This is a genomic window from Rhodococcus sp. ACPA4, assembly GCF_002300185.1.
In the GTDB taxonomy this organism is placed as follows: domain Bacteria; phylum Actinomycetota; class Actinomycetes; order Mycobacteriales; family Mycobacteriaceae; genus Rhodococcus_F; species Rhodococcus_F globerula.
The window spans coordinates 807402-864227 of the sequence record NZ_NSDY01000001.1 but is presented as its reverse complement, the minus strand read 5'-3'; the positions used below and the strand labels follow the sequence as shown (position 1 = coordinate 864227).

The 56826-nt window shown below is 62.0% G+C and carries 58 protein-coding genes (2 of these 58 running past the window's edge); 15 read left to right on the top strand and 43 right to left on the bottom strand.

Features of this window, described 5'->3' with window-relative positions; all coding sequences use genetic code 11:
* The 6 genes from secD to CJ178_RS03990 form a co-directional block, all read right to left on the bottom strand.
* On the bottom strand, positions 1–1348 hold the 5' portion of the coding sequence (gene secD, locus CJ178_RS04015; protein ID WP_095886163.1) for a protein translocase subunit SecD. It extends 398 nt beyond the left edge of the window; the window shows 1348 of its 1746 coding nt (coding positions 1–1348); the start codon lies at positions 1346–1348; its stop codon lies beyond the left edge, outside the window.
* 128 nt (positions 1349–1476) lie between these two features.
* Positions 1477–1824, bottom strand: a complete 348-nt coding sequence (yajC, locus tag CJ178_RS04010; protein ID WP_045067521.1) for a preprotein translocase subunit YajC — start codon at positions 1822–1824, stop codon at positions 1477–1479.
* Between the two features lie 138 nt (positions 1825–1962).
* Positions 1963–3060, bottom strand: coding sequence for a Holliday junction branch migration DNA helicase RuvB (gene ruvB, locus CJ178_RS04005; protein WP_033234671.1), 1098 nt, complete (start codon positions 3058–3060; stop codon positions 1963–1965).
* Positions 3057–3653: a Holliday junction branch migration protein RuvA gene (ruvA, locus tag CJ178_RS04000; RefSeq protein WP_033234672.1), complete on the bottom strand. Its 597-nt coding sequence runs from the start codon at positions 3651–3653 to the stop codon at positions 3057–3059. The genes ruvB and ruvA overlap by 4 nt, the downstream gene beginning before the upstream one ends.
* A complete protein-coding gene (gene ruvC / locus CJ178_RS03995; protein WP_033234673.1) occupies positions 3650–4222 on the bottom strand; it encodes a crossover junction endodeoxyribonuclease RuvC in 573 nt (190 codons plus the stop codon). The genes ruvA and ruvC overlap by 4 nt, the downstream gene beginning before the upstream one ends.
* Before the next feature lie 146 nt (positions 4223–4368).
* Positions 4369–5124, bottom strand: coding sequence for a YebC/PmpR family DNA-binding transcriptional regulator (locus CJ178_RS03990; protein WP_045067518.1), 756 nt, complete (start codon positions 5122–5124; stop codon positions 4369–4371).
* A 146-nt stretch (positions 5125–5270) separates the two neighbouring features.
* Here CJ178_RS03990 and CJ178_RS03985 point away from each other — a divergent pair, with 146 nt between their 5' ends.
* Both CJ178_RS03985 and CJ178_RS03980 read left to right on the top strand, forming a co-directional pair.
* Entirely contained in the window at positions 5271–5627 is a 357-nt protein-coding gene (locus tag CJ178_RS03985) for a GntR family transcriptional regulator (protein WP_033234675.1), read from the top strand.
* Positions 5624–6559 (top strand): hypothetical protein, encoded by a 936-nt coding sequence (locus CJ178_RS03980; protein ID WP_095886162.1) that lies wholly within the window; start codon positions 5624–5626, stop codon positions 6557–6559. The genes CJ178_RS03985 and CJ178_RS03980 overlap by 4 nt, the downstream gene beginning before the upstream one ends.
* On the opposite strand, the gene pdxT is transcribed toward CJ178_RS03980, so the two are convergent.
* Together pdxT and CJ178_RS03970 are read right to left on the bottom strand one after the other, a co-directional pair.
* Positions 6556–7161: a pyridoxal 5'-phosphate synthase glutaminase subunit PdxT gene (pdxT, locus tag CJ178_RS03975; RefSeq protein ID WP_033234677.1), complete on the bottom strand. Its 606-nt coding sequence runs from the start codon at positions 7159–7161 to the stop codon at positions 6556–6558. The genes CJ178_RS03980 and pdxT overlap by 4 nt on opposite strands.
* Positions 7158–8030 (bottom strand): acyl-CoA thioesterase, encoded by an 873-nt coding sequence (locus CJ178_RS03970; protein ID WP_033234959.1) that lies wholly within the window; start codon positions 8028–8030, stop codon positions 7158–7160. Before CJ178_RS03970 ends, pdxT begins: the two co-directional genes overlap by 4 nt.
* A gap of 89 nt (positions 8031–8119) precedes the next feature.
* On the opposite strand from CJ178_RS03970, the gene CJ178_RS03965 reads away from it, so the two are divergent.
* Complete coding sequence (locus tag CJ178_RS03965; RefSeq protein ID WP_033234678.1) at positions 8120–8731, top strand: hypothetical protein; 612 nt, start codon at positions 8120–8122, stop codon at positions 8729–8731.
* On the opposite strand, the gene CJ178_RS03960 is transcribed toward CJ178_RS03965, so the two are convergent.
* Positions 8725–9546 carry an acyl-CoA thioesterase gene (locus CJ178_RS03960; RefSeq protein WP_033234679.1) on the bottom strand — a complete coding sequence of 274 codons (822 nt, stop codon included), beginning with the start codon at positions 9544–9546 and terminating at the stop codon, positions 8725–8727. The two genes, CJ178_RS03965 and CJ178_RS03960, sit on opposite strands and share 7 nt — an antisense overlap.
* A gap of 175 nt (positions 9547–9721) precedes the next feature.
* Here CJ178_RS03960 and CJ178_RS03955 point away from each other — a divergent pair, with 175 nt between their 5' ends.
* Positions 9722–11020 (top strand): serine hydrolase domain-containing protein, encoded by a 1299-nt coding sequence (locus CJ178_RS03955; RefSeq protein WP_095886161.1) that lies wholly within the window; start codon positions 9722–9724, stop codon positions 11018–11020.
* Between the two features lie 57 nt (positions 11021–11077).
* Positions 11078–11506 (top strand): pyridoxamine 5'-phosphate oxidase family protein, encoded by a 429-nt coding sequence (locus CJ178_RS03950; RefSeq protein ID WP_095886160.1) that lies wholly within the window; start codon positions 11078–11080, stop codon positions 11504–11506.
* 28 nt (positions 11507–11534) lie between these two features.
* Here the strand turns inward: CJ178_RS03950 and atzF are convergent, their stop codons facing one another.
* From atzF to CJ178_RS03925, 5 genes are read right to left on the bottom strand one after another with little or no spacing between them, the layout of a single operon-like run.
* Positions 11535–13211 carry an allophanate hydrolase gene (atzF, locus tag CJ178_RS03945; protein WP_095886159.1) on the bottom strand — a complete coding sequence of 559 codons (1677 nt, stop codon included), beginning with the start codon at positions 13209–13211 and terminating at the stop codon, positions 11535–11537.
* A complete protein-coding gene (locus CJ178_RS03940) occupies positions 13208–15220 on the bottom strand; it encodes a 5-oxoprolinase/urea amidolyase family protein (RefSeq protein ID WP_095886158.1) in 2013 nt (670 codons plus the stop codon). Before CJ178_RS03940 ends, atzF begins: the two co-directional genes overlap by 4 nt.
* Entirely contained in the window at positions 15217–15870 is a 654-nt protein-coding gene (locus CJ178_RS03935; protein ID WP_033234682.1) for an urea amidolyase associated protein UAAP2, read from the bottom strand. Before CJ178_RS03935 ends, CJ178_RS03940 begins: the two co-directional genes overlap by 4 nt.
* Positions 15867–16754, bottom strand: a complete 888-nt coding sequence (locus tag CJ178_RS03930) for an urea amidolyase associated protein UAAP1 (protein WP_257012992.1) — start codon at positions 16752–16754, stop codon at positions 15867–15869. Before CJ178_RS03930 ends, CJ178_RS03935 begins: the two co-directional genes overlap by 4 nt.
* Complete coding sequence (locus CJ178_RS03925; RefSeq protein WP_092808207.1) at positions 16751–18274, bottom strand: amino acid permease; 1524 nt, start codon at positions 18272–18274, stop codon at positions 16751–16753. Before CJ178_RS03925 ends, CJ178_RS03930 begins: the two co-directional genes overlap by 4 nt.
* A gap of 198 nt (positions 18275–18472) precedes the next feature.
* Here CJ178_RS03925 and CJ178_RS03920 point away from each other — a divergent pair, with 198 nt between their 5' ends.
* From CJ178_RS03920 to CJ178_RS03910, 3 genes are read left to right on the top strand one after another with little or no spacing between them, the layout of a single operon-like run.
* Positions 18473–19867, top strand: coding sequence for a putative nucleotidyltransferase substrate binding domain-containing protein (locus CJ178_RS03920; protein WP_095886156.1), 1395 nt, complete (start codon positions 18473–18475; stop codon positions 19865–19867).
* A complete protein-coding gene (locus CJ178_RS03915; RefSeq protein ID WP_033234685.1) occupies positions 19864–20682 on the top strand; it encodes a Fic family protein in 819 nt (272 codons plus the stop codon). Before CJ178_RS03920 ends, CJ178_RS03915 begins: the two co-directional genes overlap by 4 nt.
* On the top strand, positions 20682–21371 hold the full coding sequence (locus tag CJ178_RS03910) for a TetR/AcrR family transcriptional regulator (RefSeq protein WP_033234686.1): 690 nt from the start codon (positions 20682–20684) through the stop codon (positions 21369–21371). The genes CJ178_RS03915 and CJ178_RS03910 overlap by 1 nt, the downstream gene beginning before the upstream one ends.
* A gap of 93 nt (positions 21372–21464) precedes the next feature.
* Here the strand turns inward: CJ178_RS03910 and CJ178_RS03905 are convergent, their stop codons facing one another.
* The gene (locus CJ178_RS03905) at positions 21465–21836 is read right to left on the bottom strand and encodes a hypothetical protein (RefSeq protein WP_230590160.1); all 372 of its coding nucleotides are present in this window, start codon (positions 21834–21836) and stop codon (positions 21465–21467) included.
* Between the two features lie 82 nt (positions 21837–21918).
* Between CJ178_RS03905 and murJ the strand changes: the two genes are divergently transcribed.
* A complete protein-coding gene (gene murJ / locus CJ178_RS03900) occupies positions 21919–23505 on the top strand; it encodes a murein biosynthesis integral membrane protein MurJ (RefSeq protein ID WP_045067505.1) in 1587 nt (528 codons plus the stop codon).
* A 121-nt stretch (positions 23506–23626) separates the two neighbouring features.
* On the opposite strand, the gene CJ178_RS03895 is transcribed toward murJ, so the two are convergent.
* From CJ178_RS03895 to CJ178_RS03865, 7 genes are all read right to left on the bottom strand, one after another.
* Entirely contained in the window at positions 23627–24448 is an 822-nt protein-coding gene (locus CJ178_RS03895) for an alpha/beta fold hydrolase (RefSeq protein WP_033234688.1), read from the bottom strand.
* Positions 24449–24685: 237 nt separating this feature from the next.
* Entirely contained in the window at positions 24686–26068 is a 1383-nt protein-coding gene (locus CJ178_RS03890) for an AMP-binding protein (RefSeq protein ID WP_095886155.1), read from the bottom strand.
* Between the two features lie 10 nt (positions 26069–26078).
* On the bottom strand, positions 26079–27206 hold the full coding sequence (locus CJ178_RS03885) for a thiolase family protein (protein WP_095886154.1): 1128 nt from the start codon (positions 27204–27206) through the stop codon (positions 26079–26081).
* Positions 27203–28309 carry an AMP-binding enzyme gene (locus CJ178_RS03880; protein WP_095886153.1) on the bottom strand — a complete coding sequence of 369 codons (1107 nt, stop codon included), beginning with the start codon at positions 28307–28309 and terminating at the stop codon, positions 27203–27205. Before CJ178_RS03880 ends, CJ178_RS03885 begins: the two co-directional genes overlap by 4 nt.
* Positions 28306–28890: a biotin transporter BioY gene (locus CJ178_RS03875; protein ID WP_172935402.1), complete on the bottom strand. Its 585-nt coding sequence runs from the start codon at positions 28888–28890 to the stop codon at positions 28306–28308. Before CJ178_RS03875 ends, CJ178_RS03880 begins: the two co-directional genes overlap by 4 nt.
* 146 nt (positions 28891–29036) lie before the next feature.
* Positions 29037–29954 carry a tyrosine-protein phosphatase gene (locus tag CJ178_RS03870; RefSeq protein ID WP_095887823.1) on the bottom strand — a complete coding sequence of 306 codons (918 nt, stop codon included), beginning with the start codon at positions 29952–29954 and terminating at the stop codon, positions 29037–29039.
* 52 nt (positions 29955–30006) lie between these two features.
* Positions 30007–30801, bottom strand: a complete 795-nt coding sequence (locus tag CJ178_RS03865; RefSeq protein WP_095886152.1) for an SDR family NAD(P)-dependent oxidoreductase — start codon at positions 30799–30801, stop codon at positions 30007–30009.
* Positions 30802–31130: 329 nt separating this feature from the next.
* Between CJ178_RS03865 and adhP the strand changes: the two genes are divergently transcribed.
* Positions 31131–32171, top strand: a complete 1041-nt coding sequence (adhP, locus tag CJ178_RS03860) for an alcohol dehydrogenase AdhP (protein WP_179300713.1) — start codon at positions 31131–31133, stop codon at positions 32169–32171.
* 6 nt (positions 32172–32177) lie between these two features.
* Here the strand turns inward: adhP and CJ178_RS03855 are convergent, their stop codons facing one another.
* The 11 genes from CJ178_RS03855 to CJ178_RS03805 all read right to left on the bottom strand — a co-directional run bounded on the left by CJ178_RS03855 (position 32178) and on the right by CJ178_RS03805 (position 44810).
* The gene (locus CJ178_RS03855; protein ID WP_179300712.1) at positions 32178–33548 is read right to left on the bottom strand and encodes a cytochrome P450; all 1371 of its coding nucleotides are present in this window, start codon (positions 33546–33548) and stop codon (positions 32178–32180) included.
* A 342-nt stretch (positions 33549–33890) separates the two neighbouring features.
* On the bottom strand, positions 33891–35096 hold the full coding sequence (locus CJ178_RS03850) for a DUF2254 family protein (RefSeq protein WP_095886151.1): 1206 nt from the start codon (positions 35094–35096) through the stop codon (positions 33891–33893).
* Positions 35097–35230: 134 nt separating this feature from the next.
* Complete coding sequence (locus tag CJ178_RS03845) at positions 35231–35656, bottom strand: DUF7144 family membrane protein (RefSeq protein WP_033234969.1); 426 nt, start codon at positions 35654–35656, stop codon at positions 35231–35233.
* Positions 35657–35743: 87 nt separating this feature from the next.
* On the bottom strand, positions 35744–36124 hold the full coding sequence (locus CJ178_RS03840) for a MerR family transcriptional regulator (RefSeq protein ID WP_095886150.1): 381 nt from the start codon (positions 36122–36124) through the stop codon (positions 35744–35746).
* The gene (locus CJ178_RS03835; protein WP_095886149.1) at positions 36121–37332 is read right to left on the bottom strand and encodes an LLM class flavin-dependent oxidoreductase; all 1212 of its coding nucleotides are present in this window, start codon (positions 37330–37332) and stop codon (positions 36121–36123) included. The genes CJ178_RS03840 and CJ178_RS03835 overlap by 4 nt, the downstream gene beginning before the upstream one ends.
* Positions 37329–38570, bottom strand: coding sequence for an MFS transporter (locus CJ178_RS03830; RefSeq protein ID WP_045067497.1), 1242 nt, complete (start codon positions 38568–38570; stop codon positions 37329–37331). The genes CJ178_RS03835 and CJ178_RS03830 overlap by 4 nt, the downstream gene beginning before the upstream one ends.
* 68 nt (positions 38571–38638) lie before the next feature.
* Complete coding sequence (locus tag CJ178_RS03825; RefSeq protein ID WP_045067972.1) at positions 38639–39622, bottom strand: DUF2332 domain-containing protein; 984 nt, start codon at positions 39620–39622, stop codon at positions 38639–38641.
* Between the two features lie 112 nt (positions 39623–39734).
* The gene (locus tag CJ178_RS03820; RefSeq protein ID WP_033234694.1) at positions 39735–41348 is read right to left on the bottom strand and encodes an ABC transporter substrate-binding protein; all 1614 of its coding nucleotides are present in this window, start codon (positions 41346–41348) and stop codon (positions 39735–39737) included.
* A gap of 40 nt (positions 41349–41388) precedes the next feature.
* Positions 41389–43122, bottom strand: coding sequence for an N-acyl-D-amino-acid deacylase family protein (locus CJ178_RS03815; RefSeq protein WP_095886148.1), 1734 nt, complete (start codon positions 43120–43122; stop codon positions 41389–41391).
* Entirely contained in the window at positions 43115–44092 is a 978-nt protein-coding gene (locus tag CJ178_RS03810; protein WP_257012991.1) for an alpha/beta hydrolase, read from the bottom strand. The genes CJ178_RS03815 and CJ178_RS03810 overlap by 8 nt, the downstream gene beginning before the upstream one ends.
* Before the next feature lie 100 nt (positions 44093–44192).
* Positions 44193–44810, bottom strand: coding sequence for a TetR/AcrR family transcriptional regulator (locus CJ178_RS03805; protein WP_033234697.1), 618 nt, complete (start codon positions 44808–44810; stop codon positions 44193–44195).
* A gap of 113 nt (positions 44811–44923) precedes the next feature.
* Between CJ178_RS03805 and CJ178_RS03800 the strand changes: the two genes are divergently transcribed.
* Positions 44924–46546, top strand: coding sequence for a flavin-containing monooxygenase (locus CJ178_RS03800; RefSeq protein WP_095886147.1), 1623 nt, complete (start codon positions 44924–44926; stop codon positions 46544–46546).
* Between the two features lie 38 nt (positions 46547–46584).
* On the opposite strand, the gene CJ178_RS03795 is transcribed toward CJ178_RS03800, so the two are convergent.
* From CJ178_RS03795 to CJ178_RS03770, 5 genes are all read right to left on the bottom strand, one after another.
* Positions 46585–47673, bottom strand: a complete 1089-nt coding sequence (locus CJ178_RS03795; RefSeq protein ID WP_230590163.1) for an alpha/beta fold hydrolase — start codon at positions 47671–47673, stop codon at positions 46585–46587.
* Between the two features lie 63 nt (positions 47674–47736).
* Positions 47737–48585: an SDR family oxidoreductase gene (locus tag CJ178_RS03790; protein ID WP_092808263.1), complete on the bottom strand. Its 849-nt coding sequence runs from the start codon at positions 48583–48585 to the stop codon at positions 47737–47739.
* 323 nt (positions 48586–48908) lie between these two features.
* Positions 48909–49493: a TetR family transcriptional regulator gene (locus CJ178_RS03780; protein ID WP_095887819.1), complete on the bottom strand. Its 585-nt coding sequence runs from the start codon at positions 49491–49493 to the stop codon at positions 48909–48911.
* A 49-nt stretch (positions 49494–49542) separates the two neighbouring features.
* A complete protein-coding gene (locus CJ178_RS03775) occupies positions 49543–50409 on the bottom strand; it encodes an amidohydrolase family protein (protein ID WP_095886145.1) in 867 nt (288 codons plus the stop codon).
* Between the two features lie 250 nt (positions 50410–50659).
* Positions 50660–51907, bottom strand: a complete 1248-nt coding sequence (locus CJ178_RS03770; protein WP_095887818.1) for an MFS transporter — start codon at positions 51905–51907, stop codon at positions 50660–50662.
* Positions 51908–52026: 119 nt separating this feature from the next.
* On the opposite strand from CJ178_RS03770, the gene CJ178_RS03765 reads away from it, so the two are divergent.
* On the top strand, positions 52027–52965 hold the full coding sequence (locus CJ178_RS03765) for a LysR family transcriptional regulator (protein ID WP_095886144.1): 939 nt from the start codon (positions 52027–52029) through the stop codon (positions 52963–52965).
* Positions 52966–52973: 8 nt separating this feature from the next.
* Here CJ178_RS03765 and CJ178_RS33160 read toward each other — a convergent pair whose 3' ends face one another.
* Positions 52974–53276, bottom strand: a complete 303-nt coding sequence (locus CJ178_RS33160) for a uracil-DNA glycosylase family protein (protein WP_257013344.1) — start codon at positions 53274–53276, stop codon at positions 52974–52976.
* A 307-nt stretch (positions 53277–53583) separates the two neighbouring features.
* Between CJ178_RS33160 and CJ178_RS03755 the strand changes: the two genes are divergently transcribed.
* From CJ178_RS03755 to CJ178_RS03750, 3 genes are all read left to right on the top strand, one after another.
* A complete protein-coding gene (locus tag CJ178_RS03755) occupies positions 53584–53853 on the top strand; it encodes a DUF7218 family protein (RefSeq protein WP_095886142.1) in 270 nt (89 codons plus the stop codon).
* A 60-nt stretch (positions 53854–53913) separates the two neighbouring features.
* Positions 53914–54054 (top strand): hypothetical protein, encoded by a 141-nt coding sequence (locus CJ178_RS32645; protein ID WP_162487743.1) that lies wholly within the window; start codon positions 53914–53916, stop codon positions 54052–54054.
* Between the two features lie 124 nt (positions 54055–54178).
* A complete protein-coding gene (locus tag CJ178_RS03750) occupies positions 54179–54367 on the top strand; it encodes a hypothetical protein (protein ID WP_045067969.1) in 189 nt (62 codons plus the stop codon).
* 36 nt (positions 54368–54403) lie between these two features.
* On the opposite strand, the gene CJ178_RS03745 is transcribed toward CJ178_RS03750, so the two are convergent.
* The 4 genes from CJ178_RS03745 to CJ178_RS03730 all read right to left on the bottom strand — a co-directional run.
* The gene (locus tag CJ178_RS03745) at positions 54404–54712 is read right to left on the bottom strand and encodes an AzlD domain-containing protein (RefSeq protein WP_095886141.1); all 309 of its coding nucleotides are present in this window, start codon (positions 54710–54712) and stop codon (positions 54404–54406) included.
* Positions 54709–55371, bottom strand: a complete 663-nt coding sequence (locus CJ178_RS03740) for an AzlC family ABC transporter permease (protein WP_239654719.1) — start codon at positions 55369–55371, stop codon at positions 54709–54711. Before CJ178_RS03740 ends, CJ178_RS03745 begins: the two co-directional genes overlap by 4 nt.
* Before the next feature lie 27 nt (positions 55372–55398).
* Positions 55399–56307 carry a pyridoxal 5'-phosphate synthase lyase subunit PdxS gene (pdxS, locus tag CJ178_RS03735; RefSeq protein WP_033234706.1) on the bottom strand — a complete coding sequence of 303 codons (909 nt, stop codon included), beginning with the start codon at positions 56305–56307 and terminating at the stop codon, positions 55399–55401.
* A 103-nt stretch (positions 56308–56410) separates the two neighbouring features.
* Positions 56411–56826: the 3' end of an NUDIX hydrolase gene (locus CJ178_RS03730; RefSeq protein ID WP_033234707.1), read on the bottom strand. Its footprint extends 607 nt past the window's final position; 416 of the gene's 1023 nt are visible here — the last part of the coding sequence; its start codon lies beyond the right edge, outside the window — the gene reads right to left on this strand; the stop codon is at positions 56411–56413.

Here is a 56826-nt window from a genome sequence, read left to right as displayed (position 1 = left end):
GACCTGCCATGCCGGCGAGGTCGAGGGTAAACCCGATATACCGGCCGAGCAGCACCATGATGGCGTACACCATGATTCCCGAGAGGACGAGCGACAGCGCGGTCAGCACGCCAAGCATTCGGTAGTAGACGAGGCAGTACACGAGCACGAGAACAAGGCCGACTGCGCCCGCGATCAACGCTGCTTGCAGAGACGCCAGTCCGAGCGTCGCCGATACTGTCTCGGCTTCCGAAGCCGCGAACGAGAGCGGCAGCGAACCGTACTTCAGTGTGTTCGCCAGTTCCTCCGCGCTTTCCGCGGTGAAGCTGCCGGTGATCGAGGTGGCGCTACCAGCGGGCGTTGCGCCTTGAATCGTGGGCGCGCTGACGACCTTCGAGTCGAGGACAAAGGCTGCCTGCTTGCCGATGTTTGCCGCGGTGAACTGTGCCCAGGTGTTGCTGCCCGTGGTCTTGAACGACAGGCTGATCTCGTGGCGAGACTGCTGGGAGTTGAATATCGACGACGCGTCGGAGATTTCCTGGCCGTCGATGATCGAGGGGCCGAGGAGGTAGATGTACGCACCGTCCTGGGAGCATGCGACGAGCGGAAGGGTCGGATCGTCGTTACCACGCAGCGGATCGGCTACCGAACAATCGAGATTCGCGACGGCCTGCTCTTGAACCGTGGGATCGGTGCTCTGACGCAGCGCGCGCGCAGCAGCGATCTCGGCTGCGGCGGCGTCACTGGCGTCGGCCGAGTCACTCGGAGCGGCCGGTGCCGGCGGCTCTGTTGTTGGCGCTGCTTCCGATGTGGGAGCGGGTTCGCTGGTTGCCGGTTCTTGTGCTGGGAACGGGCGGTTCTGCGGAGCCTGTGTGGCCGGTGCCTCCGTTGCGGGCGCCTCTGCTGCCGGTGTTTCTGCCGCCGGTGTTTCTGCCGCCGGCGTTTCGGTGCCGGGAGCGACCGTCGTGCGGTTGGCGTCGCGAGTGGCGACATCGATCGATCCGGTAACCGGACGGATGTACAGGCGAGCCGTCTGACCCAACGACCGCGCCTGTGCACTGTCGTCGCCTGGCACCGTGATGACGAGGTTGTCACCGTCGATGAGTACCTCGGATCCGGACACGCCGAGCCCGTTGACGCGGGTCTCGATGATTTCCTTAGCCTGCTTCAGACTGTCCTGACTGGGCGCGCTGCCGTCCGGCGTGCGCGCAGTCAGCGTGACACGCGTTCCACCCTGCAAGTCGATACCGAGCTTCGGTGTGGCCGATTTATCGCCAGTAAAGAACACCAGTGCATACAGCGCCACGACCAGGACCCCGAACAGGGCTAGGTAGCGGGCTGGATGCACCGTTCCGGTGGAAGGTGCCACGATCTTTAAGTCTCCTCATTAGGTGCCGGACGTGAGCGGTCCACGACCGCTCGAGTTGCGCCGTTCGAACGTGCGGCGATGCGTTAACTACACAGTAACTCTAGAGCAGGGTCACGACGTGACTGCGTTCAGGAATCCTTGGTGAGTCGGATTTCGGTGTCAGTCGCCGATTCTTCGAACTCGGAAGACGCGTCTTCGTCGTCACTGTAATCCTCGACGACATCACTGACACGCTCGCGGATAACCAGACGCGACCAGGTGGTGACGACGCCGGGCGCAATCTCCAGTTCCACGGTGTCGTCGTCCAACGACGTGATGGTCGCGTACAGGCCGGCCGTGGTCTGCACACGGTCGCCCACCTGCAACGAATCCTGCATCTCGGAAGTCGCGGCCATGGCCTTCTTCTGCTTGCGCATGCCCAGGAACATCGGCACCAGCAGTGCGAGGATCAGGAGGGGGAAAAGCAAACTCGACATGTGTTGATCAACCTCGGTTTTGTAGCATGTTTTTCGCCACGCGGGCCCCGGATGGACCTACGCAAGACACCAGTGTGCCACTAGTTCCTTAGGAAACCCGACAGTTCGCCACTAACGGGAGGCTCCGACAACGCGAAATCACTCCGCGTCCGGGTCGAACAACGATGCTTGTGGCTCCCTGGCGCGAACCTCGATACCACCTGCAGCGGCGTCCGGTGGCGGCGTCATGCCGAGCTGTTTCCAGGCTGCAGCAGTGGCAACACGACCGCGCGGGGTCCTGGCGATCATGCCGGCGCGAACCAGGAACGGCTCGCACACCTCTTCGACAGTCGACGGTTCCTCACCGACCGCAACCGCCAAGGTGGACACTCCCACCGGGCCGCCGCCGAATGAACGCACGAGCGCACTCAACACAGATCTGTCGAGACGATCCAGTCCGAGTTGGTCGACGTCGTAAACGGCGAGAGCGGCGCGGGCGACCTCCATCGTCACGATCCCATCTGCCCTCACTTCGGCAAAATCTCGCACTCGCCGCAGCAACCGGTTGGCGATACGCGGAGTCCCTCGCGAGCGTCGAGCAATTTCGGCACTGGCATCAACTTCGAGATTCACGCCGAGGATGCCCGCCGATCGCATCAGAATCTGTTGCAGCTCATCGGGTTCGTAGAAATCCATGTGCGCGGTGAACCCGAACCGATCTCGCAGCGGACCGGTAAGGGCGCCGGATCGGGTGGTCGCCCCTACGAGGGTGAACGGCGCAACTTCCAGCGGAATCGACGTAGCACCTGGACCCTTGCCGACCACGACGTCGACTCGGAAGTCCTCCATCGCGAGGTACAGCATTTCCTCGGCGGGACGGGCGATCCGATGAATCTCGTCGATGAAGAGAACGTCACCCTCCACCAGATTGCTCAACATCGCTGCAAGATCACCGGCCCGCTCGAGAGCCGGACCTGACGTCAACCGCAGTGAAGAACCCAGCTCACCCGCGATGATCATCGCCATCGACGTCTTGCCGAGTCCGGGCGGTCCGGACATCAGAATGTGGTCGGGTGTTCCGCCGCGCATCTTTGCCCCGGTGAGTACCAGTTGCAATTGCTCGCGCACGCGCGGTTGACCGATGAAATCGTCCAGGCTCTTGGGCCGGAGACTTGCCTCGACCTCACCGTCCCCCGCCACCAATTCGGCGCTGACCTGGGATTCGTCGTCGAAGTCGTCGATCGGGTCGAAATTCATCGAGTTTTACCGAGCAGGGAGAGAGCGGATCGAAGTGCGACGGACGTAGTTGCGGCGGGTGTTTCCGCGAGCACGGAATCCGTGGCTTGTTCGGCTTGCTTGAGCGGGAACCCGAGCCCTTCCAAGGCCTCGACGATCTGATCACGGATCGCATTTGCTGCAACTGCCCCCGACACCCCGGCGGTCGTCGGTACTGCGTCGACCTTGTCTCGCAGTTCCACAACCATGCGTTCGGCACCACGTTTTCCGATGCCAGGCACTCTCGTCAACGCGGTGAGATTGCCCTCCGAGAGCGCTCGCCGCAGCGCATCCGGCTCGAGTACCGCAAGCGTGGCCATCGCCAGGCGAGGGCCGACGCCCGACACCGTCTGGAGAAGGCTGAACAGATCCTTGGACTCGAGATCGGAGAAACCGTAGAGCGTCATCGAATCCTCACGCACGATCATCGTCGTGAAAAGCCTCGCCTCACTCCCCCGGTGCAACGCACCCAGCGTCACCGGCGTTGCGTTGACGCGGTAACCGACACCCGCAGCCTCGATAACCGCATGATCGAGAGCTATGTCGAGTACCTCGCCGCGAACCGACGCGATCATCGTGAACCTGCCTTCTTCGTGGTCTCGGCCAATTTTGCCTGATACTTACGCATCTGCTCCGCAGCCATTGCCTCGGCGCGCGCCATTCGTTCGATCATGGGTGCCCGCCAACAGTGGCAGATCGCCAGCGCGAGTGCGTCCGCCGCGTCGGCGGGTTTCGGAGCGGTTTTGAGATTGAGGATTCGAGTCACCATCGCGGTGACCTGTGCCTTGTCTGCAGTTCCGCTCCCGGTGACAGCCGCTTTCACCTCGCTGGGCGTGTGAAAGAACACGGGAATGCCACGGCGCGTGGCCGCAACCGCAACAACACCACCGGCTTGCGCCGTCCCCATTGCCGTACTGACGTTGTGTTGCGCGAATACCCGCTCGATGGCAACGACGTCAGGTTTGTACTGCTCGATCCACAGTTCCGCCGCATCCGAGATTCGGAGCAAGCGAGGTCCGAGGTCCATGTCAGCAGGCGTACGCACCACGTCGACGGCAATGGGACGCACAACTCTGCCGTTACTCCCATCGACCACACCCAACCCGCAACGGGTCAAGCCAGGGTCCACTCCGAGCACGCGCACTTTTGTCACACCTCTCCACACCGAACAGCTGTTCGATAGCTTAGCGGTGTACGGGCGAACTGCCGACATCAACACGCAACCCGGCCGCGACGATTACCGTCACGGCCGGGTTGAGTATGGCTGCGTCGAACTAGTTCAGCGTCGACCTAGTCGGCGTCGAGTGCTGCAAGCACCTCGTCGGACAGATCGATATTCGTGTAGACGTTCTGCACGTCGTCGGAATCCTCGAGCGCGTCGACGAGCTTGAAGATCTTGCGGGCGCCGTCGACGTCCAGCGGAACCTCTACGGATGCACGGAAATCGGCCTCGGCGGAGTCGTAGTCGATCTCGGCTTCCTGCAGAGCGCTGCGAACCGCGACAAGATCCTGTGGCTCACAGACGATTTCGAAGGTCTCGCCGAGATCGGTGACCTCTTCTGCGCCGGCATCGAGTACTGCCATCAACACGTCGTCCTCGGACTGCCCGTTCTTCTCGAGCGTCACGACGCCCTTGCGAGCGAACAGGTATGAGACCGAACCCGGATCGGCAAGGTTGCCGCCGTTGCGCGTCATCGCGGTACGAACTTCACCCGCTGCACGGTTGCGGTTGTCGGTCAGGCACTCGATCAGCACAGCAACACCGTTGGGCCCGTAGCCCTCGTACATGATGGTCTGCCAGTCCGCGCCGCCAGCTTCTTCACCTGCGCCGCGCTTGCGCGCACGCTCGATGTTGTCGTTGGGGACAGACGTCTTCTTAGCCTTCTGAATGGCATCGAACAACGTGGGGTTGCCCGTGGGATCGCCACCGCCGGTTCGTGCCGCCACCTCGATGTTCTTGATCAGCTTCGCGAAGGATTTGCCACGACGTGCGTCGATCACAGCCTTCTTGTGCTTGGTGGTGGCCCATTTTGAGTGGCCGCTCATGCGATTCAAGCCCCTTTCCTGCTGTGTTGCGCACGCCGAATGCGCTTCTTTCAGCTCTGACGATGTTACCCGTCCCACGTCGCCACATGCTGCATCCCCCGCACACTAATTCGTCAAACACGAGATTGTTTGCATAGAATGCAAACATGTTGATTCGCATCGATCACGCCTCGGCGACGCCACTCGCCGATCAGATTGCGGCCGGAGTGCGCGGGGCCGTCATCCGCGGCGAGGTCGGCCCCGGCGATCGACTTCCGTCCGCTCGCGCACTCGCCGAGTCGGTTGACGTCAATCTGCACACCGTTCTGCGTGCGTACGCGGCGCTGCGCGACGAGGGCCTCATCGATCTACGACGCGGGCGCGGCGCCGTCATCCGCGCCGAGTTCGATTCCGGCGCAACAGCTCTCCACGAATCAGCACGAGAGTTTGTCCGCCAGGCCCGCAATCTGGGTCTCGACACAGCCCACATGCTCGACCTCATCAAGGAGACCAGCACACAATGACGACCAGCAAGGTCCGGCTCTGGACCGCAGCCTCGTTGACCTTCATCCCCACGGCGGTGTTGATCGTGGCACGCCTACTGTGGGGCGATCAGCTTCCGCACACTGTCGCCAGTCACTGGTCCGGATCGACGCCGGACGGATTCGCCACACCCACAACGTTCTTCGCCATCACACTGGCGGTGTCGTTGATCGCCTCCGTCGTTGCCGCGGTCACGGCGATTCGTGCGGGCGACTCCGCTCCCCTGCTGTTGTCCGTCACAGCCACCGCAGCCGCGACGTCAGCGACGATCTGGATCCTCAGCGTTGCCTTGACCCTCGACGCCGGCGCCCCGGAGAACGCACGTATCGGGTGGTGGATAGCTCTTCCCATCGCTGCGGCAATGACGGGAATCGCCGCTTGGGCGCTCACCTCACGGGGCGGAGCCAATGTCGAACCGCTGCTCCCCACCCCGACGCTGGACACACCGCTCACTGCCACCGAACGCGCAGCGTGGATCGGCCGCGCACACAGCGTCTGGCCGTGGGTCCTCTCCGCCGGTCTGACAGCACTCACGGTCGGCACCGCCGCATATTCCGACTGGTGGGTAGCTGTCATCCTGCTCGCCGCCACCGTCATGACAGCAGCTTTCGCGTCCGTCACGGTCCGCGTGGATAATTCCGGACTGAGCATCAGCTCGTGGGGCATCCGGTGGAAGAAGATTGCCATCTCGAGAGTGAAGTCCGCGTCGGCCGACGCCATCCGGCCGCTTGAGTGGGGTGGATACGGCTATCGCATCACTCCACGCGGCACGGCGGTGACACTGCGCTCCGGCGAGGCAATCGTGCTCACGCTCGAGACCGGGCGCGTTTTCGCCGTCACCGTCGACCACCCGGAAGATGGTGTCCGACTCCTCAATTCACTCGTCCAACAGGCTGGCGCTCGCGAAATCTAGCCCCGAACCAGGTCGACGAAGAGCTCGTGCACACGACGGTCCCCCGTCACCTCCGGATGGAACGACGTCGCAATCACCGAACCTTGCCGAACAGCCACGATCCGGCCGGCAGCTTCGCCTGCTGCCGCCGGCACCTGGGCAAGAACCTCGACGCCCGGGCCTACCCGTTCCACCCACGGCGCGCGAATGAACACGGCCCGGACAGGATCTCCGACAATGCCCTCGAATTCGAGGTCCGATTCGAACGAATCGACCTGACGTCCGAAAGCGTTGCGGCGCACGGTCATATCAATAGCATTGAGGTGCTCGGCATCGGGCCGGGTGTCGAGCACCTCGCTGGCCAGCAAGATCATGCCGGCGCACGAACCGTAGGCAGGCAACCCACCGCGAAGCCGTTCGCGAAGCGGTTCGAGCAGTTCGAAAACCTGCAAAAGCCGGCTCATCGTTGTCGATTCACCGCCGGGAATCACGATGCCGTCAACCTTGTCGAGTTCCTCGGGACGGCGCACACCCACGGCGTCCGCCCCCGAATCCGCCAAGGCAGCAAGGTGCTCCCGCACGTCACCCTGGAGTGCGAGTACGCCGATCAACGGACGAGTCATGCCTGTGTTCCTACCTTGTCTTCACTACCCGAGGGGTCTTCACTAACCGAGGGCTCGCGTTCGATCCGCGACAAGCCTTCCTGGACTACCGCTGCCACCATATTGCCGCTTCGATCGTAAATGCGCCCCTGCGTCAGCGCTCGCCCGAACCCGGCCGACGGCGACGTCTGGTCGTACATCAACCATTCGTCGGCCCGGAACGGACGCAGGAACCACATCGCATGATCGAGTGAGGCATTCTGCGTCTTCACGTCCTTGTGCGGCACATTCGAGGTGTTGAGCAGCGTCATGTCACTCAGATAGGCCAAGGTGCAGATGTGCAGAAGTGGGCGATCCGGCAAGGTGTTGCGGTAACGGATCCAAACCCGCTGCTGCGCAGGCATATCCGGTGCCGAGTTCGCAACGTCTGCAGGCACGATTCGCAGATCCCAGTTCCGCCACTCCTCGTGAAGCGGTGTTCCGGCAAAATCGGGAATGGTCAACGGGTCCGGCAGTTCCTCCGGCATCGGGACATTCGGCATCCGGTCCTGATGCTCGATGCCCTGGTCTTCGACGTGGAACGACGCCGACATCGAGAAGATCGTCTTCCCGTCCTGGACGGCGTTCACCCGGCGTGTACAGAACGAGCGCCCGTCACGGATCCGGTCCACGAGATACACCGTGGGAATCTTGGGATTGCCCGGCCGCAGAAAATATCCGTGCAACGAATGCACGTGGAAGCGCTCGTCTACGGTGCTGACTGCGGATACCAGAGACTGGCCGGCTACCTGTCCACCGAAGGTGCGCTGCATGACAGTGGGGTGAACTGCCCCTCTGAAAATGTCCTTTTCCAGCGTTTCGAGCTCGAGGATCTCCTCGATACCAATCATGTGTCCTCCGGCAGAGTAGAGGCCGACAGCGCCGGCGGGCAACGGGTTCACATTATCGGTTCGCCGCCCGCACACGGCACCATGGTGGTGTGAACGCCTTCATCCCCTCGACCCCGCAGGCACTGGCCGAACAGGTTGTATCGCTGTGTGAATCACACCCGACAGTTGCGGTGGTGGCGCTGGACGGTGCTGATTGCGCTCGGCCGGTCGAACTAGCCGAGTTGATCGGTGTTGCCGCGCAGGCGCGGCAACGTCCGAGTGCTGTTGTCTCTCTTCACGACTACGTGCGGCCGGCGTCGTTGCGGCTCGAGTTCGGGCACGAAGATCCGCTGAGCTATCGAACGATGTGGTTCGACTACGACGCTCTGGACCGTGAAGTCGTGACGGCGGCGCGGGCGCGTCGTACGTGGCTTCCCCAACTGTGGGACGAGACAGCAGACCGGTCGGCACGCTCATCCCGCCGAACCGTTCACGAGCGAACGGTGATCATTGTCGCCGGACCGATGCTGCTTGGCCGCGGTCTCGACTTCGACGTCACCGTCCGATTGAACATGTCCGAGGCGGCGATCCGGCGGCACACACCGCCTGCACAGCTGTGGACCGTCGACCCGCTACTCGAGCATCAGGATGGTGTGACCGACCGGATCGATCTGGACGTGCGTTACGACCACCCCGCTCGACCTGCCGTTCGCGTCTACTGAGTACGAAGGTGACGCGTCAAACCTTCCTGAACCACCGCGGCGACCATGTTTCCGCGCCGGTCGAAAATCCGTCCCTGAGTCAGCGCGCGACCGAACCCGGCCGACGGCGAGGTCTGGTCGTACAACAACCACTCGTCCGCCCGAAACGGGCGCAGGAACCACATTGCGTGATCGAGCGATGCGGCCTGCATTGGTGTGTCCTTGTGCGGGATACGAGAGGATCCCAGCAAGGTCATGTCGCTCATGTACGCGAGGGCACACACGTGGAAGACCGGGTCATCCGGTAGTGCCTCCCGCGAGCGGAACCACACTTGCTGCTGAGCCGCGGCGCCTGGACGCTTGCTGATATCAGCTTGTGGGACGAGCCGTAGGTCCCAGTCTGCCCATTCGCGAGCCAGCCACGCGGTCTCGCCGTCGTCGGAGTCGGTGGCCAGGCCCAGCGTCTCAGGGTCGGGCACAGGCGGCATCTCGTCCTGGTGCTCGATGCCCTCGTCTTGAACGTGGAACGACGCCGACATCGTGAAGATCGCCTGCCCGTCTTGGATTCCTGTCACCCGTCGTGTGGCAAAAGATCGGCCATCGCGCACGCGGTCGACCAGAAAGACAGTGGGCTCCTTCGGGTTTCCGGGTCGGAGAAAATATCCGTGCAGGGAATGAACCAAGAATTCCGGATCAACGGTACGCACGGCCGAGACAAGTGCCTGACCTGCCACTTGCCCACCGAATGTTCGGGGCAGCGTGGTCTCCGCAATTATCCCTCGGAAAATGTCGCGTTCGAGGCGTTCCAGTTCCAGAATTTCTTCGATCGTCGCCATCGCTACTCCCGTTCTCCGCATCCGCCGAATTCTCACCGACAGTCACACAATGCCTGATGGTGGACAAATTCAGCGAATTCAACCAGCGCAGACACGCGAAACACCTAAAACGGACACGGTCGTTCTTTACGATTCAAGTTACAGCTGAATTCGCGATCGCAGACCGGGAGAACCCATGCGCCGTCACAGCACAACAGCAGCCGTCGCTTTGACGATGAGTCTCGTCGCCCTGACCGGGTGCGGCACCTCGTCGGAGGAGAGCGATTCCACTGACGTGTCGCAGACTCAGGTCACGTCGTCAAACAATGCCCCGGCACCGGCGTACGCGGCAACCTTGCAGCCGACCATCGAGAAACTGATGAAAGACAACGTCATTCCCGGCGCAGTGGTGCTGATCTCGTCGCCGACGCAAGGCGACTGGACCGCGACATTCGGCACACAGGTCATCGGCGAGGACAAACCCATGTCACTGGACGACTATTTCCGCGTCGGAAGCAATACCAAGACCATGACGTCGACGGTCATTCTCCAGTTGGTGCAGGAAGGAAAGCTCAGCCTGGACGATCCCATCGGTAAATACATCGACGGGGTGCCCAACGGCGATACGATCACCATTGCGCAGCTATCCGACATGCACAGCGGGCTGTACAGCTATTCCTTCGACCCACAATTCAACGCGACGCTCGACAACGACCCGCAGAAGGCGTGGACACCGGAGGAATTGCTGGCCATCGCGTTCTCCCACCCCGTCGATTTTGCTCCGGGCGAGAAGTTCGAGTACAGCAATACCAACATCGTGTTGCTCGGCCTGCTCATCGAAAAGCTCACCGATATGACTGCGGCACAAGCATTCCAGGAGCGCATCTACGAACCCCTCGGGTTGACACACACCTCCTTGCCGGACGCAACCGATTCCTCGATCCCCGACCCCCATCCACAGGGCTATTCCTTCGGCACCAATGTCTCCACGATCGACACCTTCGCCCTCCCTGAACCAGAACTGAGCGCAGCGCTGGCCGGCACCTTGAAGCCGAACAACGAGACCGATGCCAACCCGTCCTGGACGTGGACGGCGGGCGGCGCAATTTCGACGGTCGGAGATCTGGCTACCTACGTCAAAGCCCTTGTCGGCGGCGGGTTGCTGAATGACGACATGCAGAAGATTCGCCTCGACAGCATTCAACCCACTGATCCGAGCAATCCCTCGGCCGCCGGCTACGGTTTGGGCATCGCACGCTTCGGACCTGCCCTGATCGGCCACGACGGCCAGATTCCCGGATTCATGTCGTTCATGGCCCACGACCCGAACACCGACCTCACCATTGTGATCGCCACCAACCTGGCGACGGTACCGAGCGGTGAGGGATCGGCGCTGGTTCTGGCCAAGGGCATCATTCCCACCTTCTACGGCGGGGGCGGCGTACCCGGCGGTGACCCCGCGGCGGTACCCGCGGCGCCAACACCGACCCGCTGACTAGTGATCTTCGTCCAACTCGCCCGATTAGTCCCCTCTCGCGTGAGAAAATAAGACATGACCGCCAACGATCTCTCCTCGAACTCACCAGTCGCCGTACTCGCAGCCGAAGAAAGCTGGAAGCTGCTGAGCCAAGCCACATTGGGCCGGATTGTGGTCGGAGCTTCCGGACACGTGGACATTTTCCCGGTCAATTACGTGGTCGATGACAACCACATCTACTTCCGCACCGCGGAGGGAGCCAAACTCGTCGAACTGACCATCAACGATCGCGTTCTGTTCGAAGCCGATCACGTTGGCCCAGAACAGGGATGGAGCGTCGTAGTACGCGGAACCGCGCGTGTCATCACGTCGTTCACCGAAACCGCCAAGATCGACGAATTGGGGTTGCGGTCCTGGATTCCGACGCCCAAGTACAACGTTGTCGAGATCACCGCATCCGAAATTACCGGCCGCGCCGTGAAATTCGATCACAACCAGAACTGAGCGCAATCGAAACGCACCACTATCCAGGTCAGCCCACCGCCCCGGCCGACAGCGCAGCCTGCCAGCCTCCGTACTCGCTGATGTCTTTGCCCGTGGACGCTGCCTCCTGGTCACAGCCGAACCCGGTTCCCCAACTGCCGTCGTCGAATTCGACCGATCCGAGCATCATCGGCGTCGGCAGTGCCGCGAGAAATGTGCCGAGTGCGGCGGGAGTGAGTTGCCAGCGCTCCCCCACAATCGACACGCCGCCCTCGCTCACCCGGATCAATCCTGGTTTAGGTGGCGTGGTGTCCAGCGCGCTGAGTCGGTAGCGCGGAGCGGTGGCTACCGGCCCACACCAGCGGGCACCGAGCCCGGTCAGCTGATGCTCGAGCGGCTGACCGCGCAGGTGAGCGCCGAATACTGCCAGCTCGACCGTGTCCGCGGGCGCTGAAGTCCATCCGGTTGCCTGGTCGCCATTCACCATCGCCGCGATGTCAGCAGCGACGCCGTCCTCGAACGCACGCGCCAGCACCGTCACCCCGAACTGCGCATCGCCTGCCCTACCAGCTGGAACCGCGACAGCTGACAGGTCGAAGAGATTGCAGAAGTTGGTGTACGTGCCCATACGGGAGTTCACGCCGATCGGATCGCCCGCAACGTCGGCGATCGTCGGATGTTCCGGGGCCGTCGGCACCATGAGGGCATCGAGTCCGTCGAGCTCCTTCATCGCCCGGTTCCGCAACTGCGCCAACAATTCCCGGTCCGCGAGTAGTCGATGTGCCGGTATGACTCCGGCCGGCGCAATGATCGAACGTACCGTCGGGTCCACCGCATCGGCGTGCGCGTCGACGAATTCGCCTACCGCCGCATATCTTTCAGCGACAAGCGCACCGTCGTACAGCAGCTTCGCGGCGTCGAGGAAAAGCGTCAGGTCAATCTCGACTACCTCGGCACCCGCAGCCCGCAGCCGTCCGACAGCTGCTCCGAACGCTGCCGCCCACTGCTCGTCGAGTCCGGGCAACACAGCTGGAACTGCGACGCGTGGCCGCGGCGGCGCGGCCAACCGGACGTCGCTCGGCCACTGGCCGCCCCGTGCGCCTGATGCCATCACGGCCATCGCAGACTCGGCGCCGGCCAGATCCGCGGCGAAAATGGTCACGCAATCGTAGGAACTGCATGCCGGGACCACTCCCTCGGTCGAGATGATCCCGACGGTCGGCTTGATGCCGACAATGCCCTGCAGACCTGCTGGAACACGGCCGGATCCTGCGGTGTCGGTACCGATCGCGATGTCGACCAACCCGAGCGCAACAGCTACCGCGGATCCAGAACTCGAGCCACCCGAGATGTACTCCGGCCGACGCGAGTCGCGTACAGCGCCGTGGGGGCTGCGTGTGCCGACCAGTCCGGTGGCGAACTGGTCGAGGTTCGTCTTACCCAGCACTACTGCGCCCGCCGCACGCAGAGCCGCAACGGCGGCCGCGTCGACCGCGGGTGTGTAGGCGAACTCGGGACATCCGGCGGTGGTGGGTAAGCCTGCCACGTCGACGTTGTCCTTGACTGCGAGCACCAGACCTCGTAGCGGCAGGTCAGCGGTGGAGGCATCGACGCGCGCGGCCTCGGCCATCGCGTCGACCTCGGGGCGCAGGTGTATCCAGATCTCCGGCCGGTCGACGCTGTCGATCGACCGATATGCCGCCGATACCCGCTCGGTCGCGCTCACGCGGCTACCTCCTTGACTGTTGTTGTGGTGCGGGCAAACTCACCCGCAGCTGACCACGCGTCCCGCTCGGCGCCGAACGCGACGGCCTGGGTTGCACGGAATGCCGCAATGGAGTCCGCATTGTCGGTCAGGAACTGCTCGTGTTCGGCGAGGGAGAAACTGCCGTCGGTGATCTGCACGCCGCCGGGCCCACCTGCCGCCGTCTCGGCGCGCAGTTCGAGCAACTCGTCCGGCTCGACGGGATACCAGGAGATCCGGTCGAAGAACCGTAGCAACCAGGGCGTACCGTCCTCGAACGGTCCGGACTTCTCGGGATAACGGTGATTCCACACCTGGGTGGTGCGTCCCACGAACTGGTAGCCGCCTGGCCCCTCCATGCCGTAAATGCACAGGTACGCTCCGCCGATACCGACCGCGTTCTCCGGCGTCCAGGTACGTGCCGGGTTGTACTTGGTGGTGACCAACCTGTGTCGCGGGTCGAGCGGAGTGGCAACCGGCGCACCGAGATAGACGTCGCCGAGTCCAAGGACGAGGTACTCGGCGTCGAAGACCGTGTCGAAGACGTCAGCGACCGAATCCAGCCCGTTCATGCGCCGAATGAACTCGATGTTCCACGGGCACCACGGCGCATCGGCACGAACACCGTGCATGTACCGCTTGATCGCCTCGCGGGTGGACGGGTCGTCCCAGGACAAGGGCATCCGCACCGATCGGCTGGGAACCACGAGTTCGGACGAATCCGGGATCTGTTCCTCAGCCTCGGCGAGCAAACCCATCAGCTTCGACACGGGCAGCACGTCGGGGTCGACGCGCACCTGCAGCGACCGGATGCCGGGCGTGAGATCGAGTAGCCCGGCAGGCTTCTCTGCCTCGAGACGCTGATGCAGCGCGTGCGCCCGCGCCCGGAGCGCGAGGTCGAGCGTCATGTCCCCGTATTCGACAAGAACGTTGTCGTCGCCCGAGCGGCGATACGTCACCGCAGTCTTGCCGTCGCGGCGGGCGATCACTCCGTCGTCCCCGTCGCCGCCGTCGCTGAACACTGCCGGCAGGCTCGCGCGCCGACTCAGGCCCAGTTGACCTTTCGATGCGGCGCGATCGGCGCGGATCGGCACAAATCGAACCGTATCGCCGGGGCTCAGTTGGCCGAGCTTCCACCGTTCCGCGGATACGACGGTAACCGGGCAGACAAATCCACCGAGACTCGGACCGTCCGGCCCGAGCAGGATGGGGGTGTCACCGGTGAAGTCCAGTGCGCCAACCGAATAGGCGTTGTCGTGAATGTTCGAGGGGTGCAGTCCGGCCTCGCCGCCGTCGTTGCGCGCCCAGTCAGGCTGCGGGCCGATCAACCGGACGCCCGTGCGATCGGAGTTGAAGTGCACCTCGTAGTCGGTGGCGTACAGCGTGTCGATATCGTTGCGGGTGAAGAACTCCGGTGCACCGTGTGGACCCTCGGTAACGGCGATCTCCCAGCGGCCACCGATCACCGGTAGATGTTCCATCGGAACTGGTTGGGCGGCATCGGGGTTGCATGGCCCCGCTCCGCAGCTCAACACGTCGCCCTCGCGCAGCGTCCGCCCCTCGTGACCGCCGAACTTGCCGAGCGTGAACGTCGCACCGCTGCCCAGGTAGTCGGGCACGTCGATCCCGCCGCGGACCAGCACGTAGATCCGCAGTCCCGGACCTGTTGTCGCCCCGACGTCGAGGACACCGCCGGCGGGAACCTGCACCGGCGCCCAGGCCCGGACCTGCAGTCCGTTCACTCGGACAGTGGCAGGTGCGCCGGTGACACACACGACGGTGGCCTCGGCGAATCGCAGTGCTGGTCCGGCCATCGTGCATTCGAGCCCGGCGGCTCCCGGTTCGTTCCCGAGTGCTTCGTTGCCGAGCCTGAAAGACAGGTCGTCCATCGGGCCTGACGGGGGAACACCGATCTGCCAGTAGCCGACGCGGCCTGGCCAGTCCTGGACGGTGCTCAACATACCGGGGCGCTGAACGGTGATCTCGGTCATCGCTCTTCCTCCGGACGGGTCACGATCATCCGTACCTCTGTGGGGTCGAAACCGTTGCAGGGGTTGTTGATCTGCGGGCAGTTCGATACGAGTACAAGCGTGTCGATCTCAGCGCGCAGGGCGAGGCGCTTACCCGGCGCGGAGAGCCCGTCGACAATGCCGAGTGTGCCGTCCGCGTCGACCGGTACGTTCATGAAGAAATTGATGTTGGAGACCAAGTCTCGTTTACCAAGGCCCCACTTGGCTCCCTCGATCAGGAAGTTCTCGACACACGCGTGCTGATGCTTGGTGTGGTGGCCGTAGCGCAGGGTGTTCGACTCCTGCGAGCACGCGCCACCGACGGTGTCATGGTTGCCGACCTCGTCACCGACAAGCGTCATCAGAGCTGTTCCGTCGTCGGCGCGAAGCACGGACCCTGTAGTGAGAAACAGATTGCGCTGAGCTGCAACAGTTGCGGCGGCCGAGTACCGAACAGCGTGATCATCGGCAGCATAGAAGAGGGAGTCGACGGCTTGATTGCCGTGCAGGTCGACGATGGTCAGGACGTCACCGGCCCGCACGATCGCGGACCAGGGTCCGCGGGCGCCGACAGTGTCATCGAGGATCACGGCTCCGGGGACAAGAGCGGGAGTGTCTACGGCGGTGGTCATTTGGCGTCCCTTCCGAGCTGTGCTGCATTGACGTGCTGTGCTTCATTGACGGGCTTGGCGGCGTTCCAGGCGTCCTCGGTGTTGAGGACTGCGCGGCGGTACTCGGGATCGTTGTTCGGCAGAGCCTCCAGATCCTCGGGTGCCGTCCATGCCACTACCTCGAGGGATGTGGTGCCGAACGTGGTGGCCGGGTCAAGCGGGTGTGCGGTATTGGCGATCAGCACGATCACCGGGAGATGAATCAGCAGCTCCAGCTCTGTTCCGGCGCCGGCATTTCCGGTGCTGGTGAGTCCGCCGTCGGACTCGACGCGCACTCCGTGGAACAGGGACAGCACCGGCGGCAGGTCACGCGCGGTCAGACCGTGTTTGGCCGCAGCCAGTGTCAGCAGTTCCCGGCCCGCGGGCGCACCCGAATGGACGGATCCTTCGCCGTACTTGGCTGTGTTCGTAGCCAGTGAAGTGGTTCCGCAAAACGCGTCGTGGTGACCGGAGGTATCGGCCACAACGGTGGCCAGCACCCGTCCCTGGTCGGAGAGCAGCGGATGCCCCACCCTCAGGTACGCCTGCCACGGAACCTTGACGGTATCGGCGATGTTGAGCCGCTCGTGCGGAGCGTCAGCCCGGTACAGCAGCAGGTTCGCGCAGGCACTGCCGGCGATGTCACGCAATCGGAGCCGCGTGCCGCGGGCCAGCACCTTCGAGGTGTAGCGGCCGCCGGGCACGGACTCAGCCCAGGTGAGCCGGTCAGCGTCGATACCGGCCGGAGGCGTGGGCCAATCGGAGGCGGGAAGGACGGGCATCGAGTCGGTGATCGCACCGGCCTGCGAGCGGGCGTGTTCGCGGGCGGCTGTTGTGGTGTCGGTGGCAGTGTCGGTCGTGGTCACTTCGTAGCTCCAATCGTGACGGGGTTCGGAACGGTTTTGCCGCGCGGGTAGCAGAGAGCGCCCACCAGGACGACGGCAACGACGGTGATCGGGGCGGCCCATTGCAGGATCGGCATGTCACCGGACGGGTTGAAGATTTCGGCGCGTGGCCAGGACAGGTTGATCACCATTGCGGCTCCGTACAGCACCGCCGCGATGTTGACCGGGACTCCGAAGACGCCCAGTGAGAACAGCTTTCGGCCTTCGGAGTCGTACTGGACATCTCCGTGCGGCCAGCCTTGCAACCGGCGACGCAGCAGCGGAACGGTGACCATCAGGTAGGCAAGGTAGATCAGCACGATGCACACACTCGACAGTGTCGTGAAGATTGCCGAGTTCCCGACGTTGACCGCGAGCACCAGGATGCAGGCGATACCGATCAGGACGGACGGCGCGATGGGAGTTCCGGTGCGGGCGTTGACCTTCGAGAGGGTCTTCGATGCGGGCAGGCGGCCGTCGCGGGCCATGGAGAACATCAACCGGGACGCGGCGGTCTGAATCGCGAGGGTACAGACGAATACCGCGATAGCGACGTCGATCAGCAGCAGGGTGCCCCACGGGGAGCTCAGGATTGCGCCGAGCACGTACGGCAAGCCTTCGGTGGCGAGCCGACCGTCGGTGAGGCTCGGCGCTGCCATCAGCGCGCCGACGATCATCAGGCCACCACCAAGAGCAGACACCGACAGTGCCAACCGAATGGTGCGCGGTGCGACGCGACGCGGATTGCGGGTCTCCTCGGCGAGTTCGCCTGCCGAGCCGAAGCCGACCATGACGTACGCGGCCATCAATCCCGAGACGATCCAGGCCCAGATGTAGCCGGGCTCGCTGCCTGCGGCGCCGGTGTCGAATACCACCTGCGGGCCACGCTGGGCGTGGGTGAAGAACATGCCGATCACCGCAATGACGCCGATGATCTCGCAGGTCACGCCGATATTGTTGATGCGCGACATCCAGTTCACGCCAACGCAATTGATCGTTGTCGTGAGCACCAACAGCACCGAACCGAGCAGTACCGCGTTGGTCGCGCCACTCGACGATGTCAGCGAGCTGTCCTCGCCGACGATCTGAAATCCGCTCCACACGTTTGGCAACACCACCTGCAGGGCGATCGCCGCCGCAGAGGCGGTAACGATCTGCGCGATGATCATGAACCAACCGGCAAACCACCCGATGATCTCGCCGCCCATCCGCCGGGACCACTGGTAGATGGCGCCTGAGATCGGATACCGCGCAGCAAGTTCGGCAAAGCTCAGCGCCACCATGAACTGGCCCAGGAACACACAGGGCCACGTCCAGAAGAATGCCGGTCCGGCAAAGCTGAAGCCGAGTCCGAACAACTGGAAGATCGTGGTCAGGATGGAGACGAACGAGAAGCCGGCCGCAAACGAGGCGAACTTGCCGAGCGAGCGGTGCAGTTGCTGCTCGTAGCCGAACTCGGCGAGGTCGTTGTCGTCGCTGGGCTTAGGTGCCGCGATCGTCATTGATTCTCCTGGGGCCTGGGGGCTGTATTCCTGTCAGTTGACAGTTTTCTGCGCTCCCGTTCCCTACTGGTGTCTCTCATGTTTCGCTGTGTAGCGATTGCGTTGCGAGTCGATGACATCGGTTACCGAAACGTTTCCGAACCCTCACGCTGGTAGTCGGTGACACCCGACAGAGCGGCACAGCATTAGATAAAGGCCATGAATGTCGTCCGCGATCCATCGATGCTCCCGGTAGGCGAGTTGTTGCGTGGTCCTGCGTTGACCTGCGCGCCTGAGACAAGCGCCGCAGACGCTGCCCGCGCCATGACTGCAGCCGGCCGACGGTACGTACTTATCCCCCTGCGTGAGAATGCGCTGGGCATCTTCACCGACGGAGACCTCCGTCGGAGGATTGTCGCGGCCGGACTGGGCACCACCACCCCCGTTTCCGAGGTGATGACCACTCCCGTACACACGGCCAACGCTGACCTGCTCGGCGCGGACGTGCTGCTCGACATGCTCGAACGCGGCGTGCGGCACCTGCCGGTACTGTCCGCTCGCGGCGACATTCTTGGTGTGGTCGAGGACGCGGATCTGTTCGCCACCGCAACTCGGAGCGGATTTCTGGTGCGCAGCAAAATTTCTCAGGCCGCCGACGCCGACGAGCTCGTGGCTGCGACAGCACGGATACCGGAGCTTGCAGTGGGACTCTGGCGAGCGCGTGTGGCGGCGCTCGACGTCAGCGCCATCGCGTCGGTACTCATGGACGCCGCCGTCACCCGAGCCGCGAGCTTGCTCGCCGAAGGCCCTCCCGGTTCGACCTGGCTCTCACTCGGCAGCATCGCCCGCCGCGAGGCCATGCCAAGCTCCGACGTGGACAGTGCCCTGATCTGGGCGAACGACGACAGTCCCGAACAGCAGGTCCGCGAAACCGCGTACGGAAAGCGGGTGCACGGATTACTGGAGCGCTGCGGACTCCCCTCGGACGCCAACGGGGCGGTAGCGTCGAGCCCGCGGTTCGCGCGTTCCGAATCCGACTGGCTGCGGGGACTGGACGGCTGGCTCGCCGATCCTTATGCCGATCAGGGCATCGTCATGGTGTCACTGCTCGCCGACAGTCGCATCGCGATCGGCGACAACCGACTTGCTCTGTCCCCCGTCGTATCCGAGCGACTCGATCCCGACGCGCTTCGACTGCTGCTCAAGGAAGCAGTCGAAGGTAAGGCGCGGATGCATTCACTGCGCGAGCGTCTCACCCGCCGCACCGATTCCGTCGACATCAAGGCACAAGGCGTGATGCCGATCGTGAACATCGCGCGGTGGGCTGGGCTCGCCGCAGGCTGCGCGGATTCGTCAACCATCGTGCGACTGCGAACGGCAGCGAACTCGGGAATTCTGGCCGACGACGACGCGACGATGCTCGCCGAGTCGTTCGACGTGCTGGCTCAGATCCGGCTACGGCATCAGTGCGAGCAGATCGAGCGAGGCGAGACCCCGACCGACGTCCTGGCACTGGACTCGCTGACGCCCCTGTACCGGAGTCTGCTCGCGAGCGCCGTCCGCGAGATCGCAGGGATACAAAGGAAACTCGCATACACGGGGCCGCCGGCATGACGGAATTGACCGCCGCTCAGCGTCACGCGGTCCTTCAGACCGTGGCGGCCGAGCGACTCGAGGGATGGCAGCCCACTGGCGACGACCTCACCGATCTGGACGCGCTGGCCGTCGGCACGTTCACCTACGAGGACTACATCGAACGCCACCGTAGTGCCGCGTCCATGCGCGCGGTCCCGCGTCGGAGGTTACGACTGGCGCTACCTCGTCCGTACCTGGTCACCGGGACTTCTGTGCTGCGCAACAACTTCGGATTCAGAGACCAGACCCAGCTTCGGGACGTCGAGTACGCCGCGACCGCAGCCCGCCTGCTCCAAGCGCATCTGCAACAAGCGCCGACTCCGCGCCAGGTGGACGCCGAGTACATCTTCGGGTTGCACGGGCGTGTGTTCGGTGACGTGTTCGGATGGGCGGGGCAGCAACGCATCGTCGACATCACCAAGAACGGGGACGGTTTCGCGCCGGTCGGGACGATCGGCCGTTATCTGCGTGAAGTCGAGATCGCGATTGCCGCGACGGACTGGCACCGCGCGGACCGCGGACGCCTGGCGTACGCACTGGCCACTGTTTATGTCACCTACAACCACGCGCACCCGTTTCGCGAAGGAAACGGCCGTACCGGCACCCTGCTCCTGCACCAACTCGTAAGCTCGACCGGGTTCCTCCTCGACCTGTCGGGTATCGATGCGGCGGAATGGGTTGCCGCCTCTCGTGATTCGTCTCCCTTTCGCCGCACCGGCGCACCGTCGCCGCGACCCATGATTCCCGTGTTGCGGCGCGCACTCGTAGACCGCAGTGATGGAAGGATGGTGTGATGACCACAACCGGAGCCGGCCGCCCACGGCTGTCGACACGCAAGCGTCCCGGAGCAACGGCACGCGACGAGATTCTCGATGCCGCGGCCGAGTTGTTCACTACCGGAGGCTTCACCAGTACGTCGACCCGAATGATCGCCGATGCGGTGGGCATCCGGCAGGCGTCGCTTTACCACCACTTCGCAAACAAGGACGACCTGCTGACCGCGCTGCTTGTCGGGACAGTCACCTCCCCCTTGGCTTTTGCGGAAGACATGCGCGAGAGCCCGGAATCCGCCGCAGTGCGTATGTACGCCCTGACCTGGTTCGACGCGCAGCAACTCGCAAACTCGCGATGGAACCTTGGTGCCCTCTACCTGCTACCGGAGCTACGGACCGAACGATTCGAACCGTTCCGAGCTCAACGCGGAACACTCATGGATCTGTACACCGCATTCGCCCGTGACGCGCTGGTCCAGATCAATCCTGACCGCGAAGTCGATCTCCAGATCGCGCAACTACCATTCCGTCTCGTCGAGACCGTGATCAACACAAGGTCGGACGCTGAAGCGGAAGGTTCCAGTGCCTCACCTTCGCCGGAGGTGATCGCTGATGCCTCGATCCGGATCCTGGGGTGGACAGGGTCGACCACCGAACTTGCTTCTCGTACAACGGCACTTCTTGACGAGTACTCAGGCGGACAACGTTAGTGCGCCACTGTGGGAAGTTCGTCGAGCAATCTGTCGAGCAAGTTCAGGTCGTAACGATTCGGGCGCGGTTGTGCCGGCGTGACGATGTCACCCTCAGTGGGGAAACCGTGAATGACCCGGCCAATTTGCGAATCCGAGTCGACGCTGTGCAAACATCTGCCGAACTGCGGCGAACTCGTGCTCGAATCGGGTAATCGGTTCCACCCCCACAGCGGCCAGATACCAGCTGTAGTGCAGTTTCAGCGGATCGCTGTCGCATATCGCGTCACTACTCGCATCCTCGAGCGCTAACGCTTGCATCCAACGGTGTGCATTCACCCGCGCCCAGTATGCCGCCTGTTCCATAGCGTCGGATCCGTCCGGATCCTGACCCGTCGGGCTGTATTCAGCGACGAACCGCCTGCGACTGGCTCGGCACCACGTGGTCTTACCTGCGGCACTAGGCCCTTCGACGGCGATGATCACCGGCACACCCTACCTACGGCTCGTCGACAGTGCCGCGCTTGCACAGCCTCCTCGATGAGCGACGTTAGGGCACGATGGTCGAATGGCGGTTTCTCAAAACGGATTCGCGCGTACAACCGGTGCGGTCGCGGTGGCGACCGCAGCAAGTCGCGCAACCGGCTTTATCCGCACCCTTGCCTTGGCCGCGGTGCTAGGCACTGCTGTGGTCGGTGACGCCTACAACGGCGCGAACAGCATGCCGAACATGGTGTACGAACTGCTCCTCGGCGGCGTGATGAGCAGCGTCCTGATCCCTGTTCTGGCAAGGGCACGACTCCGCGGGAGAACCTATTCGCGGGTTTTCACCCAACGCCTGCTGCTGGCGACGATTCTCGGCGCCGCTGTCATCACCGCCATAGCGGTGGCGTGCGCCCCGTTCCTCGTCGCCGCCTTGGTGTCGGATACCGAACAGACACAGCTGACAACCGCGCTGGCGTACTTGCTGTTGCCCGAGATCTTCTTCTACGCGATCGCAGCGACCGCGACAGCCGTGCTGAATATCCGCGAAAGCTATGCGCCGGCGGCCTGGGCGTCGGTGGTCAACAACGTGATCGTGCTCGCGATGGTCGTGGTGTTCGCTGCGATACCGGGACCTGTGACGTTGCTGCCGTCGACGATGACCACCGCACAGGTTCTCGTCTTAGGCATCGGGACAACGATCGGCATCGTGGGACAGGCTGTGTGGACGGTGACCGCGTTGCGTCGTACCGGATTCCGGTGGAGTTGGCGGGTACGCCCGGTGCCGTACACGTGGCGCCCGGTCCGCGTCGGGGCAAGGCTGCTCGGCTGGGTGCTGCTGTATGTCGCGATCAGTCAGGCAGGCGTCACGTTCGTGCTCAGAGTTGCATTCAGCCATGGCGGAGTCTCGACCTATACGTACGCCGACCTGCTGTTCCAGGTGCCGTACGGCATCCTCGGGGTGTCCCTGCTGACCGTGCTCATGCCGCGCATCTCCCGCGCGGTGGCGCTCGGGGACCGTGACGCTCTGGTCACCGACATGGGCCGCGCTGCCCGGTACTCGGTTGTTGCGCTCGTCCCCGCCGCGGTCGCGATGACCCTTCTCGGGCCGATACTGACCACGGTAATGTTCGTCGGACGCGTCGATGTCGATGCCGCTCGCACTATCGGTGTGGCGCTGGCACTGTCGGCATTCGGGCTTCCGCCGTTCGCGTTGGTCATGCTGCAACTGCGGGTCTTCTACGCCGGCAATGACATGCGCACGCCAGCCTTGATCAACGCCGCAATGGTGGTCACAAAGGTCTCCGTCGTTACACTCGCTCTCGCATGTCTACCAAACCAGGTGATCGTGGTGATGCTGCCGGTCGCAAGTTCACTGTCCTACGTCGTCGGTGCCGTCAGCGGGCACTTCGTGTTGCGTCACCGCTACGGCTTGCTCGGCTTCCACACAGTGCTTGCAACATTCTCGAAGGTGCTATGGGCGTCGATAGCCGCCGGCGGGGTCTGCGTCATGACAGTCTGGGCCTCACACCAACTGATCGACAACCCTCGCACGGCCGCAGCAGCATCACTGGTCGCCGTACTCGTCCTCGGAGCACCGACATTCCTCGTCACAGCCACAAAGATCGGCATCCCCGAAGTCCGCACCGCCAAGGCCCTGCTCAATCGTTGAGAAAGCAGGCACCGCACCCACCGAACTGACGTGGTACGGCGCTACCCGCCGGGGACTCGGACGGGCAGCGCAAAGGTGGTCCCGCTCGGGTCTGACTGTGCGGGACCACCAACGCACGACGCTAGCTCTTGATGAACGCGAGAATATCCTGGTCGAGGGCATCCTGATATGCGCCGTAAATGCCGTGCGGGGCTCCCGGGTACACCTTGAGGGTGCCGTTCTTGACGAGCTTGACGGACTTTTCGGCAGCAGCGGCGATGGGAACGATCTGATCGTCGTCGCCGTGCGCGATCAACATCGGTACGTCGATCGCCTGGAGGTCCGCCGTCTGATCCGTCTCCGAGAATGCCTTGACGCAGTCGTATGCTGCCGCAAGGTTCACCAACATTCCCTGTCGCCAGAAGTCGTCCTTCGCGCCCTGCGAGACCTCAGCGCCGTCACGATTTGCGCCGTAGAACGACTCGCTCAGATCCTTGTAGAACTGCGACCGGTCCTTCAGCACACCAGCGCGGATTCCGTCGAACGCCTCGATGGGCGTGCCTTCGGGATTCTCGTCCGATTTGACCATGATCGGCGGGACGGCACCGGCGGTGATCACCTTTGTCACACGGCCTTTTCCGTGCTGCGCCGCGTACCGTACAACTTCACCGCCACCCGTCGAATGACCCACGACTACAAGCTCTTTCAGGTCCAAGGTTTCAACGAGCTCGGCGAGGTCGCGAGCGTACGTGTCCATGTCGTTGCCGGTGTAGGTCTTCGACGAGCGGCCGTGGCCACGACGATCATGCGCAATGACCCGGTACCCGGCGTCCGCGAACAACTTGAGCTCGACTTGCCACGCGTCGGAACTCAGTGGCCACCCGTGGCTCAGCAGTACGGGTTGGCCGGTGCCATGCTCCGTGTAGTAGATCTCGGTTCCGTCAGAGGTGGTGATGTACGGCATCCTTGGCTCTTTTCTCGTGTTATGGAAGGAGATCTGAAAGCGTGCACGTGCCGGCTGTCCGACCTCCCTGACGCTACGGATGCCCACACCGGCGACACTAGAGACAAAGATCGACAACTTTTCCTACAAATGTCGAACGCCACGTGATCTACAAGCGTCCGGTCTTCATGTGCACGACTAAATTGTCTGCCACATCCCAATCCACAGCCACGCGGAACTGCCGAAGCCCGGTGTGATCTACCGTTCTGACTCCGTGAGAGTAATCGCAAGAGCGGAGCGATCGACCTTTCCCCGCGGAGTGCGCGGCAACTGATCGACTCGAAGAATTCGCACCGGCATACTCGGACTGGGAAGAGTTGTTCGCAGATGCCGCCAAATCGTGTCGGTGTGTAAACCTTGATCGCTGACAACAATCGCGACCGCCGGGGCCTCCCCCATGCGTGCGTCAGGAACACCGATGCACGCGGCCTCGGCAATCCCAGGCAGTGAGGTCAATGCCGCTTCGACGGCCGCTGGTTCCACTTTGAGGCCCGCACGGATCAGCATCTCGCTCTCACGACCGAGCAATTGCAGACGCCTGGCCTCCACATGCCCTCTGTCGCCGACAGTCATCCACCCGTCGACCGGCCCGTTTACCACCCCGGTTTCGGTGAGGTAACCGTCGAACAGCATGTCGCTCTTCACATGCACAAGTCCGTCGCGAATCTCGGCGTCGACGCCGTCGAACAGCTCGCCGGCCGAAAACTCGTCGAGGTCACCGAGCCCTCGATCGAAGGACACAAAACTCAATTCCGATGCGCCGTAGAAGTGCACCAACGAAGCATTCGGCAATATCGCCTGCAGCGCATGACGCCCGGCACGCGGCCACCGAGCGGCCGACGAGATCACTTCACGGACACAGTCGACCGGGCCGATGCCTGATCGCACGAGGTCCCAGGCGATCGTGGGAACCGAATACAGATGGGTTGCACCCGTTTTCACCGCTGTTTCCGCGCCACGGAGATCGACAGTGGCACCGCGGGTGAGCGCATGGAGCGCTCCGTACAGAAAGTGGGTGTGATCGAGGACGCCCGGTACGGACACTCGATCTCCGACACCGACGTCGAACACGGCATCCGATCGATCAAGAGTTCGTGCCCAGGACAACTGATTTCGGACGAAGAGCTTCGGCTCGCCGGTAGTGCCCGACGTGACACCGATCAACAGTTCGGACTCGGCCGAAGCCTGATTCGACGCCCCGTCACTTTCGAGATCAACCGCGGTGACAAGTTCACCCGAGAACCCCAGCCTGCGCAACCGCCTGTGCTGCTTCGATTCCGCGACAACGGCTCCGGGAACGGACAGCTCGAGCACCCGCGCCAACTGCGGCCCGAGCAGATGGCGATGAAGCAGGACCACACTGGTACCCGTCCGCATCGCAGCCGCGACAACCACCAATGATTCGACGTCCGAGGTCGGCAGTACCGCGACTCGGTTCATCGACGCCAGTCCCGCGGCGACCCGGCACACCCGCGTCCAGAAATCGGCGTAGCTGATCTCGTCGCGCGACGAGACAACTGCGACCGTCGACGGATTGATGCGAACTCGTCGAGCAATTCGTTCCGCCAGAAGTTCGCTCATCGTTGCAGCCTCACGAAACGCGCTCGACCAGCATCGCAATGCCCTGACCGCCGCCGATTGCGCATGCTGCAAGCCCCAGCTCCGGGCCGCCGTCGGCGAGCATCTGACTTGCCAAGCGCACCAACAGAACAGCTCCCGAAGCACCCCACGGATGGCCCATCGCAATTGCCCCGCCTTGCGGGCAGATGATGGATTCGTCGAGTCCGAGTTCGTCCGATACTGCCAGGACTACGGAGGCAAACGCCTCGGTGATTTCGACAATACCCAGGTCGGACGCACCGATTCCGGTTTTTGCGAACAGCGAGCGAATGGCGGGAACCGGCCCGAGTCCCGGCAATGCCGGATCGGACCCGGCAACAGCTGTGCCGAGAATTCGGAGCGCCGGCATTCCCTGCGCGAGTGACTCTGTCGTCACTGCCAGCACTGCGCTGCCGTCCGAGATGCCACACGAGTTACCGGCCGTTGCGGTGCCGTCGACCCCAAAACTTGGACGAAGCCTCGCCAACCGTGCTTCGGTCATGCCGCGACGAATCCGCTGGTCAGCGGCGACGGCGCCGATCGGCACAATTTCGGACGAGAAATCCGACGCTGCCGCGAGCGTGTGCGAACGCGTTGCATACGCATCCTGGCGCTCGCGGCTGATGCCACGCAATCGCGCGAGATCATCTGCCGCACAACCCATATCGGGATCGGCAAAGCCCTGCGGAGCAAACGGCGCCCGGGTGTATCGCGTCAGTTCACCGCCCGAAGTGGGCGGCCAGTATCGCCACGGAGCAGTACTGGCGGATTCGACGCCACCCGCCAGGATCAGCGTGTCGTTTCCACTGCGTACGCGCAGCGCGGCCTGCATGACCGCATCGAGGCCCGAACCGCATTGTCGGTCAACGGTGACGCCCGGGATAGAGAATCCCAGCCCGGCCGCAAGCGCTGCGATACGAGCAGGATTGCCGCCGGGGCCCATGCAGTTTCCGAGAATAACGTCGTCCACGTCGGCCTCGATGCCGGATCGACGCAGCACAGCATCTACTTCGCCGAGTACCGGGGCGGCGAGATCCGTCGCTGTAAGGTCTGCAAATCCATGGCCTGCATTACCGATCGGGCTTCGCCGTGCGGCCACCAGAACAGGAGCGGAATTCATGAGTGCAACTCTTTCACGAGCCCTCGAGCGACTTTGCCACTACCGGTACGTGGCAGTTCGTCGACGGTGATCCAGCGACTCGGCATGGCTTCTCGTGCCAACAACGCCCGCGCCTGCGCACGAATTGCCTGGAGAGTGACGGCGTCGTCGTGCTCGATCACAGCTGTGATCGTCTCTCCGAGAACCGAATGCGGCGAACCGATTACGGCGGCGCCTCTGACGCCGTCCATTGACTCCAGGGTTCGCTCGACGTCCTCGGCCATGACCGTGGTTCCGCCGACGTTGATCGCAAACTCCCCGCGGCCGAGAATCGTCAACTCCCCGTTCGAGCCGAGGATCGCTCTGTCCCCCACACCGAACCACTCCGCCGCACCCAGCACTCGATACGGCGAACGGACAAACAAGAGTCCGTCGCGAATCTCGGCGTCGACGCTGTCGAGTAAACGCATCGGCTCAGGCACCCGCCGGGCAGCGACAATGGAAAGCTCTGCAGCGCCGTAGTATTCGACTATCTCGATCCCCGACGCTGCGGCCCGGGCACCGTCGTCCAGCATGGTCCCGGCAACAACAGCAGTTCGCAACCGCGGCGCCTCGAGCACAACGCGTCGCAACACGGCGGGAACCGCGTGTACAACCGTCGCATCCGTTGGGTCGTCGGTGACACACGCGCCTCGCCACAATGCGTGAACAGCGCCGAACAGGTGCATCGTTGCGTGGAGCGGCCCGGTGATCAGCACTCGATCATGTGCCTCGATGCCGGTGACGGTAGTGAACTCGGGGAAGCTGTCGAACCACGACGCCGCTGTCCTGGCCAGCGGACGTGGCCGGCCACTGGAACCCGACGTGGCAACAAGCAGGAACGACGACGGATCGATTTCGCCGCGCTCGGGTCGCGTCGCCGGATCCTCCACGATCACCGCGGTTCCACGCCGCGCGGCAGCAAAGATGCAGATCAGCGCTTCCAGCACCGGCAGGGCCGACGCGTCACACACGGCAGCCTGCGGCGATCGCTCGATGGCGGCGTCCAGTTCTGCATAGGTGAGAACTGTGCCGCCGAGATCGAGCGCCCGCTGGTCGCCGTGTCCCCCGAGTGCTCCGATCACCGACGAATCAGTCCTGGATATGCTCGGTGTACCCCCTTGGCGACAACACTCGCGACAACCACCTTCAACGCATCGCCGGGGATAAATGCCACGTTGGTACTCAGTGCCGCACCGATACCCATGTCGGTCCGCAGGATGAGCCCTGCCGTGCCGAACAGATACACGACAACAATTCCGCCAAACGCGTTGATCAAAATACCCAGCACAAGCGGGTACTTCGGCAAGATCCTGGCAGTGAGCCAGCCGATGCACAGTACCGCGGGAATCCAGCCGATCAGGTAGCCGGCGCTAGGCCCAGCGAGGGCAGTGAGTCCGGTGCGTCCGCCTGACAGCAGTGGCAATCCCATCAGTGTCAGTGCCATGAAGACGGCAACTGCCGCAACACCTTTCCGTGCACCGAGGATCGCACCGGCGAGAATAACTCCGAGCGTCTGCAGCGTGATAGGCACGCCGCTGATACCGATCGAGATAGCGCCGGGAAGACCCAATGCAGCGATCAGCGCCGCGAAGACCGCGATCTGAGCCATTTCCCTTGCTTGAATGCCGACCGGCGACGCCTGGGCGCCCTCGAGACTTGACATGCCCACTCCTTCAGATACTTGAACGACGTTCAAGATAGCAGGTCTGCGACTACACCAGTAGTCCCGGCATTCGACATAAAACTGCTGGACGCATGACCAATCACATCGGTCACGCGCCCAGCGGTTTCATTTCCTCTCACGCGAACTCAGACCAGAAGCTTGAGTTTCAGCTTGATGATCGTTTCCACGTCCAAGCCGAGTCCGTCGACGAGATAGCTGTCGAAGGATTCGTAGTTGTTGTCCAGTTCGTCGAATGCCGCCTGCAGATAACTGGCATCGACCCCGAGGAGTAACCGATAAACCTCGGCGTACTCCTGACCCTTTGCGGCGGCAATACGAGCCACCTTTGCGTCGATCGACGCCGCGGAGTACTCGTTGGTGAGCAGATAGTCCTCCATGATCGTCTCTCGAGATACACCTGCAATGCTCAGTAGCAGCGCCGATGCCCAGCCGGTGCGATCCTTGCCTGCGGTGCAGTGGAAAATCTGCGCACCGGGGGTATCTGCGAGCTGGGTCAACAGCTCACCGAATCCGGCACGGGAGACGGAATCACTGACGGTCGACCGGTAACCGGACTGGACATACGCCAGCGCTTGCTCTTTCGTAGTAATGGACGCGACGTCACCGCTCGGATCAGCCGCAAGGACCTGTATTTTCTCGTATCGAACGCCGCTGGGCAGAGTGTTCGGGTTCGCCGCGATCTCGGCCTCGGTCCGCAGGTCATACACCGCAGTCAGATGGAGCGACTCGAGTGTCGCAAGGTCTTCGGCGCTCGGGGTTATCGCGTTGGCGCGGTAGAACACTCCCTGGCGCACGTGCAGGGCACCGGCTCCGACGTAACCGGATTCCCGGCCTGCCACATCGCGAAAATTGTCCACCGATGCAAGTCGGGGTGCCACGACGGCAGTCGGCGCACTCGAGCCGAGTTCCGACGATCCTGAGAACGGTAGATCAATCGGCGCCGCGGTCGCAGCGCTTGCGCCGGCTAGCACGAACGAACCAGCCGATGCGAGCGCAACACACGTTCGGGCCGCTCGACGCAAGCCTGTAGGGCGATATGACATCTGATCAATCCTTTCCACAAGGAGCACAAGAAGTTTCGGATATGAACCGCGGTTAGACCGTTGGCGGGGGAAGCAGCTTTCGTGCCGCAGCCTGGGATGCCAGAAGCAACTCGGCCCGATTGTGGCCGCTATTTCTGATTGCCGCCGTTTCGTGCTCTTTCACCACCACGACGGGACCGTTGGCGATATTCGCAAGCCCTTGGGCGGCAACATCGCGAGGGTCCGAGATGCGAAGGCCCGGCGTGTCCATGTTCAAACCTGCGCGGGCCATAGCCGGGGTTCGAGTGAGGCCGAGAACCAATTCGAGCACATCCACGCCATGGTCTTGCATCTCGAGCCACAGCCCTTCGGCGAAAGTTCTGCAGAAAGATTTCACCGCCGAATAGACGCTGATCTGGGCCGAGCCCAAATAGCCGCTCAGCGAGCCCACCAGCAAGATTCCACCACGTCCGCGTTCCCTCAGCCGACCTCCGAAGTGGTGGACGAGCAGCAGTTGACTGGTGATGTTCAAATCGATGACGGACTGAAACCGAGTGAGATCGCCGGTGGCAAATTCGTGACCGTAGGTGTTGGCTCCCGCGTTGTAGATGAACAAGCCGACGTCGATGTCATCTGTTATATCCCGAATGCGATCAAGCGCATCCGGGGCCAAGAGATCGACCGACAGCGTGCGAACCTCGATGCCCCGAGCGCGGCTGGCATCAGCTGCTTCCGCGAGTGGCCCTTCCTTGCGCGCCAACAGCACCAAGTTGAAACCTTGATCGGCCAACTGGGTGGCGAATTCCGCTCCCACGCCTTCCGATCCACCTGCAATTACTGCCCACGGCCCGTACTTCGCGATGTCCATTGCTCTCCTACCTCATCATGTGTAATGGCTGCCTGTCATAGTGCAGAGCCCGCTCGGGGAGCGAGAGCGCCCAGCCCGCTGACCGGGACGGAACGACGTTTGCCGGCAACTGATCCCCCAGCGATACTTGAAACTGTTGTAAGGCATAGCCGTACACCGCCAACGGGCCAAGCAGGCGCGTTTCGTAGGCACTCCACACCGTGGCGCACAGGGATTCTCCCCGAACCTTCGCGCATCAGAGCGAAAGGGACCATGATGAAGACGGACGCACGCCAGCCATAACTCTGCGTCCCGTGAAGTAGTCGACTGATGCGAGGAGTAGTGCAGAAATGGGCACCATGAAAGCTGCGGTTGTACATTCGTTCACCGAACCGTTGACGATCGACGATATCGAAGTCCCGGAACCAGGGCCCTTCGAAGCTTTGGTTCGCGTCGAGTATTCCGGTGTCTGCCACACCGATTTACATGCAGCGCACGGCGATTGGCCGGTCAAGCCGTCGCCACCGTTTGTTCCTGGCCACGAAGGCGTCGGGACGGTCATCTCGGTTGGCGAGTCGGTTACCCGGATCAGCGTCGGAGACACTGTCGGAAACGCCTGGCTGTGGAGTGCGTGCGGAGAATGTGAGTACTGCGAAACCGGGTGGGAAACCTTGTGCCCCAACCAGAAGAACGGTGGCTACTCGGTTGACGGATCATTCGGTGAGTACATGCTCGTCGACTCCCGCTACGCGCCGATCATTCCCGCCGGGGTTGATCTCTCCGCGGTGGGTCCGATCCTGTGTGCCGGCGTCACGGTCTACAAAGGACTGAAAGTCACCGACACGCGACCAGGGCAATGGGTACTGATCTCCGGAATCGGTGGCCTCGGACACATCGCGGTGCAGTATGCCGTCGCGATGGGGCTCCGCGTGGTTGCCGTTGATATCGACGACGCCAAACTGGAACTCGCCGCCAAACACGGCGCCGAACACACCGTCAACGCAAGCACGGTGGATGATCCTGCCGCAACCATCAGCGCCCTCACCGGCGGCGGAGTTCACGGAGCACTGGTCACAGCTGTCAACGCACACGCCTTCCCCCAAGCGGTCGGCAGTTTGCGCCGCGGCGGCACCGTCTCCCTGGTCGGGCTCCCACCCGAGAAATTCCCCCTCGACATCTTCACCACAGTGCTCTTGGGATTGACTGTGCGTGGCTCGATTGTCGGTACCCGTAAGGACATGACCGAAGCTGTGGACTTTTTCGCCAGGGGGCTGATCAAACCCACTTATTCTCTTAGGAAGCTCGAGGACATCAACAGCATTTTCACCGACATGGAGGCCGGTCAGATCGACGGCCGTATCGTCCTCGATTACACCGCAGGCAAGTCCTGAACGGAACTAGCGACGAGTAACCGTCAGTGCAAAGCCTCGCGGACGCATCGTGAGTTGCTCCTGAACCTCGAGTTCGTAGGACGGGTCCGCTGTGAAGTCGTAACGATGCAGGATCACTGCGAGTGCCATGAGCATTTCGTGATACGCGAACTGGCGTCCGATGCATGCACGTGGTCCGGTGCCGAATGGTTTGTATGCGGCACCGGACCGCGCCCTGACTTGTTCGGGAAGAAAGCGATCCGGGCGGAATTCGTCTGCGTCCGCGCCCCACACGGCTTTGTCGCAGTGGACGCGCTGCAGGACAACCATGACCCAGTCGCCCTTCTTGAAGGCGTATTTCCCACCGAGGAGAGTGTCTTCCTTGGCTTCGCGGAAATATCCCGGAGCCGTCGGCCACAGCCGAAGTGTTTCGTCGAGCACTCGCCGTACCGCGCGCAACTTTCCCACCTGATCGAACTCGACCGCCGGAATCTCCCGGGACGGCCACAACGCGTCAACCTCCGCCCGAGCCTTTACGGCTTCCTCGGGATGCTGGGACAACAGCCACAGGGCAAAAGACATAGCGCCGGCCGAGGTCTCGTGGCCGGCAACCAGGAAGGTCAAGATCTGGTAGCGGATGTTGACCGGATCAAGCCTTTCCCCGGTGGCCGGGTCGACCGACTCCAGCATCAAGGTCAGGAGGTCAGGTCGATCGGCACTGTTCACTTGCCGATCTTCGACAACTCGATCGACCACCGCGTTCAGATATTCGACGTCCGCGGTGTGGCGGCGACGGCGTCGGCGGTCGAATAATGCCCTGCCAGGAATCGGGAGGCCCTTCTGCTGAATGTATTCCAGAGCTCCGAGCATCGCCGTCACAAACGGATCGATATCCTCGCGATCGTAGGAATTGAATCGATAGCCGAATCCTGCTCTGCCAATTGTCTCGAGGGTCAGTTTGCTCATCTCCTCGGACACGTCGACGGGAGCATCGGCATGGTCCCAGGCCCCGACCATCTCCCTGACGACATCGAGCATGGTGTCGTGATAACTGCGCATCGCCGCTTGTGTGAAGCCGGGCATCAAGATCGCGTGAGCTTTGGACCAGTTCGGTTCGTCATTTTCGGCTGTGAACAATCCGTCACCCGAAATCGGCCGCAGCTGACGTAGCGGCCGGGCAAGGTTCTTTTGCCAGCGCTTTTCGTCATTCACATCCTCGGCCAGGTCGACCCCGCCGATGAAGCTCAATCGCATCGTCAGAATTCGACGCTGGTAGATCGGACCGAGCGACGCCAGAATCCGTGCCGTGTTCTGCATCGGCTTGACTGGGTCCAGCCCGATGATGTCGCCGAGAATCGGCACTCGCCGCGGAGGGTGGGGCGGAACTTCGATGCTCACTGACGACTCCTGGCTGTTGGCACTGACATCCGCCGGAAGTCTACGGGGCAGCTCGGTGACACCCACTTCGCGAGACCCAAGACTGCTACCGCCATCATGAAGCCGCTGGATTCCGTCGGGTGCCGACGGCCCTCTCGTGCGAAGAGTCAGTCAGGTATCGACATTTCAGTGCATCAATAGCACTGTGTACCACCGAGTTCGCATGGGATGGCTTTCGACAGCGCAATTCGCCATTCCCATGGCAACGGAAGGAACCAGATCCAACCACCTGCGATCATCGCGAACCCCTCAATCCCCTGCATCGCACTACGTCGAATTCACGTATCCACCGTTCGACCGACCTCACTGAGATTTTCCGACGGTATCGAAGGGCGACAGAGGACCGTCAAGACCGTTGATCCGGTTGAGTCGGGCTTCGAGCATCGCGGCATGTTCGGGTCGGCAGTGGGTCGTAAGCCGCATCAACAGTGCGCGGAGCCGATCGACGGTCATGGGTGACGTAGTGGCGCTGGCGATCACGTCATCGAGCCCGATCTGGACATAGTCGTCCAGAGTGGGGCGAGACAGCACTACTCGGACGTGCCCGGAAGAGTCGGTGATGTATGTCGGCGCGGTGTCGACAGACGCCACGCGGGTAAGCAGATCTTCGATTTCGTCTAGAGCTTGCACCGCGGTGGCCGGATCGTTGACGGCCGGAGACAGGGCTCTCAGAGCGATGTCTGCCAAGAGCCGGAGCGCGAGCAACGGGTCGCCGTCGAATGTGCGTTCGTGGCGAGTGACCAGAGCATCGAGAAATGTTGGTGCCGAGAGTGACCCACGATGTACGTCGGCAACGGACGCACCGTACAGCAGTGTATCGCCTTGCATGACCTGAAGAACGACGACTACCTGAGCAACTGTCGCTGCCTCGAGCAAATCGTCGATGATGATCTCATGCAGCACGGCTGGCGGGTTGGGCCATACGATGGTTGTGTGATCGGCAGGCAGCGCCAATGGCGGTGACGGTGATTCCGAACCCCTCGTGCTGTAGTACGCGCCAAGGACTGCGCGGCCCCGACTGCCTATCGATTTCAGAACCGGTGCCAGCTGGATAGCGGCAAAAGAGTGAATCTGAAGCGCTCGCAGAAATGCCAGCATGGCGAGCAGGAGTAGTACCGCGATAATGGGAACGACCACGGAAACTCGGGCGCGGTTGCCGATGGCGAGTGCTGCGGTGATGGAGAATACGGCCTGCCCCACCGCGAAAGCGAAGGTGCGCCACACGATCGGATCGTCGCGGAACAGCGTCAGCCGGGGCGTGAAAGTTGTTGCTGCCCACTGTACAACAAGAAACAGCAACGAGAATATAACCGCGATGGAACCCAGCAATCCCAGCCCTACCGCAACCAACATATCGGTCACCTGGCGGGCTGGGACTGTTGGCCCGAATTCGACGAGTGGCATCAAAAGACCCAAACTCACACCGGCAAAGATCGAAACAAGCTGGCTCAACCCCGCTCGCCACCGACGGCGTCCGCGAAGAAATCCATGCTCGACCGGCTTGCTCATCGCCCTATCCGCTCGAAGTCATCGAAGCTCACTCTCGAGCATTGCCCGCCCCCTGGTGCTGTTGGCGTGATACCGCAACCCTCGAGATGCCCGACGAGCCGATGAGGCGGATCTGGGGTACACCGGTGAGCTGATCAGATCGTTTTTGTAGCGTCGGGCCGCCAGGTCGCAACTGCCCAGATCACCACGACATCGAGCGCAATGATCACGATCGACCACAGTGGGTAGTACGGCAGCCACAGGAAATTTGCCACGATCGAGAGCGCTGCGATGACAAAGGCCATCCCGCGGGCCCACGTCTGTCCCACGAACAGCCCCAACGACACCGCAATGCCGATGATTCCGAGGATGATATGTATCCAACCCCACGTCGTGACGTCGAATTTGAACGCGTAGTTGGTTCCGACCACTACGATATTGTTGTCGGCGAGAGCAGCGATACCTTGCAGGAGAGCAACGACACCTGCGACAAACAGCAGGGCAGCCGCCGCTACCGTAGTACCAATCGCAAAGCCCTGTCGGACAGGATGGTTCGCGGGAGCTTGGTTCGGAGCAGTCATGACGTCCCCTTCATCGGCAGAATAGCGTGTGAACAGTTTCCCGAGATTCAGTAGGGCGAACATCACCCCGAACGGGTGAACCCACACTCATGTATTGGTTGGAACAGTATGCCGCTGCTGTACTTCCGTAATGTACTCACGGATGGCGTCCCGATTCTTGACCAGAAAGCGAATTTTCTCGTCCAACCCGGACGCTTCCGCCTCGAGCATCGCCAGCATCTCCGGTGTTACGTCATTCATATGAATGACGCGTTCTTGATCCAGACACGGAAGGATCTGCCGAATCACTCGCGTCGGAAATCCCATCTCCAACAACCCTCGTATCTGGAAAACCCGATCGACCATACGTTCGTCGTAGTCCCGGTAGCTGTTTTCGGATCGTCTCGGAGCGATCAGGCTTTGTTCCTCGTAGTAGCGCAACAGCCGCCGAGATACCCGTGTCGCGGTGGAAAGCTCGCCTATCTTCATGTAGTTGAGGATGTTTCGAGCGAACCGAGGTGCAGGCGCTCACGCAGCGTGCCGGTCAGGCGATTCGATCCGAACACCAAGCCGAGTTGCTGAAGGACGAGTGGGATATCCGAGCCGTTCACCGCCGGCCGTAGTCGCACACCGTCTGCACCAGCTGCCACAAGCTCTTCGATCCGACGGACGAGTTCACCCACCGAACCGACAAATATTTCGGTGTCCGACGAATACGGTGCGCCTGACAGTTCGTCGAGTGCCCTCTTCATGGTCACTGCCTCGTGGCGAGTCGCACCGAGGAATACGACAAGATCCACCAGAATAGTCAGCGGTCTCGCGATCAAGTCTCGTTGCACTGCAGTGCATTCAGATTCCACAGCGTTCAATACGTCGCCGATGGAGACCCCGTTCGTGCTCGGAGTCGGCGTCACCAGAATCACGTCGGCTGCCGCGGTCGCCAACTTGTAGGGGACGTGGGCGTGATGTGCCAACGCGAGAACGACGGGTTGCATAGCCGTGGTGACCGGGACGCCGAGTGGGCCTGCGATGTCGTAGGTCGCGGTCGTGATTGGCTGGGCCGAGATCTTGTTGACATCGACGAATCGTCCGTCCGTCCCGTCCAAGAGTGCGTCTTCCGTCCACGTCGACCACAGTGCTCGGAGTATCTCAATCGACTCGGTGGCTTTCGAGAAAACTGGCGCCAGTCGGGTTCCGATCTTCTCGGGAAAGTAAATGTCGGACTCTTTCAGGTCCGGAACGGGCTGCGGGCGGACGAAATGATGTGTGTCGATGCTTCGCGAAGTGATCTGGGCACGAAGCCCGACTCTGCCTCCGCTCAGGACGTTGAGCGATGCTATTTCGGTGGCGATACCGTACGGCTCGCTGTGGGTGAGGTTTCTCGCGGCGATCACGCCAAGTTGTTGTGTTCCGAATACGGCCAGCGCGGTCAGCGCGACCGGCGACAGTCGGCCGCGCACCTGGTCCTCCTTGCCGTCCATTGTCCGGAAGTCCGACGACTGAAGCCCGATCGATTCCTCGAAGGTCACGAAATCTACGACGGATGCATCGATGTCACGCAGCAACGCCAACCAATACGGAGCAGTGAACAGTTCGGTCGGCGTGTGACCCTGTAGTCGCCACGCCGCTGGATGCCATCCGGCAGGTTCCAAAGCGATGCCGATTATGGGTAAGCGGTGGGACTGTGGTGCGTTCATATGTGAACCTGATCTTCCTGATGGATGTGTGCGGGAGATCGGAACCCGCCACCGCGAGCGGTCAATATGATCACTACGGAGAGTAGGGCGAGTGTCACCGTCCACCACGGCAGAGATCGAGCGCCGTTGAGGGTCAGTAGAACTCCGCCCAGCACCGCTCCTGCAGCCATAGCACCATTCCACAGCGTTGTAAGAAGTGCCTGAGCGTCGTCTGCGTGCGAGCCTGCGGCAACCGCTGCCGACGTTTGCAGCAGAGTCGGAATTCCTCCCCACCCCAGGCCCCATATTGCGGCAGCGACATAGACGAGCAGTGAATCCTCGGTAGTGACGGCCAGAACGGTTGCGGCAACTGCAATCGAGACGGCACTGACCACGGAGAAGGTCCGAAGCTTCGTGTGAATATGTTGACCTACAACAACAATGCTGATCAGGCATGCCACTCCGAACGCCAATAGAATGAGGTCGGTATCGCCTCCCATACCGATCGCCTCGAGGAACGGGGCAATGTACGCGTACATGATCGTGTGCCCCAACACCACAGTGAAGGTCACGATCAGAACCGCGTCGACACCGGGGATTCGTGCGGCCCCGAACATGCTCCGCTGTTTCCGGTTTCGCGGCCGGCCAGGACGATCCGGAACTGTCAACCCGATCGCAACGAGTAACGCAACAGCCAGACCCGACATGAGATAGAACGGCGCACGCCACCCGGCGGCGTTTCCCAAGAATGTTCCGAACGGAACGCCGAACGCCAGAGCCAGCGGAATTCCTGCCATAGCCACCGCGATGGCGCGGCCCTCGAGATGTTTCGGGGCAAGACTTCTGGCGTACCCGGCAAGCAACGCCCACGCAATCCCCGCAGCAACTCCCGCGACAAAGCGAGCGGTCATCGTCAGAACATAGTCGGAAGAAAATGCGGTGACGGTGTTGGCGACCGCAAACCCGAGAATCGCACTCAGCAGTAGCACTTTCCGGGACCATGACGCCGTCGCTGCAACCAGAGGAACCGTCGTCAGCGCCGTTCCCAGCGCGTAGACCATGATCGTCTGCCCGGCAGCGGATTCACTGACATCGAGACTGTCACTGATTGCGGGTAGCACTCCAGCCGGGAGAGTCTCCGTCAGGCTGGTGATGAAGACGCACGCGAACAAGGCCAGTAGCGGGACTCTCGGAAGCTTGTCCGGAAGACGTTGGTTGGTGCCGAGAACTTGTTGCTGTGAAGCGATGTCATCTGCCATGGACCGATTGTCAACCCTCACATCAATGTGAGGGTCAAGCATTCCACGCGTATCGGATCGCGAGCCAATCAATGTGATGCCGTGTGAGTTTCGTTCGTCCAGTCGAGAAACTGGCCATGGGCACCGGCTAACCCATGAGGTACACCGTCGAGAGAGACGACAAACTTACCGCGACGCGTCTGCGTTGACGTCGTCAAGCGGTTGTCGATGGCCGGAAGGACTCCGACCCCCTCATTGGCAATCCAGTGACATGGAAGCGAACCCACAGTGTCCACGAACGCCGCTCGATCCGACGGGGCGAGATAGCTGAGAACAGCACTGTGAAAGACCACCACAGTTGTGCCTCGAGGTGTCTGCTCGACGAGGTCCGCAATAGTGGAATTGAGATCACCGCGAATCAGATGTGGCGGATCCTCTCGAGCGAGGGCGGCAGCGTCTCGCAATCGCTGTCTGCGATGCTTCTGCTCGGGCCACACGAGACTCGCCAACCAACTCACGTCGTCGGCGTTGGTCACATCGAGTGGATTGAGGTCGATGCCCGCCCGGTACACCACTTCTGGGGCCTTTTGCGGAATCGGCGGATTTCCGGTCGTCGCACATTCGAGCAGCACCGTGGACGGACCGTCTACCGGATGCAGATACCGGTTGCCGTCGTAGAGGTAGCTGTACCGGTCCGGATACAGACACAGGCCAGCGGACGCGCCGACCTCTATCAGGGCGAACGGACCCTTCAACAGTCCGAGGACGGGAAGCAGCACGGCGTCGCGACCCGTTTCGTTGGTCTGGGTAGTCCGGGTGCGTGCGAGTTGTTCGACCTCGAACCAGTGCGCACTCACCCACCGACGAAACGACTCGTACGGAGCTATCGGGGCACCGAGATGACGGCTGGCGCCGAAGACCAGGTTCGGTTGCCGTCGGGGTTCTGGAAGTCGATCGATGAGGGCGAGGACCGCTGGGTCCTGTGAGACCCCGAAACCCCAGTCCTCGTAGATCGCCGAATTTCCTCGCGCTTCCACTTCCGCGAATGATCGGTACCAGAGCGAAGTGTCCACCATCGATGTCTACCGAACGTGGTGGGGTTCGGGAAGGTTTTCGATCACGCTGAACAAGAACGACGGGGCCGCCGAGTGGATTCCCCACTGAGCGGCCCCGGATCTCGCTTTCCTACGACGTCGAATCAGGTGTGATCCAAGCGTTTCCGAACAACATGATGCCGTCGGCGCTCGGCGTGATTCCGTAGACGTTCTTGCTCCACGGAATGAAGTACTTACCCGTGTTGACGACCAGCATGGGAGCCGTCTCGTTGACAAGGGTCTGGATTTTCTCGATCACTTTCGTGCGATCTTCGTCGGTCGGCGCCGATTGCATCTCGATCAGAAGGGAATCCATGGTCGCGTTCTTGTACCCGATCACATTCGACGACGATTCGCTGTACAGATTGCCGTACATCCGGACGAACGGCGATTCGTCGAGCACGTTGAAGCCTGCATACCCGATGTCGTAATCATGTTGGGCGTACATGGTTTTCACGAGGTCGTTGATGCTGGTCGTGTACACGATCTCGACCGTGAATCCGACGGCCTGCAGCATTGCCTGGAACGCCAGCGCACTGCGCTGGGTGGCCGGGTCGTTCAAGCCCACATAGGTGAGCTTGCCGTCGTATCCGTCCGCCTTGGCTTCGCCCAGGAACTTCTTTGCAGCCTCGGGGTCGTACCCGTTTCCGGCGACGGATCCGTGCCACCGCGACCACGACTGGAACATATCGCTGCCGGGCATTCCGTAGCCGGCTTCGACCCTCTCGTTGAACGTATCGGGGTTGAATGCCGCCACGATCGCCTTACGAACCCGGACGTCGGACGCCGCTCGCCCCTCACGCTGATTGATGTTGCCGACACCGCCCATATTCACGGTGTAGACGTATCCCACGTCTCCCGCGCTCAGAGCGTTATGAACAACCTCTGCGCCTCGTAGGTATGCGGCCTGGACACCACCGGTGTGCAGGGCGTCGAGTTTGGCCTGCTCACTGACGATCGCCGGGAAGCGCAATGTGTCGAGATTCGGCTTGCCGTTCCAGTACGCGGGGTTGGCCGCGAGCACCAGTTCATCCTGAGAGGCGAACTTCTCGACGACGAAGGGGCCCGCTCCGATCGGCGCGAATGCTCCTGTTGTCATCGACGACGGTGCCACGATCATCCCGGGACCGGTGGTGAACATGATCGGGAACTCGTTCCACGGCTGCTTCAACGTGAAGACGACGGTAGCCGGATCGGGCGACTGTACGTCGGCAACGGTTGCCTTCCACACCTGCGTGTGGGTCCCCTTCTTCTCCAGATAGTGGTTGATGCTCCACAGCACCGCGGCGCCGTCAACCGGTGTCCCGTCGCTGAACTTCGCTCCGTCGCGAAGCGTCAACGTCCAGACGCTGTTGTCTCCGTTGGCTTCGAGCGATTGTGCGAGTTGCGGTTCGAACGCCTTCGTTTCGGGGTCGTACCGCACGAGGAGGTCGTAGATCGCGGCCATTTCGTTGCCGCCGGTCGCACCGCCATCCTGCCTGTCGGCTGGATCGAGGCTGCTGACGCCGTTATATGTCGCAAAAGACAGGGTTCCACCAGACGTCGGTTCACCTCCGTCCCCCTGATCGCCGACCAGTCCGGTCGTCACGTCCGACGTATCGGTCTCCGAACCCGATCCGCCCCCGGCGCAGCCTGCAACAAGCACAGTCGCCGCCGCCAGAGCAGTGAACGTGGTCGCGGCACGAGCGAATGAACTACGACGCATGTAGACCTTCTTTCCTAGGGTGTTCGGGAGGATATACCGTTCAGCGCGTGATTGATTCGGGAATCGGCCGAGCGCCACGCACCAGTCGTCCTGGTAGGGCGCCGGTGTGCTCGCCCTCCTCGAAGACAACTTCACCCGCGACGACAGTTGCGACATAGCCGGTCGCGGTTTGCATCAACCGACGACCACCGGTTGGCAAGTCGTACAGCACTTCCGGTTGGTCGGCCTGTAGCCGTTCGAAATCGATCACGTTCAGGTCCGCCCGGTACCCCGGCAGTACCTGCCCGCGGTCAAGTAGACCAACCACCGCAGCTGTGTCCACGGTGTGCCGCTTGATCAACCACTCGATGGGAAACAATGATTCGGGGTTCCGGTGGTCACGACCCCAGTGCGTGAGCAGTGTTGTCGGAAAGCTTGCGTCGCAGATAGCGCCGCAATGCGCACCACCGTCACCGAGCGCCGGCACGGTATCCGGCCGAGCGAGCATCTCGCGGACGGCATCCAGATTCCCACCCGCGTAGTTGAGCATCGGGAAATACAGCAGACCACGCCCGTCTTGCGCCATCATCGCATCGTAGGCAACCTCGACCGGCGACACATCGGAACGCTCAGCAAGCGCAGCGACCGAATCATTCGGTCCCGGTTCGTAGTTGGGCGGGTCGCCGAGAAGGTAGACGCTCTCGAACTTGGTCGAGAGTCTCTGCACGAACTCACTGTCCGTTACCGGATTCTCCGCCAGAAGAGCCGCTTTGACCTCGGGGCGAGACAGCTGCACCACTCTCTCCTCGCGAGAAAGATCCGCGAGCGCCTCGTAGCTGGGATACGCCATGAACGGATGCCAGCTCAGCTCCCAGCCGAGCATGACTCCGACAGCTCTTGGCGCCACCTGGCCGGTGATCGGAATATTCTGTTGCGCAGAGACTTCCGCCAGCCCATCCAGTAGCGACCGCCACTTGTCCGGCGCCCGGTCGCTCTGGACGATGGACACGGACATCGGCCGCTGCGCTGCCTCGACTATGGCGCTGACAAACTCCATCTCCTCCGGTTCGTCCATGAAATCGGAGATGAAGTCGATGACGCCGGCCCCTGCCTTCGCCAGACCATGTGCCAGCCCGGTCAACTCCTCCCGAGACGCCGTCAGACTGGGCGTCGGCTCGCCGGCAGAGGTCTTGTGCACCGCAGACCGCGACGTCGACCAACCGAGCGCACCAGCCTCGACTGCCTCGGCAACAAGGTCACGCATCCGGTCCATTTCAGCGTCGGTCGGCCGGGCCAGATGGTCACCTCCGCGCTCCCCCATTACATACGTGCGAAGTGCGCCGTGTGGCAGTTGCGCGGCAAAGTCGATGGCATGCGGCGTATCGATCGCGTCGAGATAGTCGGGAAATGACTCCCAGTTCCAGCTCATCCCGTCAGCGAGAACACTTCCGGGAATGTCCTCGACGCCTTCCATCAAGCTGATCAGCCAGTCGCGCTGCTCGGGTTTGACGGGTGCAAAGCCAACTCCACAGTTACCCATCACCACGGTGGTGACGCCGTGCAGCGACGACGGTGTCAGCAACGTGTCCCACGTGACCTGTCCGTCGTAATGCGTGTGGATGTCGACAAAACCGGGGGTGACAAGCTTTCCGGACGCGTCGATCTCACGACGCCCTGCCTGGGATACCTCACCGACGACGGTGATCGTGCCGCCGTCGACAGCCACGTCTGCCCGCCGCGGCACGCTGCCCGTTCCGTCCACAACGGTCCCACCGCGAATCACCAGATCATGCATGGTCTACTGCCTCCGTCGAATCGGACTGCTGGGCAACGCCTTCGAACAAACGCGCTGTTGCTGCTGCGACTGCGGCAGCGGCCGCTGCCGCAGCCGCCGATACAGCCGTGAACTGGAGAAATCCGTGCGGCAGGCTTGGGTGGTGCTGCACCTCGACGGACACCCCGGAACCGCGCAGCCGCTCGGCATATTCGAGGCCCTCGTCCAGCAACGGATCGTGTCCACCGACAACGACGACGGCCGGCGGCAGCCCGGACAGGTCCGCAGCGCGAATCGGTGCAAGATCGGGCGAGGTCCGGGCGTCCACGTCGGGGCAGTAATGATCGAGAAACCATCCCATCTCCCGTGCACCGAGGAACACTCCTGAGTTGGCGACGTAGGAATCCCGCGTCAGATCGGCGTCCACCACCGGATAGATGAGCACCTGCCCCAAAAGGTTGACGGCGTCATCGGACCGCATCAATTGCGCGCTCACCGCTGCGAGATTGCCGCCGGCGCTGTCACCCGTGACGACAATCCGTGGATCCAGCCCTTCGGATTCTGAAGCGACCCAGCGCAGCACCGTCAACGCATCATCCACGCCGGCCGGGAACGGGTGTTCCGGTGCCAGCCGGTAATCCACGCTCACTACCGGGACGCCAGCAGTCTCGGCGAGCAGCCGGCACATCGGGTCCGCGTAATCGAAATCCCCGGTGACCCAACCGCCGCCATGGAAATGCACGACGGTACCGGCGTGCGTCTCGTCCACCGGCCGGTAGATCCGCACCGAAACCCCGTCACCTACTGCATGCGTTTCGATCGACGCCACCTCGGGCCCAGGTGCGCAGGCCTGCAGCGCACCTCGTATCCGCTCACGCGCATCCGCTGGTGACAGCTCAACCATCGGCGGAAGCCCTGCCCCCGACGCCGCGTCCGCGACGGCCTGAAATGCCGGATCCAACGCACTTCGCTCCTGCACACCACTTGTCATGAACTAGAATCTAACTCTAGTCTGTGAATATGACAACGGTCACATCAAAATCGCGAGTCGGCGTGCGGCTGTGTTTACGAGCGTCGAACGCCGCCTTCGCTCAGACCGTGCCGTTCAACGAAAAGATCATGTCGACAGTGCGATCGAGCAGTCGATGAACCTCGGCGGCTTCCTGACGTCCCAATCCGAAAAGTACCAACTGATGAGTCAACACAGCGGTCACAATCGACACGATGTCCGCAGCGTCGCCCGCGGGCAGATCGGCAAGTTGCGCGCGATACGAGATCAGCACCTGGTCGGAGAATTCGGCAAAGATCTCGGACACAATCGGATCCGTCGACTGCCTGAGTGTGCTTTGCAGACGAAGAAAACTCGGATACTCCTCGAACCGACGGACCGAGTGGTGCAAGCGCACCCGTATCCGCTCGGCGGGCGAGCGCGACGTATCAACCGGGTTTCCGTGCTTGATCGGATCCGTCGCCGACCAGTCTCGCAACACCGCCGCATACAGGTGCTCCTTGGACGTGAAATACCGATATACAGTTCCGAGCGCAACGCCGGAACCCTCTGCAACATCACGGATTTGGATGCGCTCGAACTCGTCCGCAACCAACAACTCGCCGGCGACATCGATGATGTGTTGGCGCCGCGCCTGTTGACCTTTGGGCAACGACGCGGGATCCAATTGCGCCGGCCTGTCGTTGGGCCCTGCGTCCACGTTTGCATTCCTCCCGTTACATCCGAACAGCGTGCGGCGTACTCACAGCCTGCACTGATGCTACTGGCACATCCCGTCGTCCCCGCCCCTCACCGTGAATCGAGACAGTCCCCATGCTGAACAACCCTCCGCAGACTCCAGATTGCGACGCAATTGTCGTGGGCGCCGGATTCGCCGGCCTCTATGCGCTGCACAGCCTTCGGCAACGAGGCCTCTCCGTTCGAGGGTTCGAAGCAGGTAGCAGCGTCGGCGGAACCTGGTTCTGGAACCGCTACCCCGGCGCCCGGTGCGATGTCGACAGCGCCGACTACTCGTATTCATTTGACGACGACCTTCAGCAGGAATGGATCTGGACAGAACGCTTCCCCGCGCAGCCTGAGATTCTCTCGTATCTCGAGCACGTCGCCGATCGATTCGACCTGCGCAAGGAGATCACATTCGGAACTCGTGTGACATCAGCCGATTTCGACGAAACGGCGGGATTGTGGACGATCACGACCGACGACGGAGATTCCGTCACCGGTCGGTGGGTCGTCATGGCAACCGGTGCACTCTCATCCGCGCGAATGCCAGAATTAGCCGGCCAGCAGGATTTCCGCGGCGAGGTCCATCACACCGGACACTGGCCGTCTCAGGGCGTCGAGTTCACGGGTAAGCGCGTTGGCGTCATCGGTACCGGATCGTCCGGGGTACAGGCGATCCCGCTCATCGCCGAGCAGGCCCAACACCTCACCGTGTTCCAGCGGACCCCGGGATTTGTCATCCCAGCGCGCAACCGGCCACTCGGACCCGACGAACTCGACGAGATCAAGGCCGACTACCCCACCCGCCGCCAGAACCTGCGCGAATCCCACGGTGGCTGGATTCTCCCGCCGCCCGTCGGACTGGCACTCGAAACCGCGCCGGAAGTCCGTGACAAGGAATACGAGAGCCGCTGGGCCGGCGGCGGAATCGCCTTCCAGAACACCTTCGGCGACATCATGATCAGCGTCGACGCCAACGAGACCGCCGCTGAATTCGTACGGTCGAAGATCCGCAATACAGTCGAAGATCCCACTACGGCAGAGGCACTGTGCCCCAAGGGGTATCCATTGGGTTCGAAGCGGTTGTGCATCGGAACCGACTATTACGAGACTTTCAACCGCGACAACGTCACGCTGGCGGACCTCCGCGCCGCACCGATCGAGCACATTGTGCCCGAGGGAATCCAGACCTCAGCGGGACTGCACGAACTCGACATGATCGTCTACGCCACGGGATTCGACGCCATGACCGGCGCGTTGAACGCCATCGACATCCGCGGGAGAGATGGCATAGCACTACGCGAGGCCTGGGCGGCTGGGCCACGCACGTATCTCGGCGTTGCGGTTGCGGGCTTCCCCAACATGTTTGTCCTCACCGGACCAGGCAGCCCCTCGGTCTTGTCCAACGTCGTGGTCTCGATCGAACAGCACGTCGAGTGGGTAGTGGACTACATCGACCACATGCGCCGCGTCGGCACGCAGTTCGCCGAAGCTACCCATGCCGCTCAAGAGCAGTGGGTAGACCACGTGACCTCCATTGCCGCGGATAGTCTCTATATGCAAGCGGATTCGTGGTATCTCGGCGCCAACGTTCCCGGTAAACCGAGAATTTTCATGCCATATATCGGCGGCGTCGGAAACTATCGAAACCTCTGCACTCAAATCGCCGCCGACAATTACCGCGGGTTCACAACCACCCCCGAACTCGCGTAGCTGTGTATAGCGACGGCGCTACATCCTGAATTGCTTGCTCACCGAGGCTGGACGTGTTCGTCCAGAAACTGCTGGGTCATGTCGGCAATCTCGGACGCGTTCGCGTGAAACAGGTAGTGGTGGCCGTCCAATATTTCGACCCGTTGAATCGAAGGGTTGGTAATTGCCGCGCGGTGCGACGACTCCCATTCCGGGTCGGCTGTGAGTGACGACGACGCGAGAATAGACATGGCCGGCATAGTCGGAGGCAAGGTAGCGCCCTCGACGCCTCGTACATTCTCAGCTTCGTGCGCGGTCTCGGCGAGCATCGTTGAATTCAATACCCACGAGTAGGAACGCAAATATAGTTCTTGCTGCTCAGGGGTATATTCGGCGGCGTCGCCGAGACTTTCTCGGTAGTCGGCCGCGAGCCCCAGGTAATCGGTATTCATATCCAAGTAGATCAAGTCCCGTACCCCGCCGAGCGCCGTGACCGTAGACATCCAGCCCGGCCACTCCGGCGCACCTTCGGCAAGTTCGGACGTATATCGCTCGTCGTCGACTCCTACTACCGCGGCCACCTCGTCAGGATGGTTGGTAACCCACCACATCGCGTACAGACCGGAAAGGGAATGCGGCATAAGAACATAGGGTCCGTTCAACCCCAGGGCACTCAGCGCAGAACGGGTCTCGTCGACGATTGCTTCGCTGGTTCGCGGTGCGTCTGTGCCGTCACTGAGTCCCAACCCGAAGTTTTCGACGGTAACCACCGTGTTCGCCTCAGCGAGGCGTCGTGCGAGGGGCGCAAAATCGAGGATCGGCTCAGGTGTACCCAAACCTGGCATGAGGACGATGGTACGTGGGCCGGAGCCTTGAATCGCAACGCTCATCCGATGTCCGTCCACCTCGACGTAACGGTGCGAGGGACCGATCAGCGCCTCGATGGCTTGCTTGTCCCGTGGAGTTTGCCACCGATGATTGATGGTCGAGATCGCAACAGCACCAACAACTATCGCGAGCACGGAGACGCAGATCCATCGCACCACGCGAAGGAATCGCCGCCGCGGCTTGCGGCCCGTCGAATCACCGACCTGCTCCTGCGATTGCGGCTCGACGACAATTGGATCAGTTCCCCTGGTGTCCCCCACACCACTAACCTAGCCGACGCCGCTTCTGGAGATCAGGCAGAAGGCAATTGTCGGAATTTGCCGTCAACCGGGCAGCGTTTCTCCGCCGATCGGCGCAAGCACCTCCCCGGAGTAATAAGACGACATAGTTTCCGAGGCAAAGAACACGTACGAGGGTGCGATCTCGTCCGGCTGGGCTGCCCGCCCGTACGGTGCCTGTTGACCAAAAGACTCCACCTTGTCCTTGTCCAATGTCGCCGGTATCAGCGGCGTCCATACCGGGCCAGGGGCAACACAATTGACGCGAATCGATCGCTCACGCAACGACTGGGACAGTGAGTACGTCAGCGCAATGACGGCCCCCTTGGTCGCCGAGTAGTCGATCAAGCTCTTATTTCCGCGCAGGCCGTTGATCGACGCCGTGTTGATGATCGACCCACCGCCTCTCAGATGGGGAACCGCTGCCTTGCTGACGTGGAAATAGCTGTCGATGTTCACCGCGAAGGTCCGACGCCACTGCTCGTCCGACAGCTCGACGAAGTCATCGACAGGTTGTTGGTAGGCAACATTGTTGACGAGGATATTCAAGCCTCCCAGCACGTCCACCGTCTGCCCGACCACATCATTGCAGTGGTACGGATCCGCGAGGTCGCCCCGCATCAGATGACACTTTCTGCCTTGATGCGCAACAAGTGCGGCGGTGTGATGGGCGTCGGCGTCTTCCTCGAGATAGGCAATCGCGACATCGGCTCCTTCCTTGGCAAATGCAACAGCCACAGCCCTTCCGATACCGGAATCGCCACCTGTGATCAACGCACGCTTGCCGTCGAGCAGTCCCCGCCCGACGTAACCGTTCATCTCGTCGTGGGGTTTTTCACTCATGTCGCTGGTGTGCCCGGGGTATTCGATTCGCTCGCGCGGATGCTCACTCATCACAAGCCTCTCTCGTTGTGCCGCTGTTCGCGCTGCCAGCGATCAGCTACCCGGCGAGTCCAACACTGAAACCCGAAACCCACCTCAGGGTTGGCGAACGGAGTATTGGGGAACACGACCGGCATGATCGATCCTTTTGCGTTGGCGTACAACACCCCGTCGGGTACCGGGCCCGATCCGGTTCCGCCGAACCCCGTGCCTGAACCAATCCCGCCAGCGCCGGAACCCGTACCGCCGACGCCACCGCCGGTACCCCCGACTCCTACGCCGCCCAACCCCTATCCACCGGACCCGATTCCCCAGATCCCGTAAACGACGCATCTCTAGGAGTAGTCGCGCAAGACCAGTCGACAGGTCTCCTCCACATTGCGCAGCGCCTCTGGATAGCCGATGCGACCGGTGGTCCACAAGATCAACGAATTAAGCATCACACTGCCAATGGAAAGCGAGGACAGACGAGCTAACTCAGCCGGGACTCCGTCCATCAGACTGAAGATCACCGAGCGGTTGGCGGCGGCTCGTTCGTCCATCGTGTCCCGAACGTAAGGGTCGTCCGACGTCTGCATGTCGACCTCGAGCCGCGCAAAGTGGGGCCTGCGGTGGAATGCCTTCATCTGGCGGCGGTACAGGTCGAGGACTCGATCAAGGACTGAGTCGTGGCCGCCATACCGCGCACGTCCACTCGCTTGTTCACGTGCAAGTCGATCGGCAAGGATGTCGTTCCACGCAACTATCGACGCCGCCAAGAGTTGCTGTTTGGCCGGGAAATAGCGGTACACCGTTCCGAGCGCGACGCCCGACCGTTCGGAAACCTCGCGCATCTGGACCTTGTCCGGGCTCGTATCGGCGAGCATCTCGATAACAGTGTCGGTGAGTGCCTTACGACGTTCGAGCTGGGATGCCGTCATGTCGTCTGGGTTCAGCGGAAAGGCGACAGATGCATCGGTCACTGCGCGATCACTCCTTCAACTTCAGAACCTTGCGGGCGTTCACATGCAGGAACTTCGGCCACACATCCTCGTTGAACGGCACGTGCGGCATGTCCGTGAAGATGCGGTCCAACGTCAATCCGGCCGGAAAGTAGCCCGCATAGATGATCTTGTCGGCGCCACGCGAATTTGCGTAATCAACTATCGCCTTGGGGTAGTGCTTCGGCGCGAAAGCCGACGTCGAATAGTACAAGTTCGGCCACTTCAGCATCAGCTTGACAGCCAATTCCTCCCACGGTTCACAGCCGTGCCTGGTGACAAACACAAGATCGGGGAAATCGAACATCACGTCGTCGATGAGTTCCACGTGCTGCACAGCAGATTTCAATCGCGGCCCCGCGATACCGGCGCACGCAAAGATCGGGATATCGAGTTCGACGCACTTCGCGTAGATCGGATACATCTGGGGCGCGTTGAGAGCCACCTGCGGAAAGGTGCCAGCGGCAAACGAACTCACCGATCTGATGCCAAATTCCTCGTACTCACGCGTCATTGTCGACAGGGTGCCCATGATGTCGTTGGGGTCCACAGCGGAGCCTTGTGGCACAAAACGGTCGGGGAACCGTTGCACTGCAGTCCTACCCGACTCTGTCGCCACGGTAACCATACCGATCTCGATACCGTGCTTGTCCATCTCACGCAACGTCACCGACACCGGGTCGTCGGTGGGCAATTCCTTGGGCACACCTTTGAACATGTACTCGGCCGGAAACTCGAACGACTCCCGACTTTCCCGGTCCTTGGTCTGCTTGGTGATGAAGTCGTACTCGTGCCCACCGGCTTCACGGAAGCCAATGAGAGTGTCGATGATCGGAATGTCCTCGTACGACGCCATACTTGCGACTCCTCCGCCGTCGGTTCACCTACCGAATCGAATTCGAGAAATGAAACTGTGTTCTATCTATTGGTGAGCCTCAGAGTAGAGCTTGGTCGCGTAGATGTCCATCGCCGCCGGATCACGAAATATACAGATAATATGCTGATTCGGATGCCGGTTATACATCATGTTCTGACCGACCAGCGCGTCGCGCATTTGCAAAGACCTGAAATTGTATTCTAGATCATGGACGCCACGCCTGAGTGAGTCATCCTGCCCGGACGCCTTTACCCGACACACCAGCCTCGGGTGCGGTCATATGTGCCCGTTGAGGCAACAGGAGCGGGGCGGCAAGTAGGAGAAGGCCTGCCGTCGTGATCCCGGCCAGCGGACTGGTGAGTGTCGCGAGCACGCCCCACACCAACATGAGCGTCGCCTGGGCGAGTTTGCTGCTGACGCTCCATGTGGTGAGGACCTGCGCGGCGTGATCGGCAGAAGTGCGCTGCAAGCGTTCGGTCGCATTAATGGGATTGAAGATGCCCATACACGTGATCAACAGGCCCTCAACGATAATCACCGTGATAAGTCCGGCGACGCCGGGTTGGGTGAACGCGAGGCCGAGCGGGAAGATCGAGCGCAGCCAACCGGAGACGATCATAACGCGGTAGCGCCCGTACCGAGCGACGAGTGGCGCGGAAAGGCGGGCACCCGCGAAACCCCCGAGTGCTGGGATGCCGAACGCAAGACCGTATTGCCAAGCGGGGAAATGGTATTGACCGAGAAGGAGGACGGCCAGGAGGGGGCTGGTTGCCATGATCAGGCCACTGACTATCACGGAATTGAGAAACAGACGTTGTAGGACGCGGTCGGCGTGAATGTGCCGCCAGCCGTTCAACAGGTCAGTGGCGCGCACTCTGGTGGGCGCGCCACTAGGCGCCTCGATGTCGTCGCCACGAATGCGGAGAACCCCGAGAGCGGACAGCAGAAAGCTGAAGGCGTCGGCCGCGACTGTGACGACTGGACCGAGCAGTCCGATGAGCGCGCCGCCAAGGGGCGGACCCGCCGCGGTTGCCACCCAACTCGTGCTTTCAAATCTTCCGTTTGCGACAAGGAGGTGATCGCTGCGGACGACATGTTTCAGATATGCGCCGGAAGCGGCAGAGAAGACGATACCTGCGGTTCCGGAGACAACCGAGACAACCAGCAGTTGCCCATAGGTCAGGATGTCGAAGAAATACGCGATCGGAATACTCGCCATTGCGAAGAATCGGGCCAGGTCCGTCGCGATCATCACCGGCCGTTTTGCCCTGCGCTCGACCCACGGCCCGAGCGGGAACGCAACGATCGCGGCAACGGCAAGTCCCGCCGATCCCAGGAGCGCGACTGCAAATGCCGATGAGTGCAGCACTTGCACAGCAATGAGGGCGAACGCTCCGAAGGCAAGCCACGTGCCGTAGGTGCTGATGGCGTAGGCCGTCCACAGCCAGCCGAAACTGCGCCCCAAGTCCACCCGCATACAACTCCCCTTTGCAACGCCGACGTCGGCATGAATCACACCAGCTGTACCGACGCACGATCAAACAACCGACAGTCGGCGAGCCACAACGATCAGTTGTGCATGAATAGGCTGGGTGAATGGATACCGAAGCAGTGCGATCATTCGTACGGGCAGCAGAGCTCGGACAGCTGCAACATGCAGCCAACGAGCTGGGTGTGACACAACAAGCCGTCTCGAAGCGTATCGCCGCCCTGGAACGCGAGCTGGAAGTTCGGTTGTTCACCCGTACCGCCCGCGGAGTCGAGCTGACACTCGACGGACAAGCATTTCTCCCGCATGCGCGGAACATCGTCACGGGAGTCGAGCGTGCCATCACTGCGGTCCGACCAGGTTCGCGGGCACTTCGAATCGACGTTCTCGGCCTGCGTAGCGCGCAGGCCGTTATTCTGCACGACTATTGGCGGTCACATCCCGAAATCAATCTCGACGTAGTGACTCTCAGAGTCAACGACCCGCGCGTAGCCGTCGCCGCCGTCGAAGCGGGCGAGATCGACGCCACGTTTCGCACCGTGACAGATCCGACGATGTTGCCGCGCGACGTGCGCACGATTCACGCTTTCGATTCCCCATTGGAACTCCTTGTCGGACCACGACATCCACTTGCCTCCTCGCGAACACTGACGCCACCTCAGCTGCGCAGGCACCGGATCTGGGTACCGGGTATCGCGCCCCGCGCCGAATGGGGAGAGTTCTACGATCAGCTCGCCACCGAATTCGACTTACGCATCGACGCCACCGGCCCGCACTTCGGCGACGAAGTCCTTCTCGAGACCCTCGCGGACTCCGCGGACGTGGCCACTCTCGTCGGTGCGCGCGACCGCTACATCTGGCCGACTAGCTACGACCTGCGCCGCATTCCGATCGTGAATCCAACTCTCGCATATCCGCTTTCGCTCATTCTCCGCACCGCGAATCCACACCCTTCACTAGCGGCAATCATCAAGCACTTCGGAAACCTGACACCGCTCCCGGAAGCGGTATGGCGTCCATCCTGGGCAACGTCGGCGCCGCAATGACTGCGATCCTAGGGCGCCACGGCTACCTCGCAGTCACGCACGAAGGCGTCGAAAACACTGCGACGTTGCTCCCGCGGTCCACGAAGTATCGCGGAGGGATGAATCGTCGCAAACACGGTCGGGTCGCACGAAACCGGAATGTCATCACCAAGATGCAGTTCCTCCTGGCGATGTGCGGCGTTGGTGATGTAGACCGTATCCATCTCGATCTGCGCGGAATCGAGCGCCTGGTGCAAGATTTTGCCTGCCGCACCGACAAAGGGCTTGCCCGCACGGTCCTCCTGGCCCCCGGGCTGTTCACCGACCAGCATGACCGTCGCAGAACGCCTTCCTTGTCCGAGGACAGTCTGCTGCGCCGCATGGAAAACTGACACCCACGACAGTCGGCTGACGCCGCTCTCAGCGTAGAAAATACTACGACTGTCCGGTACAAACTCCTGTGCCCCGATTGCTCTCGGTGCTCGATTGTCGGCGACCATGGTTTCGTATTCCCCTGAACAGCAACAACAATCATCACTCCGAAAGCGTGTCGCAATGGCACCAATCGGTGGTTTTTCACACCTGGCGACGGGTACACCGAAAGCGAACACATCCCAACTCGGTAGGAGGAGCACCACCATGCCTCGCAAGGGATCCGATCCCCATCTCAAAGACCAGGAACTGTACGAGGACCTGCGCGACAAGGGCGAATCCAAGGAGAAAGCCGCACGAATATCGAACGCCGCTGCCAGTCGCGGGCGTGGAAAGGTCGGCAGAAAGGGCGGTGCGGCAGAGAACTACGAGGACCGCACGGTGACGGAACTGAAAAAGCGCGCCAAGGAAATCGGGCTGTCCGGCTACTCCTCGATGAAGAAGAGCGAACTGATCGATTCGCTCCGCAACCACTGACAGTGCGAACGGTACCCAATCCCATGGCAACTACGACATCGCGGGAGTCCCAAATCGCTGTTGGAAAAATTCAGTGGCATCGGACCGGTCGGCGCCGACAAACTTGCCTCTCTAGTCGGCAGCAACGAGACCGCACGCCTCGCAGCAGCGTTGATCCGGGCATCTCTCGACGATGAACTTCGCGAGAAGGTCCTGCAGTGATCCAGACTTGGAGGCGTTGACTTCGATATTGTGCCCGCGTTGACTGGATAGCGAGGACTTGTCGCCTCATATGCACTCCGATGTGATCGTTCCGGAGTTCGATCACGAAGTCGAGAGGACGGTCATGACAAATAATGCACCCGGTGAGCATCTCTCCGAGGAACCTCAATCCGAGCGAGGCGAACCTGGCTCTCGCGATACCGGTTCGAACGAGCCTGGCGGCGGACCCGTCGACCGGCCGGAAGGATCGTTCGATCACGAGGAGACCATCTCTACCTCGGACACCGACGACTCCGATTCAGCGTCCGAGTAAGCCGGCCTGAAAATAGCCCGACAGCCGACCTCTGACTCAGGCCACCCCCACTACCCTCAGCACCGCCGTCGTCGCAGCTGCGCCCACCACAATCACCACGAATGGTGCACGGCGCCAAATCAGTACGCCTGCGACAGCAACACCGAGCACCCGCGCCCACCCGGCAAAACCGTCACCGGAGTACACGGTCTGCGTAGCGGCCAGCGATACCAACAGTGCGGTTGCGCCCAACCCGAGCATGCGTACCGCCCGCGGACTGAGATGAATTCGATCCCGCAACAGTGCGCCGGAAATACGAAAGCCAAAGGTTCCCAAGGCAATCAGGCCGATGATCCACCAACTCATCGGTTACGGCCCGCAGCGATCAAACCGAGCAAGCCGGCGATGACGCCGAGTCCGGCAGGCAACACGGGCGTCAGAACCACCGCAATGGCCGCCCCCAGCAACGCAACCCGGCGGTCGAGCCGGTCTCGCCACGCTCCGGCGGTGAGCGCCAGCAGTGCTGCCGGAAATGCCGCGTCGATACCGAGCGCGTTGGGATCGCCCAGAAGATTGCCGCCGACTGCGCCGATCGCGGTACCGATATTCCACGCAAGAAACAGCGTGATTCCCGCAGCGAAGAACGTCTTGCGGGCACGAGCCACGTCACCGTGCGACGCAAGCTCCGCTGTGGTGAAAGCTGTAGCTTCGTCGGTCATCAGGTGCGCGCCGAAGATGCGTGAGCGCCAACTCCCCCGCAGAACGTCGGCGAGCACCAATCCGTACGGCAGGTGACGCGCGTTGAGAAGCAGCCCACCAAAAACGACAGCGGCGGGGGCTGCACCTGCAACCACCGCCGCCACCACGAGAAACTGAGCTCCGCCCGCGTAGACGATGCCCGACAGAGCAATGACCTGCGGCAACGACACCCCCGCCGCTACCGCAACCGCTCCGAACGAGGCACCGACCAACGCCATCGCCAATCCCAACGGGAGTAGAGCCGCAAGGGATTGACGATCAGGCACCGAGCCAGATTACCGCCCTGCGAAAAATCACCAACCGCGCTCGGCGAGACGATGTCCGACGGGCAGGTCGTCGACGTTGATGCCGACCATTGCTTCGCCCAGTCCGCGAGAGACCTTGGCGAGCACGTCCGGGTCGTCGAAGAACGTCGTGGCCTTGACGATGGCCTCGGCACGCTGCTGCGGGTTACCGGATTTGAAGATGCCCGATCCGACAAACACGCCCTCGGCGCCGAGCTGCATCATCATCGCGGCGTCGGCCGGGGTGGCGATGCCACCGGCGGTGAACATGGTGACGGGAAGCTTGCCGGCCTTGGCAACCTCGACGACGAGCTCGTACGGAGCCTGCAATTCCTTTGCCGCGACGTACAACTCGTCCTCGCTGAGCGAGGTGAGACGACGGATCTCCGCGCGGATGGTGCGCATGTGGGTGGTGGCGTTGGAGACGTCTCCGGTGCCGGCTTCACCCTTGGAGCGGATCATGGCCGCACCTTCGTTGATACGACGCAGTGCTTCACCGAGGTTGGTAGCACCACAAACGAAAGGAGCCGTGAACTTCCACTTGTCGATGTGGTTGGCGTAGTCGGCCGGGGTGAGAACTTCGGACTCGTCGATGTAGTCGACGCCGAGGCTCTGCAGGATCTGCGCTTCGACGAAGTGGCCGATACGCGCCTTCGCCATGACGGGGATGCTGACGGTGGAGATGATGCTGTCGATCATGTCCGGATCGCTCATACGCGAGACGCCGCCCTGGGCGCGAATGTCTGCGGGGACGCGCTCGAGTGCCATGACAGCTACAGCGCCGGCGTCTTCGGCGATCTTGGCCTGCTCGGCGGTGACCACGTCCATGATCACACCACCCTTGAGCATCTCGGCCATACCGCGCTTGACGCGTGCGGTGCCAACGGCAGTGGTGGGGGCGGAATCGGGGGTGCTCACAGCAAACTCCTGCAATAGTGGCGTGATGATCGAACCCCAGAACTGTAGAACGAACCGGCCTTTGATTCCGTAGCCAATTTGCCATTGCTGGCCTTAAATGCGATCAGCGGATCGAGCGTACTTCCGGATCTTCGGTGCCATCAGCGACGGTCGCAGCTTCTGCCAGCAGGTTTGCCAAATCGAGCGGATACACCGGCTCCCCAGCCTTTGTCAGTTCACGAATGACGTCAGCGCTGCACCACCGGTAGCCGGAAATCGCACGTTGTTCCAATTCGGTGTGGCCCTTGAACACCGGAGTGAAGCCAGAGGTACGAGTGGTGAAGAACAATTCCTCCGAGCGGATCAATTCGCCGTCGAACGGGAAGATCGCGACGCGGCGCCACAGCGGTCCACGGAGGTCTTCCGGCGCGATCGTCAACCCTGTTTCCTCGGCCACCTCACGAACTGCAGCGGCCCGAATTTGTTCGCCACGCTCGATTCCCCCGCCGACGGTGAACCAGAACTGCCGGTCCGGGATCT

What these genes read in the sequence shown, in the direction of transcription:
- yajC (WP_045067521.1), bottom strand. Translation starts at nt 1,824, where the DNA reads ATGTCGAGTTTGCTTTTCCCCCTCCTGATCCTCGCACTGCTGGTGCCG.
- ruvB (WP_033234671.1), bottom strand. Translation starts at nt 3,060, where the DNA reads ATGAATTTCGACCCGATCGACGACTTCGACGACGAATCCCAGGTCAGC.
- ruvA (WP_033234672.1), bottom strand. Translation starts at nt 3,653, where the DNA reads ATGATCGCGTCGGTTCGCGGCGAGGTACTCGACATAGCTCTCGATCAT.
- CJ178_RS03990 (WP_045067518.1), bottom strand. Translation starts at nt 5,124, where the DNA reads ATGAGCGGCCACTCAAAATGGGCCACCACCAAGCACAAGAAGGCTGTG.
- CJ178_RS03985 (WP_033234675.1), top strand. Translation starts at nt 5,271, where the DNA reads ATGTTGATTCGCATCGATCACGCCTCGGCGACGCCACTCGCCGATCAG.
- CJ178_RS03980 (WP_095886162.1), top strand. Translation starts at nt 5,624, where the DNA reads ATGACGACCAGCAAGGTCCGGCTCTGGACCGCAGCCTCGTTGACCTTC.
- pdxT (WP_033234677.1), bottom strand. Translation starts at nt 7,161, where the DNA reads ATGACTCGTCCGTTGATCGGCGTACTCGCACTCCAGGGTGACGTGCGG.
- CJ178_RS03970 (WP_033234959.1), bottom strand. Translation starts at nt 8,030, where the DNA reads ATGATTGGTATCGAGGAGATCCTCGAGCTCGAAACGCTGGAAAAGGAC.
- CJ178_RS03960 (WP_033234679.1), bottom strand. Translation starts at nt 9,546, where the DNA reads ATGGCGACGATCGAAGAAATTCTGGAACTGGAACGCCTCGAACGCGAC.
- CJ178_RS03955 (WP_095886161.1), top strand. Translation starts at nt 9,722, where the DNA reads ATGCGCCGTCACAGCACAACAGCAGCCGTCGCTTTGACGATGAGTCTC.
- CJ178_RS03950 (WP_095886160.1), top strand. Translation starts at nt 11,078, where the DNA reads ATGACCGCCAACGATCTCTCCTCGAACTCACCAGTCGCCGTACTCGCA.
- CJ178_RS03940 (WP_095886158.1), bottom strand. Translation starts at nt 15,220, where the DNA reads ATGACCGAGATCACCGTTCAGCGCCCCGGTATGTTGAGCACCGTCCAG.
- CJ178_RS03935 (WP_033234682.1), bottom strand. Translation starts at nt 15,870, where the DNA reads ATGACCACCGCCGTAGACACTCCCGCTCTTGTCCCCGGAGCCGTGATC.
- CJ178_RS03925 (WP_092808207.1), bottom strand. Translation starts at nt 18,274, where the DNA reads ATGACGATCGCGGCACCTAAGCCCAGCGACGACAACGACCTCGCCGAG.
- CJ178_RS03920 (WP_095886156.1), top strand. Translation starts at nt 18,473, where the DNA reads ATGAATGTCGTCCGCGATCCATCGATGCTCCCGGTAGGCGAGTTGTTG.
- CJ178_RS03915 (WP_033234685.1), top strand. Translation starts at nt 19,864, where the DNA reads ATGACGGAATTGACCGCCGCTCAGCGTCACGCGGTCCTTCAGACCGTG.
- CJ178_RS03910 (WP_033234686.1), top strand. Translation starts at nt 20,682, where the DNA reads ATGACCACAACCGGAGCCGGCCGCCCACGGCTGTCGACACGCAAGCGT.
- murJ (WP_045067505.1), top strand. Translation starts at nt 21,919, where the DNA reads ATGGCGGTTTCTCAAAACGGATTCGCGCGTACAACCGGTGCGGTCGCG.
- CJ178_RS03895 (WP_033234688.1), bottom strand. Translation starts at nt 24,448, where the DNA reads ATGCCGTACATCACCACCTCTGACGGAACCGAGATCTACTACACGGAG.
- CJ178_RS03890 (WP_095886155.1), bottom strand. Translation starts at nt 26,068, where the DNA reads ATGAGCGAACTTCTGGCGGAACGAATTGCTCGACGAGTTCGCATCAAT.
- CJ178_RS03885 (WP_095886154.1), bottom strand. Translation starts at nt 27,206, where the DNA reads ATGAATTCCGCTCCTGTTCTGGTGGCCGCACGGCGAAGCCCGATCGGT.
- CJ178_RS03875 (WP_172935402.1), bottom strand. Translation starts at nt 28,890, where the DNA reads ATGTCAAGTCTCGAGGGCGCCCAGGCGTCGCCGGTCGGCATTCAAGCA.
- CJ178_RS03870 (WP_095887823.1), bottom strand. Translation starts at nt 29,954, where the DNA reads ATGTCATATCGCCCTACAGGCTTGCGTCGAGCGGCCCGAACGTGTGTT.
- CJ178_RS03865 (WP_095886152.1), bottom strand. Translation starts at nt 30,801, where the DNA reads ATGGACATCGCGAAGTACGGGCCGTGGGCAGTAATTGCAGGTGGATCG.
- adhP (WP_179300713.1), top strand. Translation starts at nt 31,131, where the DNA reads ATGGGCACCATGAAAGCTGCGGTTGTACATTCGTTCACCGAACCGTTG.
- CJ178_RS03850 (WP_095886151.1), bottom strand. Translation starts at nt 35,096, where the DNA reads ATGAGCAAGCCGGTCGAGCATGGATTTCTTCGCGGACGCCGTCGGTGG.
- CJ178_RS03845 (WP_033234969.1), bottom strand. Translation starts at nt 35,656, where the DNA reads ATGACTGCTCCGAACCAAGCTCCCGCGAACCATCCTGTCCGACAGGGC.
- CJ178_RS03840 (WP_095886150.1), bottom strand. Translation starts at nt 36,124, where the DNA reads ATGAAGATAGGCGAGCTTTCCACCGCGACACGGGTATCTCGGCGGCTG.
- CJ178_RS03835 (WP_095886149.1), bottom strand. Translation starts at nt 37,332, where the DNA reads ATGAACGCACCACAGTCCCACCGCTTACCCATAATCGGCATCGCTTTG.
- CJ178_RS03830 (WP_045067497.1), bottom strand. Translation starts at nt 38,570, where the DNA reads ATGGCAGATGACATCGCTTCACAGCAACAAGTTCTCGGCACCAACCAA.
- CJ178_RS03820 (WP_033234694.1), bottom strand. Translation starts at nt 41,348, where the DNA reads ATGCGTCGTAGTTCATTCGCTCGTGCCGCGACCACGTTCACTGCTCTG.
- CJ178_RS03815 (WP_095886148.1), bottom strand. Translation starts at nt 43,122, where the DNA reads ATGCATGATCTGGTGATTCGCGGTGGGACCGTTGTGGACGGAACGGGC.
- CJ178_RS03810 (WP_257012991.1), bottom strand. Translation starts at nt 44,092, where the DNA reads ATGACAAGTGGTGTGCAGGAGCGAAGTGCGTTGGATCCGGCATTTCAG.
- CJ178_RS03800 (WP_095886147.1), top strand. Translation starts at nt 44,924, where the DNA reads ATGCTGAACAACCCTCCGCAGACTCCAGATTGCGACGCAATTGTCGTG.
- CJ178_RS03790 (WP_092808263.1), bottom strand. Translation starts at nt 48,585, where the DNA reads ATGAGTGAGCATCCGCGCGAGCGAATCGAATACCCCGGGCACACCAGC.
- CJ178_RS03780 (WP_095887819.1), bottom strand. Translation starts at nt 49,493, where the DNA reads ATGACGGCATCCCAGCTCGAACGTCGTAAGGCACTCACCGACACTGTT.
- CJ178_RS03775 (WP_095886145.1), bottom strand. Translation starts at nt 50,409, where the DNA reads ATGGCGTCGTACGAGGACATTCCGATCATCGACACTCTCATTGGCTTC.
- CJ178_RS03770 (WP_095887818.1), bottom strand. Translation starts at nt 51,907, where the DNA reads ATGCGGGTGGACTTGGGGCGCAGTTTCGGCTGGCTGTGGACGGCCTAC.
- CJ178_RS03765 (WP_095886144.1), top strand. Translation starts at nt 52,027, where the DNA reads ATGGATACCGAAGCAGTGCGATCATTCGTACGGGCAGCAGAGCTCGGA.
- CJ178_RS33160 (WP_257013344.1), bottom strand. Translation starts at nt 53,276, where the DNA reads ATGCTGGTCGGTGAACAGCCCGGGGGCCAGGAGGACCGTGCGGGCAAG.
- CJ178_RS03755 (WP_095886142.1), top strand. Translation starts at nt 53,584, where the DNA reads ATGCCTCGCAAGGGATCCGATCCCCATCTCAAAGACCAGGAACTGTAC.
- CJ178_RS03750 (WP_045067969.1), top strand. Translation starts at nt 54,179, where the DNA reads ATGACAAATAATGCACCCGGTGAGCATCTCTCCGAGGAACCTCAATCC.
- CJ178_RS03745 (WP_095886141.1), bottom strand. Translation starts at nt 54,712, where the DNA reads ATGAGTTGGTGGATCATCGGCCTGATTGCCTTGGGAACCTTTGGCTTT.